General features: G+C 48.2%; 47 protein-coding genes and 1 tRNA gene. 8 read left to right on the top strand and 40 right to left on the bottom strand.

The genetic code is table 11. The features are described from left to right. The 11 genes from Pmgp_RS13580 to Pmgp_RS13535 form a co-directional block, all read right to left on the bottom strand. Window positions 1-262 (bottom strand): hypothetical protein (locus Pmgp_RS13580; protein ID WP_134214528.1); only part of this gene is annotated, 262 nt, incomplete at its 3' end. 4 nt (window positions 263-266) lie between these two features. Beyond that, entirely contained in the window at window positions 267-761 is a 495-nt protein-coding gene (locus tag Pmgp_RS13575) for a host-nuclease inhibitor Gam family protein (RefSeq protein WP_134214527.1), read from the bottom strand. A gap of 1 nt (window position 762) precedes the next feature. Next, window positions 763-1,074, bottom strand: coding sequence for a hypothetical protein (locus Pmgp_RS13570; protein ID WP_134214526.1), 312 nt, complete (start codon window positions 1,072-1,074; stop codon window positions 763-765). 630 nt (window positions 1,075-1,704) lie between these two features. Beyond that, window positions 1,705-1,854, bottom strand: coding sequence for a hypothetical protein (locus tag Pmgp_RS19785; RefSeq protein ID WP_192902929.1), 150 nt, complete (start codon window positions 1,852-1,854; stop codon window positions 1,705-1,707). Between the two features lie 28 nt (window positions 1,855-1,882). Then, on the bottom strand, window positions 1,883-2,926 hold the full coding sequence (locus Pmgp_RS13565) for an AAA family ATPase (protein WP_134214525.1): 1,044 nt from the start codon (window positions 2,924-2,926) through the stop codon (window positions 1,883-1,885). Window positions 2,927-2,974: 48 nt separating this feature from the next. Continuing rightward, a complete protein-coding gene (locus Pmgp_RS13560) occupies window positions 2,975-4,855 on the bottom strand; it encodes a transposase domain-containing protein (RefSeq protein ID WP_134214524.1) in 1,881 nt (626 codons plus the stop codon). Window positions 4,856-4,972: 117 nt separating this feature from the next. Next, window positions 4,973-5,455 carry a hypothetical protein gene (locus Pmgp_RS13555; protein ID WP_134214523.1) on the bottom strand — a complete coding sequence of 161 codons (483 nt, stop codon included), beginning with the start codon at window positions 5,453-5,455 and terminating at the stop codon, window positions 4,973-4,975. Between the two features lie 320 nt (window positions 5,456-5,775). Beyond that, window positions 5,776-5,994, bottom strand: coding sequence for a hypothetical protein (locus Pmgp_RS13550; protein WP_153189222.1), 219 nt, complete (start codon window positions 5,992-5,994; stop codon window positions 5,776-5,778). Between the two features lie 35 nt (window positions 5,995-6,029). Then, entirely contained in the window at window positions 6,030-6,767 is a 738-nt protein-coding gene (locus tag Pmgp_RS13545) for a BRO-N domain-containing protein (RefSeq protein WP_134214521.1), read from the bottom strand. 181 nt (window positions 6,768-6,948) lie between these two features. Further along, window positions 6,949-7,596, bottom strand: coding sequence for a BRO family protein (locus Pmgp_RS13540; RefSeq protein ID WP_134214520.1), 648 nt, complete (start codon window positions 7,594-7,596; stop codon window positions 6,949-6,951). Between the two features lie 152 nt (window positions 7,597-7,748). Further along, a complete protein-coding gene (locus Pmgp_RS13535; RefSeq protein WP_134214519.1) occupies window positions 7,749-8,018 on the bottom strand; it encodes a helix-turn-helix domain-containing protein in 270 nt (89 codons plus the stop codon). A gap of 180 nt (window positions 8,019-8,198) precedes the next feature. On the opposite strand from Pmgp_RS13535, the gene Pmgp_RS13530 reads away from it, so the two are divergent. The 3 genes from Pmgp_RS13530 (at window position 8,199) to Pmgp_RS13520 (ending at window position 10,262) form a co-directional block, all read left to right on the top strand. Next, the gene (locus tag Pmgp_RS13530) at window positions 8,199-8,714 is read left to right on the top strand and encodes a helix-turn-helix domain-containing protein (protein WP_134214518.1); all 516 of its coding nucleotides are present in this window, start codon (window positions 8,199-8,201) and stop codon (window positions 8,712-8,714) included. Between the two features lie 61 nt (window positions 8,715-8,775). Beyond that, window positions 8,776-9,681, top strand: a complete 906-nt coding sequence (locus tag Pmgp_RS13525) for a hypothetical protein (RefSeq protein ID WP_134214517.1) — start codon at window positions 8,776-8,778, stop codon at window positions 9,679-9,681. 23 nt (window positions 9,682-9,704) lie between these two features. Continuing rightward, entirely contained in the window at window positions 9,705-10,262 is a 558-nt protein-coding gene (locus tag Pmgp_RS13520; RefSeq protein ID WP_134214516.1) for a hypothetical protein, read from the top strand. A 116-nt stretch (window positions 10,263-10,378) separates the two neighbouring features. Here the strand turns inward: Pmgp_RS13520 and Pmgp_RS13515 are convergent, their stop codons facing one another. From Pmgp_RS13515 to Pmgp_RS13440, 16 genes are all read right to left on the bottom strand, one after another. After that, a complete protein-coding gene (locus Pmgp_RS13515) occupies window positions 10,379-10,597 on the bottom strand; it encodes a hypothetical protein (RefSeq protein ID WP_134214515.1) in 219 nt (72 codons plus the stop codon). Window positions 10,598-11,240: 643 nt separating this feature from the next. After that, window positions 11,241-13,142 (bottom strand): NADH-dependent [FeFe] hydrogenase, group A6, encoded by a 1,902-nt coding sequence (locus tag Pmgp_RS13510; RefSeq protein WP_134214514.1) that lies wholly within the window; start codon window positions 13,140-13,142, stop codon window positions 11,241-11,243. Next, window positions 13,084-15,033 carry an NADH-quinone oxidoreductase subunit NuoF gene (locus tag Pmgp_RS13505; RefSeq protein ID WP_134214530.1) on the bottom strand — a complete coding sequence of 650 codons (1,950 nt, stop codon included), beginning with the start codon at window positions 15,031-15,033 and terminating at the stop codon, window positions 13,084-13,086. Before Pmgp_RS13505 ends, Pmgp_RS13510 begins: the two co-directional genes overlap by 59 nt. Continuing rightward, window positions 15,014-15,595: an NADH-quinone oxidoreductase subunit NuoE family protein gene (locus Pmgp_RS13500; protein ID WP_243119849.1), complete on the bottom strand. Its 582-nt coding sequence runs from the start codon at window positions 15,593-15,595 to the stop codon at window positions 15,014-15,016. The genes Pmgp_RS13505 and Pmgp_RS13500 overlap by 20 nt, the downstream gene beginning before the upstream one ends. A 304-nt stretch (window positions 15,596-15,899) precedes the next feature. Beyond that, window positions 15,900-16,739 (bottom strand): metal ABC transporter permease, encoded by an 840-nt coding sequence (locus tag Pmgp_RS13495; RefSeq protein WP_192902928.1) that lies wholly within the window; start codon window positions 16,737-16,739, stop codon window positions 15,900-15,902. Next, window positions 16,739-17,554 carry a metal ABC transporter ATP-binding protein gene (locus Pmgp_RS13490; RefSeq protein WP_134214511.1) on the bottom strand — a complete coding sequence of 272 codons (816 nt, stop codon included), beginning with the start codon at window positions 17,552-17,554 and terminating at the stop codon, window positions 16,739-16,741. Before Pmgp_RS13490 ends, Pmgp_RS13495 begins: the two co-directional genes overlap by 1 nt. Before the next feature lie 121 nt (window positions 17,555-17,675). After that, a complete protein-coding gene (locus Pmgp_RS13485; RefSeq protein WP_134214510.1) occupies window positions 17,676-18,098 on the bottom strand; it encodes a Fur family transcriptional regulator in 423 nt (140 codons plus the stop codon). 120 nt (window positions 18,099-18,218) lie between these two features. Then, window positions 18,219-19,391 (bottom strand): glycosyltransferase family 4 protein, encoded by a 1,173-nt coding sequence (locus Pmgp_RS13480; RefSeq protein WP_134214509.1) that lies wholly within the window; start codon window positions 19,389-19,391, stop codon window positions 18,219-18,221. 99 nt (window positions 19,392-19,490) lie between these two features. Then, window positions 19,491-19,943 carry a hypothetical protein gene (locus tag Pmgp_RS13475; RefSeq protein WP_134214508.1) on the bottom strand — a complete coding sequence of 151 codons (453 nt, stop codon included), beginning with the start codon at window positions 19,941-19,943 and terminating at the stop codon, window positions 19,491-19,493. A 175-nt stretch (window positions 19,944-20,118) separates the two neighbouring features. Then, complete coding sequence (locus Pmgp_RS13470) at window positions 20,119-20,589, bottom strand: HAD family hydrolase (RefSeq protein ID WP_134214507.1); 471 nt, start codon at window positions 20,587-20,589, stop codon at window positions 20,119-20,121. Beyond that, window positions 20,576-21,181, bottom strand: coding sequence for an FmdE family protein (locus tag Pmgp_RS13465; RefSeq protein WP_134214506.1), 606 nt, complete (start codon window positions 21,179-21,181; stop codon window positions 20,576-20,578). The genes Pmgp_RS13470 and Pmgp_RS13465 overlap by 14 nt, the downstream gene beginning before the upstream one ends. A 25-nt stretch (window positions 21,182-21,206) precedes the next feature. Then, on the bottom strand, window positions 21,207-22,310 hold the full coding sequence (locus tag Pmgp_RS13460) for a 6-phosphofructokinase (RefSeq protein ID WP_134214505.1): 1,104 nt from the start codon (window positions 22,308-22,310) through the stop codon (window positions 21,207-21,209). Window positions 22,311-22,685: 375 nt separating this feature from the next. After that, window positions 22,686-25,430: a UPF0182 family membrane protein gene (locus Pmgp_RS13455; protein WP_134214504.1), complete on the bottom strand. Its 2,745-nt coding sequence runs from the start codon at window positions 25,428-25,430 to the stop codon at window positions 22,686-22,688. A gap of 32 nt (window positions 25,431-25,462) precedes the next feature. Then, window positions 25,463-25,648 (bottom strand): hypothetical protein, encoded by a 186-nt coding sequence (locus Pmgp_RS13450; protein ID WP_134214503.1) that lies wholly within the window; start codon window positions 25,646-25,648, stop codon window positions 25,463-25,465. Between the two features lie 183 nt (window positions 25,649-25,831). After that, window positions 25,832-26,524, bottom strand: coding sequence for a deoxyribose-phosphate aldolase (gene deoC / locus Pmgp_RS13445; RefSeq protein WP_134214502.1), 693 nt, complete (start codon window positions 26,522-26,524; stop codon window positions 25,832-25,834). 7 nt (window positions 26,525-26,531) lie between these two features. Further along, a complete protein-coding gene (locus Pmgp_RS13440) occupies window positions 26,532-27,473 on the bottom strand; it encodes a D-alanine--D-alanine ligase (protein WP_134214501.1) in 942 nt (313 codons plus the stop codon). A 146-nt stretch (window positions 27,474-27,619) separates the two neighbouring features. On the opposite strand from Pmgp_RS13440, the gene Pmgp_RS13435 reads away from it, so the two are divergent. Then, a tRNA-Trp gene (locus Pmgp_RS13435) sits at window positions 27,620-27,694 on the top strand. 43 nt (window positions 27,695-27,737) lie between these two features. Here the strand turns inward: Pmgp_RS13435 and Pmgp_RS13430 are convergent. From Pmgp_RS13430 to Pmgp_RS13420, 3 genes are all read right to left on the bottom strand, one after another. Next, window positions 27,738-28,067: a hypothetical protein gene (locus tag Pmgp_RS13430; RefSeq protein ID WP_134214500.1), complete on the bottom strand. Its 330-nt coding sequence runs from the start codon at window positions 28,065-28,067 to the stop codon at window positions 27,738-27,740. A gap of 420 nt (window positions 28,068-28,487) precedes the next feature. Continuing rightward, the gene (locus Pmgp_RS13425; RefSeq protein WP_134214499.1) at window positions 28,488-28,679 is read right to left on the bottom strand and encodes a hypothetical protein; all 192 of its coding nucleotides are present in this window, start codon (window positions 28,677-28,679) and stop codon (window positions 28,488-28,490) included. 167 nt (window positions 28,680-28,846) lie between these two features. After that, on the bottom strand, window positions 28,847-30,862 hold the full coding sequence (locus Pmgp_RS13420) for an elongation factor G (RefSeq protein ID WP_134214498.1): 2,016 nt from the start codon (window positions 30,860-30,862) through the stop codon (window positions 28,847-28,849). A 316-nt stretch (window positions 30,863-31,178) separates the two neighbouring features. Between Pmgp_RS13420 and spoVB the strand changes: the two genes are divergently transcribed. Further along, window positions 31,179-32,726 carry a stage V sporulation protein B gene (gene spoVB / locus Pmgp_RS13415; RefSeq protein ID WP_134214497.1) on the top strand — a complete coding sequence of 516 codons (1,548 nt, stop codon included), beginning with the start codon at window positions 31,179-31,181 and terminating at the stop codon, window positions 32,724-32,726. Between the two features lie 116 nt (window positions 32,727-32,842). Next, window positions 32,843-33,070, top strand: coding sequence for an alpha/beta-type small acid-soluble spore protein (locus Pmgp_RS13410; protein ID WP_134214496.1), 228 nt, complete (start codon window positions 32,843-32,845; stop codon window positions 33,068-33,070). 34 nt (window positions 33,071-33,104) lie between these two features. Here Pmgp_RS13410 and surE read toward each other — a convergent pair whose 3' ends face one another. The 8 genes from surE to Pmgp_RS13370 form a co-directional block, all read right to left on the bottom strand. Beyond that, a complete protein-coding gene (gene surE / locus Pmgp_RS13405) occupies window positions 33,105-33,863 on the bottom strand; it encodes a 5'/3'-nucleotidase SurE (RefSeq protein ID WP_134214495.1) in 759 nt (252 codons plus the stop codon). Window positions 33,864-33,875: 12 nt separating this feature from the next. Next, complete coding sequence (locus tag Pmgp_RS13400; protein WP_134214494.1) at window positions 33,876-34,040, bottom strand: YpmA family protein; 165 nt, start codon at window positions 34,038-34,040, stop codon at window positions 33,876-33,878. 15 nt (window positions 34,041-34,055) lie between these two features. After that, window positions 34,056-34,616, bottom strand: coding sequence for a GTP cyclohydrolase I FolE (folE, locus tag Pmgp_RS13395; RefSeq protein WP_207670218.1), 561 nt, complete (start codon window positions 34,614-34,616; stop codon window positions 34,056-34,058). A 111-nt stretch (window positions 34,617-34,727) separates the two neighbouring features. After that, complete coding sequence (locus Pmgp_RS13390) at window positions 34,728-35,465, bottom strand: 7-carboxy-7-deazaguanine synthase QueE (protein ID WP_134214493.1); 738 nt, start codon at window positions 35,463-35,465, stop codon at window positions 34,728-34,730. Further along, entirely contained in the window at window positions 35,466-36,029 is a 564-nt protein-coding gene (locus Pmgp_RS13385; RefSeq protein WP_134214492.1) for a DUF366 family protein, read from the bottom strand. It lies immediately after the preceding gene. Continuing rightward, window positions 36,010-36,711, bottom strand: a complete 702-nt coding sequence (gene queC, locus Pmgp_RS13380; protein WP_134214491.1) for a 7-cyano-7-deazaguanine synthase QueC — start codon at window positions 36,709-36,711, stop codon at window positions 36,010-36,012. Before queC ends, Pmgp_RS13385 begins: the two co-directional genes overlap by 20 nt. Before the next feature lie 7 nt (window positions 36,712-36,718). After that, window positions 36,719-37,105 carry a 6-carboxytetrahydropterin synthase QueD gene (gene queD, locus Pmgp_RS13375; RefSeq protein WP_134214490.1) on the bottom strand — a complete coding sequence of 129 codons (387 nt, stop codon included), beginning with the start codon at window positions 37,103-37,105 and terminating at the stop codon, window positions 36,719-36,721. Between the two features lie 10 nt (window positions 37,106-37,115). Then, complete coding sequence (locus Pmgp_RS13370) at window positions 37,116-37,325, bottom strand: heavy-metal-associated domain-containing protein (RefSeq protein WP_134214489.1); 210 nt, start codon at window positions 37,323-37,325, stop codon at window positions 37,116-37,118. A 114-nt stretch (window positions 37,326-37,439) separates the two neighbouring features. On the opposite strand from Pmgp_RS13370, the gene Pmgp_RS13365 reads away from it, so the two are divergent. Both Pmgp_RS13365 and Pmgp_RS13360 read left to right on the top strand, forming a co-directional pair. Next, window positions 37,440-37,619 (top strand): hypothetical protein, encoded by a 180-nt coding sequence (locus Pmgp_RS13365; RefSeq protein ID WP_134214488.1) that lies wholly within the window; start codon window positions 37,440-37,442, stop codon window positions 37,617-37,619. A gap of 98 nt (window positions 37,620-37,717) precedes the next feature. Continuing rightward, entirely contained in the window at window positions 37,718-38,110 is a 393-nt protein-coding gene (locus Pmgp_RS13360) for a TIGR04086 family membrane protein (RefSeq protein WP_134214487.1), read from the top strand. Between the two features lie 147 nt (window positions 38,111-38,257). Here Pmgp_RS13360 and fdhF read toward each other — a convergent pair whose 3' ends face one another. Both fdhF and Pmgp_RS13350 read right to left on the bottom strand, forming a co-directional pair. After that, window positions 38,258-40,951, bottom strand: a complete 2,694-nt coding sequence (fdhF, locus tag Pmgp_RS13355; RefSeq protein WP_134214486.1) for a formate dehydrogenase subunit alpha — start codon at window positions 40,949-40,951, stop codon at window positions 38,258-38,260. A gap of 15 nt (window positions 40,952-40,966) precedes the next feature. Next, on the bottom strand, window positions 40,967-41,322 hold a 356-nt coding region (locus Pmgp_RS13350; RefSeq protein WP_134214485.1), incomplete at its 5' end, for a ferredoxin family protein.

Genomic DNA, 41,322 nt, shown 5'->3' with positions numbered 1-41,322 from the left:
ATTTCGCCCACAGTCCTTCCACCCGCGCCAGGTGGTCGACCTTATCGCACCAGAATTCATCCGCAAAGGCCCAATCCATACATGCCTGCCACTGGGCCACGGTGGGGGCGTTCTCGCCGGCCAGCATGCCCCTGGCGGTGGAGAGCTGTTTAAGATGCCAGTCACGGGGGAGCTTTTTAACCCCCCGGACTGACAGCTTTTCTTTGAGGTATTCTACCAGGCTTTTTTCATCTTCCGTAAATACCGTCTTACGCTTTGCCACGCCTTTAAGCTCCCTTTAGACGCTCCCGGTCCACCTCGTACCAGAACACATCTTCGACCTTCTTGCCGGCGCCGACTGCTGCTATGACCTCATCCGGGTACTCTCCCAGCCGCTCTTTATTGACCGACTCCTTTACGATTATGCAGTCATCCATTTTCTGCGCCCGCAGCGCTTTAAGCACCGCCTGGACACTGCGGATAATGATCTTCGTGCTCTTCCGGAATCCGGTCTTCCCGAAGTTTAGGATCTTAGTTTTCCCTTTTATGTCACCCCGGTTTAACTCTACAAAGGCTTTTACTTCCGCCCCTAATTTCTCAATTCGTTCCTTTATTGGCTTGGCGTTAAACTCCGCTGCAAGCTTGACCTCCTGAATTATTTCATTCATATCCGCCTCGATGCGCTCAATAGCCAGTTCGCACTCACCGATCTCCTTCATATGGAGGTCAACCTCATCCCAGCTTTTTAAAGCCGGCTCGTTTTCAATCCGAACCCTCGCCATCTTATCCAACCCTCCTTGCGCCGAATAACCCTCTCAGATTCCTTTCGGCTCGAATACCTCTTTTTTGTTTTTTCTTGGCGCCGCCGGGCGACTTTTCACTCTCGATTGGTGTGGCCACCGTCGTTGTGGATACTACTTCCTCTGCTTTAGCCGGTACGTCCTCTACGGTCATGTTTTCCTGGGCTTTTGTCCAGGGACTTCTATAACTCGCGTCGCGATCCCATACCTCGAAGATTTTACAAAAACCCCTGCCCGTAGCGATATCAATTTTAACGATAGGGTTTTCAAACTGGTTGTCCATGAAATTTGGCACCGGTATCACCTCCGGTTTTCTGTGTGTTATAATATTTCAGTGATTTTTACTAGCCCCGGGCTATTAAGATGCTGACACATCATCGGTCCGGGTATCTTTTTGACTTCCACCATTTGGTGGTATCATTATTCACCCCCTCTCTTCAGCCTGCCGCCGGGCTATACCCGGCCCGCTTTCACGGTCATCAGGTGGGGTAGGCCATTCCCCCACGAACCCCGGCACACTCCGGGGATTTCGGCATTTATTTTTTAATCAGTTCAATAGAATCGTTATTCTTAATTAAGTGCCGCTTTAGGGATTTAAACGAAGTCCAGTACGGGCAATAGTAAGTGTACTTAGCATCTGGATCAGGCAGTCCGGCTTTCTGGCGTAATTTCTTAGAGATTTTCCTTAGCCCGGAGCACGTTTTCCGGGACAAAACCGACCTTTTAACCGGCTGAAAGAACCGGCGCCGCTCCTCGCAATCCTTAAGCAGCCATTCCCCTCTGACTTCCCCGTTTATATAGACTAATATGGCATTCTTAAACTGACTGATACGCCCAAGGCGAAGGGTGACCTCGTAACCATCACACCTTGCGGAGTAATATTTACTCACCTCTTAACAAGTTAACCTGTTATAAACATCCATATCTACGCTTCAAGCGGATTAACAATCTCATCAAGCTCACAAATAGGACCACTTAGAGCCTCAAATAATGGGCTGTCTACTGACAGTTCTTCGCAGACCTCATTGATCAATTGCAAAGCTTCCTCTAACTTTGCCCGGTGTTTTGCATCCACTCGTATCACCTGCCCTTTGTTTTAATTATTAGAACGCCAGCCCCAGTGTTTTTGGAGATACCAACATGCTGTCCGCCTCTTGGACTACTTCAAGCGTAATAGTCTCTCCCTGTTCAACCAGGTCCAGCGCGTTTTGCAAGAGCCTATGGTAACGCCGCAGCCCACCCTGTGCCTTGCTGGTGGCTGCCGTCACCAGGTAGTTTCTGGCCGCGTCCGTCATGTTATAGCCGGCCAGCGCCGGCAGTATCTCGCTGCGTTTTACCCCTTTCATTGCGTAGGCCCGGCGCACCCTGGAATAAAATTGTGACAAATTCTCACGCCCGCCCGGACCTTTTACCAGGAAGGTAGCCAGGCGGGGAAGGCCGGCCAGGATCAGCCCGCAATGCGCTTCGTCCCAAATAGTCCGCAGGATCTCCAGTTTCTTTACGGAGTCCCTGGATACCAGGAGATCCGCTTCGTCCACAATGACCAGAACCGGATCATCTCTCAGGTGCTTAATGATCTGCTTGATCTTGCTTCTCTGGGTGCCTTCCTGGATGTCCACACCCAGCTTGTCGCCCAGTTCTTTTACCAGTTCACGCCCTGACATCGTAACATCCGCCCGGATGTAGACCGTAAAAGGCTCCCTGCCCCGGAACTCTTCCAGCGCCGTTGTTTTGCCGGTGCCGGGCGCCCCCGTTATAACCCCGATCTCGCCGTCAGCACGGCATAAGCTGCACAGTCCCAGCACGCTCGCCAGGTCATCAGTTTCAATCAGGTCTTTGAAAGGTTTATCACTGTCCGAAATGCCATCTAAAGAGACCGGTAAATCCGCCCTTTGCAGAATATCGCCGCCTGACGCCTGGTCCGCCTTTTCTTTCAGTCTTCGAATCTTTTTCAACAGGTTTTTACTGCATTTATTCCCGGCTATGAACTGACTCAACATACTATGTGAATATCCGATCTCGCGGGCCAGGAAAGATATCATTACCCCCTGTTCCTTAACCTGGTTGGTCAACCACAAGCGCAGTTCCTGTTCATCCTTATTAGTATCATTTACCTGGAAATCAAGCACTTCCGCAGCTCCGGACATTTAGATTACCTCCCGAAATCTTATTAAAGAATAAATTCAGCTAAAATTTCACCTCGCCAGTACCTTTGCGCCGGCTTTCATCAGCATACGCTGCGCCCGGCTTACTTTAACCGGCGCATCACCCCCGGCGTCGGCGGCCTCGCTATCTATAACCTTCTGGGCCTCGCGGGTTTCCTTCTCATGACCGGTCAATCTCATTACCTTTGCTTCACTGGTATCAGCCACGGCCTGGCCCTCAAAGTTCCGCTTCGCGCGGCGAGACCGTTTAACCACGTTCTCAGGCAGCACATCCTCCAGACCCTCCGTATAACTCGCGATCTGCCGTTTCACGGCCTTCGCCACCTGGCGGTTGGCTCTCAGTTCAGCTGTCAGATCGGCCCTGGATTCACCGTGTTCAAGAGCTTTACGGTTAACTGCGGTACCGAGGCATTTGCCCTTGTACCAGATTAGCACCTCGCCCATGCGGTTGAAGTCGTACCATACCTGGACCCACTCACCGACCAGGCGCCCCAGTTCAATGTTATGCGACCAGTATTCCCGGCCCAGCAGAGTGATGTAGCCGGCGTTTACCTTTACCTGCTCCCGCTTCATCATCAATATATCCAGGTCCGCTTGATTCACCCGGCCCGGCCGGACATGCGGCGTGTTGGCGAAGGCGTTGGTCGGCGTGTCCTTGATTTCGCTGTGTACCTGGCTGTTGTATTGCTCCACGTAGGCCGCCCAGCGCTCTACAAACTCTTCCATTGGAAGGAGCTTACCTTGCTCTAAGAGTTTTTTCTCGTTAAAGCCGGGTGGCCTGTTCTCCGGTTTATTACCACAGTACCCAGGCAAGTAGAGTGTAAACTGGTCATGCACCGTCCGGAACAGCCGCTCGATCATCTTTGCCCTGGGCGTCTTGGGTATGCATTCCCGCGTCCTGATGTCCAGCCGCTGGCAGACGTCCTTGATATATTTTGAGAGATAGTCCTTGCCGTTGTCGGTGTAGATCCGGGCCGGCAACCCGTGAGTCAGGATCGCGTGACGCAAGGCCAAGCCTATGGTCTCACTGTTACACTGCACCGTTACGCACCAGCCAACGATCTTCCGTGACCTCATGTCCTCCCAGGCCGACAGCTGCGGCCGTACCGCCCGGCCCGCCCATTCCACAAACAGGTCGAAGGGGTGGCCATCTCCCACGATTTCCTCCATAGCAAGCAGGTGAGAGTAGTCCCGCTTCACCTTTGGCATGCAGGTGGCCTCGTATTCCTTGTCTCCCCGCTGGCCCATCACTTTTTCACTATGTAAAATCTCCTCGATTACCCGGTACACCGTTGCCCTGGATGGCATCGGCCAGTCCTTGATCTCCGCCGCCTTCTCCAGATCTTTGTAAATCTTGCTGCCCTTCGGCGGCGGGTATTGCAACGCCATGGACCTGATAAAGTTTCTTACCTCGGGCGTCACCGCCCGCCGCTCTTTCCCATCCAATCCCTCCCCGCAGGACCGGTACCGGTCATCTACCAGGCCCAAAATCCCGTCTTTCTTATAGCTGCCCGCTTTCCGGTACAGTGTTTTAGCGCTCACCTTGCGCTTCATGGCCAGCGCGTTTATCCGGGACATTTTGTCCTTTCCCCGGCCATCAATTATAGCTAAAGCTTCCTTGACTACTGGCTCCCATTTTTCCGCCTGTGCCAGGATCTGCTCCGCCTTTTCCCGACCGTGCTTCGCCACCAGTTCCGCCACCGTCCGGATTCTGGCCGGGGCGGGGGAGGGAGCCGGCGCCACAGCTTTGGTTTCCTCGGCCGGCCCGGTGATGGGCAGACTCGTGGCCAGCGTTCTTTCCAGGTAGCGCCGCTGCGCCTCTGGCGGCAGGGACTCCAGCGCGACCAGATATACCTGGCCGTTTAGACCACCACGACCATCATTAATCTTACAAACCATTTTGCCGGCCATGGCTTGTCGCCGAACAGTTCGTTCAGTCGTATCCAGCGCCGCCGCCGCTTCGGATGTCGATAGCCACGTTTTCAGTCCCCGCCACCTCCTTCCAGCCGGATAAGGTGAGAATATTTGTTACCTGGTCAACTGGCCTAAAAACTCTCTGATTGCTTTTTCCTTTTTAGAAAGCTCCCGCTTTGTCTGATCGATCTTGCCCAGTTCAGCCATGAGCGCTTCCTCGCTTTCCAGCAGGTAACACTGGATCATTTCCGCCATCATCCGCAGCGGCTGTTTGTACCCAGTCGCCGCGCAGAACGCCGGCAGGTATTCCGCCGGAAACCGGTGCGCCTCTTTGGACTCCGCCGTCCAGCTGTCCAGCTGGCATTTTGATATCTCCACGCCCACCAATTCGCTCATCTTCGCCGCCACTTCATACCGCGACATGTTATTTGCCTGCTTTAGCCCCCGCGAGAGATCCTCCCGCAGCCTGTTGGCTATATTCATGCTTCCCGCTTCCACTTGTTCAGGAGCCTTCATATGCTGCTCCTTAATGATGTCAAATATTGATACCTGGACTCCTGTATCCGTGGCCGGGCTGGGTTTTCTATTTTTCGCCATCTCCGGCCCCTCCAATTTTGTAGGATTTTCCTCCTCCCGCGTCGAATATTGCAAGAACCACCAAACAATTCCAAAGAGGGAGGAGGTGATATTAAATGCTGCGTCCTTCACTTAAATGTAATTGTGGCCATGTTTTACAGATTGCTGCCATAGAAGAACAGCCAGAAGAGATTAGAGCAACTTATCAGGCTATACTTCCCAAAATGCTGTTTGTTTGCCCAAGCTGTAGCCAGTTGCTGCCATTCACACCTGGAAACATTGCTGAACCAAAGGTAGGCATAACAGATGGTAGAGTAATACAAAACCGTGAAATAACCGACCTATTCCGGAAACTTGACAAGATCTAACTTAATCCCTTCAACAATCCGTATCGCGTTAAACAAAATCCTCCTGGCAGAAGCAACGCTCATCCCTTGCAGAACGGCCATGATCTCAATTACTTTTACCTCCAACTCTTCTCTTTTTAAATCCCAGGGGAATTCGCCATCCCAGCATCCGAATTGACTTTTTGGTGAACCTGGACAAATAATCGGAAACACCCCCTTTTCCCGCCCGGCCCAGCCGGGCATTATTTTTAACCTTTTCTTGCCTGCCGGAGAAAGCGGCTGACACTCATCGGCGTTACCTGCACACCTGTAGCCTCGCTTACCTCTCCAGCTATTTGCCGCAGTGTATATCCATTTTGGCGCATTGACATGACCATCTCTTCAGCTTTGAGCTTCGTAATTTTACACTGGGAGACGGTAGCGGGAGAATACATATCTCCTTTCAGTAAAGACATGCCCAAGTTGAGGCATCCTTGCAAAAGCTCGCCCGCCGCGCCCATTGCCTGGGCGTCGATGCCGCTTGACTTCATGGCCGCCTCGCACAGGCTCAGGTATTGCTGCGCCAGGCCCGTCATAGTCATAAAGACCTTGGTTTTATCCCCGCTATCCTCAGTAAACTGCCGCACCGGCACTAACTCTCCCCGCGTGATCTGTCCAATAGTCCGGATCGCCCAGCGCTGGAAATTAACCACCAGTTGCCTCTTTTCAAGATCCTTTATCCGATTAGTGGCTAGCTTCATCAACAAGCCCACCACCCCGTCACGGGTCAAGCAGGTGGTTTTCTGCGGCCCACCCTCCGAAGGTAATGTTGTTACAACAATACCTTCCTCAAATACTTTCTTATTCCGGTCAATCACTCGCCAAAGCACTTCTTTACCATAATCCAGCGCCCTGGCTATGTCCGGTAGCGGAACTAGCACTTCCTCGTCCTGTGTCACCAGACGCACAGGTCGCCCCTCAAAAGTCCTCTCCAGCACGTTTTCCATATCTCAAACCTCCTTACCAAAAGAACAACCCATAATATCCCAAGCTCATTATCTTTACCTGCCTTTCCGCCCTGATCGTACCAGGCAATATCCACTTTCACCGCCTTTATCATTTGTTTAATAACATTGCCATTATGTCAGGCACCGGCATTATCACCTCTTTACCCTGCCATAGTGTAATTTACCTCAATTTCCTGGCCATCCGGTAGAATGCTTTATCGCTTCCTACCCGCCAGCCGCATTCATTAGCGGTCTTCTTGACCACACGGATGGCGTCCGAAACCTTTCGGCCAGGGTTTTCCTCAAACAACCGCTTGAAGAATTCCACCGCTTCGTTATCCGTTGACCGTGGACGGCAGGACCTGGGCAGGTAGACGATCTTTGCCTCCTGGGCAACCACCAGACGGCGTACCTCTGTGGCCAATTCATCCAGCCGCTGCTGTACCCCTTGAAGGGCTTCCACCGGAATCATGCGCCGGCTCTCCACCGCCTCATACAGGTCGATCAGCGCCTCCTGCACCGCCACCGCCCTGGGCTGGTTGGACTTCATGCAGATTTTTAAAGCGCCGCGCTTGGTGAATAAACGGATATGGGGATCACCGCCTTGGGGGTTCGTGGTCAAATTGACCACCCCTCTCATATCTACAACAAAAGAATCCCTTTCTGTAAAACTATCCTTGTTGCGATTGAAAATCCGAAGCACAGAGCGGTCATCTGCATACCCCAATGCTCTGGCCAGCGCCCGCGCCGTCACTACAGGCTGACCGTCCACACTCACCACCGTAAGCTCGCCATCTTGTGCCAGTACGGGCAATAACTCATCACTCATTATTTTTACCTACCTTTCCGCCCTGGTTGTAACAAGCAATTTCCACCCTGGTATCCATGTTCGAACACCAAGTTTTCCATGCCGCAGTCAAAAAGTTTCAGTCCCCTGGTCATTGCCACCCCCTTGTAACTTTGATAGAATTGTCTAAATGATTATAGACATGCCCGTTGGCATGCCTCACCGCTCTCTTTATTTGTCTCGTCCGGCCAGACTTCTTCGACAGTCTTGCCAATGGCTTTCGCTATATATGGCCTGATCCGGTAGCCCTTGTTTCTACCGATTTTGTATATCACCTGATGTATTCGGCCAATGGACACACCGGCATCATTAGCTATATCCTTAAGTTTTACGCGGTTCAAATACATTGCCGCCCGGATTTCCTCTGGCTTCATGCCCTTGCCCGTGCTGTCGCTTTTACCCATGTCCAGTCCTCCTTTCAAGATTAGACTGGGTTATGTCTATAAGATTGTAGCTCTTGGACATAATAATAATATGACTGATTCATGTTGTCAATCAATAAATATGAATAATTCATGATATTTAAATAACAAAACACGACTCATTCATGTTGCTACTTATAAAAATCGAAAGGGTAGATTTTAATGACTGTTGGCGCAAGAATATTCGAAGTAAGAAAATCTCTTAATTTAACCCAGGAAAGATTTGCTATTATTCTTGGGCTAGATCCTACCCATATATCTAAAATAGAAAAAGGTAAAGGATCGCCCTCAGAAACATTACTCAATCATATTTGCTGTAGGTTTTTCATCTCAAAAGAATGGCTTAATTCAGGTCAAGGAGATATGATGGCTCCTCCTCAAGATGCAATAGTAAGACAAATAGCCCACTATGGACAGCAGGCTGTAATAGACGCTTTTTTAAATGTAATGAAAGAATGTAGTTTAGGATTACCAATTCTTCAACAATTACATAGGCCAGATACTAAGGATACTGAATTAAATCAACTTTTCAATATACTTTATGATCTATGGACAACTAGCGATGAAGCCATGAAAGGCTGGATCAAAATCCAATTCCACCGCGCCTTTCCTGATGACGTTATTGAGGAAGCCCAAAAAAAACAAAAAGAAACCCAAGGGCAAGCCTCCGCAGGTTAGCCTAACAGTTATTACCATCCGCAATCAGTCAAATAATTAATGAAAGAGGGACAAGCTATAAATGAAAACTGTTAGAAGAAACATTTATGCTTATCAAATTAGAGCCGAAGACGAACATGGAAGAAAGCTCAAATATAGCGATTTCGGCATGCTTTTTAAAGCAATCAGCGCCCTTGATTTAAGCCTCAAAGTCATGGACAAAGACGAACGTGGCTTTATATTTCTGGATGAATATATTATACTTACAGGTAACGAAGGATTTGGCTGGTTTAAATCGGCTCGCATCGGTGACCGTCTACCTGTAATCAGCCGCACCAGGTTGACTGAAAGAGACAATCCGCGTGACGAAGATGAAGGAGACTGCCTGAAAACACATTTTTATTTTCGCCCTGGTGACGGGCTGATGTTAATCGAATATGTCCACGAAGCCGTTGCCAGAATTGGTGCCATCCGCCGATACATTTTCCGAAGCATAAACAACTTTCCGGAACTGAATCACCTACGTAATTTTTATATTGAGACCCTAATTAGCCGGGGTTTTCTCGAACGAATTAACGAGTTTGGTAAAATATCAATTGCCAAGATTCAGGTTTCTACCATCGAAAGCCCGCCAAATGATTATGGAGACCTTCCAGCAGCATTGCATACTAGTCTCCAGGAAGCCAGAGCATCTTACTATACGCTCGAAGCCAGAGCCGGCAGAGAAAACCGGAAAGATGGGATGTCCCACAACAAGATCAAAGGTTTTATATCAAAATTCCTTGGTAAAGAAACAATAAATCCCACTTTTCTAAACGGAATACTAATTGGCTTTAAACCAGACGGACAAAAACATGAATTAAAATTAAAAGGTTGTGAAGAACGTCGTCAGGTAAATCTACAAGCAGACGACTTGGGTCAGATAGTAACGCTCTCCATCCGGGAAAAAATGATAGCTATGGCTAATGAGATACCGATAATTCGCTAGCATGAAAAATGGAGGTTTCAACCGTGGGCTTGCTTGGTATCGCTGTTCATGATTATATGGAACTTTCAACGCGCCGTGAAAAATTTGTACCAATAACGGTTGGACTTCTTGCTCTCATTATTGTTTCAATATGGCATTTCTTTTTTAGAGTTAACGCTGATTCCTTTTACGACTTTTCTAGAGATACCATAACAATAATCCTGACTGTTCTGGCCATACTTGCTGGGTTTAATATTACAAGCATTGCTATCTTGGCAACGGCAAATTCGCCTATAATTGAACATTTGCGTAAAATTCTTGTTAAGCATACAAACAAATCATGGTATAGACAGCTTATTGTCCGCTTTATATGGGCCGTACTCGTCCAAATATTTTTGATTATTATCTCTATTGCTTATCTCGTATTATCAAAGTCTGCGCCAGGCTACCTAATTAGCCTTTTTAATATAGTACTTTTGTTGTCTATTTCCGCCGCGACATATGCCCTCGCTCTAACAATCCAAAATTTGCTGCTCTTATACGGAGTTCTAGCTGTGGATAGTAAGCAGTTTATTGGAGATCATCCAGCTAAACCAGATTGACATATAATAGCAGAAGCACAAGACCCTTTCCAATTACTCGTGGAAAGGGCCGAAAGTATTATCTCACGTGAAAACATTAACTGGGAACAAATTAATAAATCTTTAAACAGACAAAATCACCGTAGTAGCACTGACTTACCACAATCATCCACAGGCTCATAAGTTTTCTCAAAAACGTCTGGCTTACATGGGTATTGTTCTCCGCGAATTCCGGTAATAATCCAGTCGCCCGGGGAGGCCTGGAGCGGTCCTTCCAGTGTCTCGACAATTAACTCTTTATCTGTTTGGTAGGCTTCAATCACGATGGGCTTTTTTCGAAACTTTCTTTTTATCATGAAAAAACACCTCTCAGTAAAATTATATCTTTTTTATAGGGAAGCAAACATTGTACCACAGACCAGCGCCGCTAGCGGTACTATTAAAATGCATAAATATACATTTTAATGCATAATTATACATGATTAGGGTATGATCAGGAATGTCCGCAATCAGTCTTATTTCTGAAAGACTTAAATTCCCGCAGCCCTTGATATCACTAATAAAACCAGTGATGTCCGCAATCATAATAGTGTCCGCAATAAATGTCCGCAATCGGCTAGCATTAATTACCATTTATACCAATACACAGCCGCCTTTATTTACTCTATACTTCCTACTTTCACTTTATTTACCAACAGCCTGGTAACAGAATCGTTAATCCAGGTAACACGCGCCTGGCTTGCTTTGTAACAATCGCCACCTTTTTAGTAACGGCTTTACAACTCATTTGTTTCGGTAAGTAACAGGCTGGTAACAACTATATTTTATCTTCCAGTAATAAAATACCATATATACCTATTTATAGCCGCCTCCCGCCGAAAACCTCTAAATTGTCAGATATCGTCTCACGCAAAATGTCCCAATTCAGATCCCCCTCATCCCTTGTCCCATCTCGTTTTTTCCCTCTTAACCCCGAGATTTCCCGCACTCTTTCATTTCTTAAGTTGTGTGAGATCTTACAATATTTTCCTTCACGTGGCCGGCATGACTTCCTTTAATCCCGCCAAAATTAAACCCGGGCAGTTTTCCCCGCGGTGTGTAATAGGTGTGCAGCAGTTTCCTTGATATATTGCTGAGGGGGCGCCCCAGGAATTCTTCATAGATTTTCTTGACAGCCGGGTTTTCATGGGCGCGCCTCAATTCTTTTGAATAATCTATGCGGTCCAGGGCGTCAGCCCGGTTGTGCCTGTAGTCCAGCGATATCTCTTTATGCTCCCTGGTCCCGAATATAGGCTGGCCGCCGCCGCCCACACAACCGCCGGGGCAGGCCATAATCTCCACATAATCGAATTGTTCACCGGCTTTCAGCCGGTCCATCAGCACCCTGGCGTTGCCTGTCCCGTGCGCTATGGCCACCTTGATCCGCCGGCCCTTCAGCTCTACCCACACTTCCTTCAAGCCGCTGAAGCCGCGCAGCTCTTCGTAGTCCACCAAGTCCATTTCTTGTCCTGAGGTTAAATAATAAGCCGTCCTCACCGCCGCCTCAATAACCCCTCCCGTTGAGCCAAAAATCGCCCCCGCGCCGCTGGCAATTCCCATCGGTGTGTCATAGTCCTCATGAGGCAGGTCATGAAAATTTATACCTGACTGCCTGATCATTCTGGCCAGTTCTCTGGTGGTGAGGACCCAGTCCACATCTTTAAACTCACCAGTGCCCATTTCCGGGCGGCTGGCCTCGAATTTTTTTGCCGTGCAGGGCATAATTGCCACTACCACTATCTTTTTGGGGTCAATCCCCTCTTTTTCAGCAAAATAGGTTTTGGTGAGGGCGCCGAACATTTCATGAGGCGACTTGCAGGTTGAGAGATTTTCAAGGAACTCCGGGTAAAAATGTTCGGCAAACTTGACCCAGCCAGGGCTGCATGAAGAAAGCAGAGGCAGCTTGCCTCGCCCTTCCAGCCTTTCCAGCAGTTCATTAGCTTCTTCCATAATGGTCAGGTCGGCGGTAAAATCCGTCGCGAAAACTTTGTCAAAGCCCAGGCGGCGCAATGCCGCCACCAGTTTTCCGGTTACTACCGTTCCCACAGGGTAACCGAAAACCTCGCCCAGGGTTACCTGGATGGAAGGGGCGGACTGCACCACCACGTATTTATCAGGGTCCTCCAGAGCCTCCCAAACCGACTCGATACATTCTTTCTCGGTCAGGGATGCTGTGGGACAGGCGATTACACACTGGCCGCAGGTGATACAGGCAACCTGTGACAGGTCCTGCATGAAGGCGGGAGCAATTACCGTGTCATAACCCCGGTTTAAAGCTGAATAAACATTTACCTCCTGCACCTTGCTGCAGATTGCCTCACAGCGGCGGCACTTGATGCATTTATTGTAGTCACGCACGATAAAAGAGTTTTCGTTTTGGACCTGCAGAGCCTTCATCTCACCTGTAAATTTAATGTTCCTTATGCCTAAATTGTCCGCGATATTTTGCAGTTCGCAGTTTAGGTTTCTGATACAGGTGGTGCACTCCCGGTGGTGGTCCGAGAGAAGCAGTTCCACCATTGTCCGCCTGACCCGGCGCACCCGCGGAGAGGAGGCGTGCACCACCAGCCCGTCGGTGGCTGGGTAAACGCAGGAAGCCTGGAGCACCCTGGCGCCATTTATCTCAACTTCAACCAAACAAACCCGGCAGGAGCCGATCTCGTTGATATGACGGAGATAACACAGGCTGGGGATTTCTATACCGGCCAGCCGGGCGGCTTCCAGCACACTCATGCCCTTGTCGGCTTCAATCTCCCTGCCGTCGATGGTAAGCTTGATTTTTTCTACCTTTTTTTCCGGGTTGTCATAAAGCTGCCCTGTTTTCTGGACTAACGGTCCCGGGGCGAATTCCCTGGTTTCCATTAATTATCTCCTCCTTACGGGGACCTCTGGTAATGGCCTTTTTGGGGCATTTTGCCGCGCAGGCCGCGCACCTGGAGCACTTGTCAGGGTCGATCCGGTATGCCTCTCCCGGCTTGCCGGTGATTGCCCCTGCCGCGCAGTCTTTAGCGCAGATGCCGCAGGCCGCGCATTTTTCTTCATCCACTACAAAATTAAGCAGTTCTTTACAAACTCCCGCTGGGCAGTTTTTATCTTTGATGTGAGCGAGGTATTCATCTTTAAAGTAACGCATAGTGGAAATGACAGGATTGGGGGCCGTCTGGCCAAGACCGCACAGGGAAGCGTCACGAATATCGAAGGACAGTTCTTCCAGCAGCTCAAGGTCTTCAATTTCACCATTTCCCTCGGTAATTCTCTTAAGTGTTTCCAGCAGCCTTTTAGTACCCACACGGCAGGGAGTACAGCGGCCGCATGATTCATCCTGGGTAAACTCCAGGTAAAACCTGGCTATATCAACCATGCAGTTGTCCTCATTCATGACAATCATGCCGCCGGAGCCCATCATTGAGCCAATTTCTTTTAGAGATTCATAGTCGATAGGCATGTCCAGGTACTTTTCGGGAATACAGCCCCCCGATGGGCCGCCTGTCTGTACCGCTTTAAATTTCTTTCCGCCGGGAATACCTCCGCCAATATCAAAGATAATGGTCCGCAGGGTGGTTCCCATCGGCACCTCGATCAGCCCGGTGTTGTTAATTTTTCCAGCCAGGGAAAACACCTTGGAACCCTTGCTGCCGGCGGTCCCCTGCCCCTGGTACCACTCCCAGCCGTTTCTCAGGATTGCAGGTATGTTGGCGTAAGTTTCAACATTATTAATTAACGTCGGCTTGCCCCAAAGCCCTTCCTGGGCCGGGTAAGGCGGCCGGGGACGCGGTTCGCCGCGCTGGCCCATTACTGAGTGGATCAGCGCTGTTTCCTCACCGCAGACAAAAGCCCCGGCGCCAAACCTGAGTCCCAGGTCAAAGTCGAATGAGGACCCGAAAAGATTCTTACCCAGCAGTCCTTTCTCCCGTGCCTGCTCAATGGCGATTTCCAACCTTTTCACAGCGATAGGATACTCAGCCCGCACATAAATGTAGCCCTGGCTGGCTCCGATACAATAGCCTGCCACGGCCATGGCCTCTATAACACTGTGCGGGTCGCCTTCAAGGATGCTGCGGTCCATAAAGGCGCCCGGGTCGCCTTCATCAGCGTTGCAAAGGACGTACTTGGGCCTGACATCCTGGGCTGCCGCCATTTCCCACTTTCTGCCGGTCGGAAAACCCGCGCCGCCCCTGCCCCTGAGGCCTGACCTTTTGATAGCTTCTATTACCTCCCGCGGGTTGTTTTTTTGAATCACTTCCGCCAGGGCCATATAGCCGTCCCTGGCAATGTACTCTCCTATTTCCTCCGGGTTAATGACACCGCAGTTGTGAAGCACGATCCGCGTTTGCGCCTGAAAAAAGTGTATATCCTCCATGCGTTGAGCCACCTGGTTATCAACATTCCTGTATAACAGCCTTTCAACAACCTGCCCGCCCATTAAATGTGTCTCCACAATTTCCTTCGCGTCCTCAGGCTTGACATTACAGTAAAAAACTTCACCGGGGTGGACCATTACAATAGGGCCGTTTTGACAAAAACCAAAACAACCGGTTTTGAACACTTTTACATTTTCTTTAAGGCCGTGTCTTTCAATTTCCAATTGCAGGCCATTTCTCAGATCCTGGCTTGCCGCCGAGGTACAGGCTGTGCCTGAGCACACCATCACCTGTGTTGAGCCAAGCCCGTTGCGGTGCCCCAGCCGCTGCTTGATTAAAGGCAGGTATTCCTCTTTTACCGCCTTGAGATCTTCAATGCTTTGTACCTTCAATTTTTTCACCTTTCCGGTATGCTTGAATTATTTTTGTGATCTCCCCGGCGCTGGCCTTTCCATGCACATCACCATCAACCACGAGTACCGGCGCCAGCCCGCAGGCTCCGATGCACCGCGTGCTTTTTAAAGTAAATAGTCGATCCTTTGTGGTTTCCCCCTCATCCACCTTAAGCAGATCTTTTAAGGAGTCCATCAGTTCCTGAGCTCCCTTTACATAACAGGCTGTACCCAAACAAAGGTCAAAAGTGTGTTTGCCTTTGGGCTCAGTATAAAAAAGTGAATAAAAGGTTACAACTCCGTTGATTTCACTGACAGGGTTCTCAGTTTTTTCAGCAATATAGGACTGGACTTCTTCAGAAAGGCAGCCGAATATATCCTGGGCTTTTTGCAGGATATTGATCAACTGCCCGGGCTCTTTGGAATAAAGCCTGATCACCTGGTCCAACTCTTTGTACTTATTAATTTTTTCGTTTTCTTCAACAGGTTTAACTTTCTCAGCAGCCGCCCGCGTGTGCGCCGTTTCTCTTAAACTCTCATTAACCTGGACTTCCTGCTCCATTTGCGACATCTCCCGGATTGATCTTGTATAATATTGTTTATCTTTGAGCGTCTTTTATGCCGGAAAACAAAAAAACCACCGCAAGGCAGTTATAAATGGCATTTTCATATAATCATGAAAATACTCTTCGGGGTTGCTGTGTTAATGTAGGTGCGAATTTATTCGCACAAATGTTTCACTTAACTCAAACAATTCGGCGCTTACGCGCCTTGTTCGATTGAAATCGAACCTACTTTTTCATCGTCAACTTGTGCCGCGTAAGCAGCATCAAAGGCTTGCCTGCTACCCGAAATATCTATTTTATTTACGAGAAACGCGGTTTTAAGACAAAAGTCAGCAGGTAAAAAAGGGCGGCAATCAGCACGATTGTGGCGCCGGTGGCCGTGGCCAGGTAGTAAGAGCAAAGCAGGCCGGTTATACCTGAGGCAAGAGTAATTAAAACAGCCACCAAATGGTACTGCCTGACGTTTCTGGTAATATTGCGCGCTGCCGCGGCCGGCAGGATCAAAAAAGAGTTGATGATCAGGATACCCACCCACTGGATGGAAAACGTAACGATAACAGCAGTAGCCACACAAAATATTATCTCTATTAGACGTACAGGAATCCCCCTGCTGCGCGCCAGAGACAGGTTGACGCTTACCAGCAGAAACTTGTTAAACATGATTGCCCACAGAATTAACACGCCTACAAAGGCAACGGTTAAGATCAAGAGCTCATTTGGCGTGATGCTCAGCAGATCACCGATAAGAAAGCGGGAGTACTTGGCAAAGCCGCCTCCCCTGGATAGAATGACAATGCCCAGCGCCACCATGGTGGCGGAGACAGACCCGATAATAGTGTCTGTGGAAGCGGTTGTAAAAAACTTGAGCGAGGATATGATCAATGCTAATATTGTGGAGAAAATGACCATAATCCATAACGGGTCGCCGAAACCCAGGAGCACCCCGATAGCGATGCCTGTCAGGGCGGAATGGCCGATTGTGTCTGAATAGAATGCCATGTTGTTATTTACTACCATGGTGCCGATAATGGCAAACATCGGGCCGACCAGCAGGACTGCCATCAAGGCGTTCTTCATAAACATGTGCTGTGCCCAGGTGAAGGGAAAAAGGCCATCAACCAGCGAATACCAGACTTCCATCAGGCGATAGCACCTCCACCTCTTTTTGCATATGAAAGTTTACCTTCAGCTCTTTCCATATATAAAGGCCCGTATACCAGGTTAATCCTCCCGTCGGAAAAAACATCTCCCGGTGTCCCGTCACAGATCACTGTCTTGTTTAACAGCACAACCCTTTCCGCATATTGTGAAACAAGGGCTAGGTCGTGGGAAACCAGAATTATCGAAAGGTCATAATTGCGCCGCAAGTCAGAAACAATTTCATAAAACATTTCTCTGCCCTGCACGTCTATGCCTGAAACCGGCTCATCCATCAACAGCAGGTCAGGTTTTGGCTCAAGGGCAAGCGCCAGAAGGACCCGCTGCAATTCCCCGCCTGAAAGGTCGCTAAGGCGCCGTTTTAGCAGGTGGTCTGCCCTTACGCGAAGCAGGCACGCCTCGGTGCGCTCCTGCATGCGGCGGGAATGTCCGAGGCAAACAGGCCGGGCAGACAGGGCGGCCGAGAAAAGGTCGAGGACGCTTACAGGGGCACCAGCGGCAAAATCGATTTTCTGCGGGACATAGCCGACAATAGGCTTCCTGGCCTGACAATTACTGGCGTCAAGAAACCTCAGCCAGCCTGTATGAGGGATCTCGCCCAGGATAGCTTTCAATAAAGTAGTTTTGCCCGCACCGTTGGGGCCTACCAGGGCTAACAATTCGCCGCAGTGGATGTGCAGGTTCACATCCCTTAAGATTTCTGTCCCGCCGATTTTAACCCCGAAGTCTTCCAGCAGGGTACAGCACAAACCACAGGCTTTTGTTTGTTGTTTTTCAATCGCATTGGAACAGGGCATTTGTTATATCTTCTTCCTGCTAATTAATTAGAGAATAAATATTGCTTAACAACCACCAATTATGATTAGAATTACAGTTCCTATTAACGTTAATAAGATTTGTATGAATAACTTTAAGCTCTTATCCTGCTGTACGGCAGGCGGGGCAATATCCGTATATTTCAAAGGCGTGCCCAACAATCTGGTACCCTTTCTCCCTCAGCACACCCATATGTCTGTCCAGGATACAGCTTTCCAAACAGACAGCCTCGCCACAACCAAGACAGATCAGGTGGTGGTGATGGTTTTTAATGATTTCAAACCTGCTGGTTTCGCTGTTTTTCAGGTTTATTTGGATCAGGCAGTCGATTTCCGCAAGTAGATTTAAATTCCTGTAAACCGTGTCCAGGCTGATCTCAGGGTGCTTTTTCCGCACTATTTCCAGCACTTCTTTGGCTGTTGGTGGTTTTTCAAAAAAGAATAGCGCTTCAATAATAGCCCTGCGTTGCGGTGTAATTTTAAACCCTTTGCCTTTTACCATATCAATAATTTCAAGCTGATTCATGTCTTCCTCCAAATAGGAATATTCCTATTTAATAATATTAATATTAAGCCTTGAGATAATATATGTCAAACAAAAAACCGGCTTTCACCGGTTTTTATGCGGAAATCAGATGTGTTTCGCTTAATTTCCCTTTGCAGCATTATTAGCGCTAATATCTTTTTTATCAAGTACTTCCTGGTAGCTTTCTACTAGCCTGGCAGTGCAATTGGTGGAAGAAAGTTTTTCGGCGTTTTGCCTGGCTCTTTTGCCCAATTCTTCTTTTAATTTATCGTTTTTCAGGAGAGTAAGAATTTTAGCCGCGAATTCTTCCGGAACAGGTTCTGTCAGATAACCGTCCACTCCGTCTTCTACCATTTCGGAAACACCATAGGCTTTTATGGCCACAACCGGCAGTCCGGCGGCTTTTGCCTCCGCAATTACTATCCCCTGGGTTTCTGTCACAGATGGAAAAACAAAAAGACTTGAGCCCGCGTAACAGTTTACAACAACCTCAGGGGGCAGAGTTCCGGTAAAAATAACTCTGTTTTCAATTCCCAATTCAACAGCTTTTTCCTTAAGTTCCTCTTCCTCGGGACCGCCACCGACCAGGACAAGGACTGTGTTTTCCATAATTTTGTTTAAAATCTTAAAGCTCTCCAATAAGAAGCAGATATTTTTTTCCTTGCCGAGTCTTCCCACGAAAAGGAGCACTTTATCTTTCGTTTTTATCTTATATTGGCTTTGCAGCCACTCGGGGTCGCCTTTCTGGTAATCAGAAATTTTGATACCGGTTGGCACCCGGTTAACTTCAGTAAGCACACCGATTTCATGCAGGTAATCGCCTATAATATCAGTCGGCACTATTACCAGGTCGCATAAGTTGCAAAAATCGCGGCTGATTTTCTGGGCCAATTCCTTGGTATAGGACTGGGCGAAAGGCAGATAGTGCACATACTTGTCATAGAGGGTATGGTAAGTAAATACCAGCGGCACACCTAGTTTTCTGGCGTATCTCGCCCCAACCCGCCCGAGCAGGAAAGGCGAGTGAACGTGTATCAAATCCAATTCCAGCCTTGTAATAGTAGGTTTGAGTTTAAGAGAAAATGGCACCGCCAGAGTAAAGTCGGGGTTGGTGGGTGAAGGAATAGAAGCAAAACGGAATACCCTGCTTTCATTATCGCAGTTTCTGTAGCTTGGCGCAAAAATATAAACCTCATGTCCAAGAGTAGTAAGTTCTTCAGTAAAAGTTTGAATGGAGCGTACAACGCCGCTGGTATAAGGTAAATAGCTGTCGGTGAAAATACCGATTCTCAACTTTTGTCCTCCCTATTGATTTCTGAGGCTTATTTTAACATAAATCATAATGTGTCAGCAAGTTTAGGAGGCGTCACCGTTACCGGGCTTATACCGGCATTAAACTGAAAGCACCTTTCTGGCTGTTATTTTCCATCCTGTGTCCGTTTTTAACAGCATATATTCCAATTGGGTGTAATAACTAATTCCTGTAATTTCATCAGTTTCAACAACCTCGACACTAACTGCCGCAGTATCATTTGAGACATAATCTATCTTAAACTTGCCGGCTTTAACTACATAGTCCCAGCTATTTGGTATCTTGACAAAATCCCAGGCCTTATCACTTATTTCCTGAAGAAGCTGGCCGGTATAGAATCTTTTCAGGATTAATTCCATTTCGGCGCGGGATGAAGCCCGCAGCCAGGCTGTATCTTCAACAGCCTCTCTCACTAAATGAACAATGGCCACCTCTGTTTCTTTAGAAAAATGAGCAGGCTTAAGTGCCGGCTCAACTGGTATGATCAGACAAAAAAAAGTTAAAATTACGGCTGACAGTACTGTTTTAAACATCTGTGGCACCCCTCTCATCTTATAAATACGGTGTGCCACAAAAAATACCTTCCAGTTATTTACTATTATTTAATTAAATTACTCTATTCTGTCTGAGTTCCTAGGGATGGAAGTCTTACTCCTATGTCCAACAATCTGGTGCCGATTACTGACTACCGACTACCGACAACTGAAACTACCCTCTCAGGGTCGCTACAAGCCTTTTAGGGCTGAGAAAAAGCTCCAGCCCATGGTTTATATCCTGAACTACAACATCGGCCGCTGACAATGCTTCAGCTGATGTGCCCTCAGGTCCGGTCACACAGACACCCAGGACGCACTCCTTAAGCATCAGGCAGTCGTTAGCGCCGTTTCCTACCGAAGCCGTAACCTGCTGCCCCAATTCTTTGATGAATTTAAGCTTTTCAACTGCAACCGGAAATCCTGGCAATATTACCACCTTACCGTTAATGCCGGCACAAGCGGTATTTGCCGTGCCGAAGGTGTCAGCAGTAAGGATATAGATGTTTAAATCAGCTGCCAAGGCATTCAGCCTCTCCTGCACACCAGGTAGAAGCACTCCATCTAAGGCTATGGTCCCGTTAAAATCCAGGACAATGTTTTTTATGGTAATCTTTTCTTTGCCTGGTATTTCAAGATTCAGCATTTTCCTCACCTCTTGCAAAGCATGGGAGGCAAACCACCTGCCCTGACATTAATCTGGCTCTTGGCTCCATTACCCCCTCACCACATTTGGCGCACTGCAAAGTCTCATAGATAGAGGCTGCGGGCGGCAGCTTTATGTTTACTTTCTTTACCTCAAACACCTCAGGCCCCGCATTTAATATATTTTGAATCCGCTTTTTCATTGCCTCGGCATACTTTGCCTTGTCTTCCATACTGGCCGCGCCTGATTTTACCCGCTCTTTAAGGTCGCTGTAGCCCTGGTCAAAAGTTGACCCGTATTTAACTGCTACCCTGACTGCGGACCCATCTTTGCGGCGCACAAATGTATACACTTGTTTTCCGAGATCTTTAAACAAAAGGTTCCCCTTGCCAAAACTGCAGCCCGCCAGCGTTTGCACGGCGTCAATACCGCAGGCGTTGTTTTCGACTATGGCCAGCAGTTCCTCATCCACAGCACGCTTGGCCCCCAGTGCTTCCATGGCAAGTTCCGCTGCCCGGAAACCTATGGCCAGTCCGGGGCAACTGTGACCATGAAAATCAACTGCTGTTTCCCAGGGTGTTTTTTTGTGCATATATTTATTCATCTCCTTATCTGCCCTAGTCACCGAAGCTGATGCCGATCTGTCTGGCTGTTCGCACCAGATCGCCGTCTACCGGGACCAGGCGCATCTCACCTACAGCTTCCGCCAGGGGCACTGACTCAATCTTAGGCGTACGCAGGCAGACCATTTCACCATACTTACCGGCCATGACCAGCTCAACGGCGCCTGCCCCGTAGCGAGTTGCCAGGATACGGTCGAATGCGGTCGGGGTACCGCCTCTCTGAAGGTGACCGAGTACAGTTACCCTTGACTCCATACCAGTCTCCTCCTCTATTTGTTTTGCGACCAGGTTGCCGATACCGCCCAGGCGGATAGGCTCAAAACTGTCTTCGACCGTCCGCTGTACTACCAGTTCCCCGCCGGCTGTCTTTGCGCCTTCAGCAACTACCACTATGCTGAACAGCTTTCCATGGTCCCTTCTTTCATATATTTTCTCATAGACTTTTTCTATCGAATAGGGTATCTCCGGAATCAAAATAACATCCGCTCCCCCTGCTATGCCGGCCTCAATGGCAATCCATCCCGCATAGCGTCCCATCACTTCCAGCACCATTACCCTGTGATGCGATTCAGCGGTCGTATGCAGCTTGTCAAGAGCTTCTGTAGCTGTATTGAGTGCTGTATCAAAGCCAAAAGTCTGGTCAGTAGCGGACAGGTCATTGTCAATGGTCTTGGGGACACCGACCACAGGCAGTCCCTTTGTTTCACAAAGCTCCCTGGCGATGCTGAGGCTTCCGTCACCGCCAATAACGATCAAAGCGTCGATCTCCTGGATATTAATGTTTTCTATAACCCGGTCCGACACGTCCCTGAACACTCTCTGTCCCTTGATCAGCATTGAGTAATGAAAAGGGTTGTCCCGGTTGGTAGTGCCCAGAATAGTGCCGCCCCTGGGCAGTATACCGGCCACTTCGTTTAATGTTAATTCTCTGGACCTGTTTTGAATTAAACCGCCAAAGCCGTTTTCAAAACCAACAACTGAAAGCCGGTAGTTCTTGACGGCCGTTTTTACCACCGCGCGGATGACTGCGTTCAAGCCCGGACAATCACCGCCTCCCGTTAAAACACCTATACGTCTGACCTTTTTACGCAGAGCCAAAATTATCTACCTCCTTTTGCCTGGGCAGTGTAAAGATAAAACAAATTGACAGGATTAACAGGATTATAAAATCAAATTTTTATTAAGAATTCCTATTTACAAAAGTTTTTCAAGACAACTTTAAAAGATTTCAATATTAAAGGAACAATCATTATAAGTCTTCATTTGTTTATAAAATCATGTAAATCCTTATAATCTTGTAAATCCTGTCAATTTGTTTGTTGACAGAAGACTTACAAGACTATCTTAAGTTGTTACTGAGTAAAAGGAATAATCATACAATAAAAAATAAAAGCTGCGGCGCCGGACCTGCAGCTTTTATCTAAATATCGGGTGGTATTAATTAGGTCTCCGGCAGTATGAGCGATTAAGTTTTTATTTCCCTGCTTTATCTACCAGCTCATTTAAAGTCTGCTTTAATTTGTTTAAGCTTTCTCCGTACCCGGCCCAGTCACCGGCTTTTAATTTATTCTGCGCTTCATCGTACAGCTGGTTGGCGGTTTTAGCCAGGTCGGCTACATTAAGCGTGCCTGGTTGGGCGCTTGTTTCCGGCTGCTTTACGGGAACCTTGGCGCCGCCTTCCGTGCCAAATATCCGGTCCAGAGCCTTCTCAAGTGTACTCTCCATTACCACCATTTCTCCGTGTGCAACTATAACCCGGCGCAGTTCAGGCATTTTGCTTTGTTCAGCCTGCAGGTAGATAGGCGCCACATACAGGAGCGCGTCCTTAACGGGTATTGCCAGCACGTTGCCTCTGATTACCGTTGAACCGCGCTGGTTCCAAAGTGTTAATTGCTGCGAGATGGTGGTATCCTGGTTGATCCGCGCTTCGATCAGAGCCGGCCCGTAAACAAGCTCCTGTTTGGGGAAATTATATGATATAACCCTTCCATAATCATCACCGTCAGAACTGGCGGCCATCCAGGCAATCATATTTCTTTTGTTTTGCGGCGTGAAAGGCATAATCAAAACAAATTCAGGCTTCTCAGTCCCCGGCAGTTTGATAATAGTGTAATACGGCTCAATTGGTCTCTCGTCCTTGCCCAGCATTTCCGTAGCGATGTTCCACTTATCCTCTTTGTTATAGAAAATCAACGGGTCTTCCATGTGATAAACAGCGTACATCTGAGCCTGAGCGGTGAAAAGGTCTTCCGGGTAACGGATATGTTTTCTTAAATCACCCGGCATATCATCCAGAGACTTGAACATGCCGGGGAAAATCTTACTGTATGTTACTACCAGCGGGTCATTTTCATCGCTGATATAGAAATCGACCTTGCCTGAGTAAGCGTCTATAATTACTTTCACCGAGTTGCGAATATAATTGCTGACTTTGTTATATGGCTCCGAGTAAGGAAAGCTGTCTGTCGTGGTGTAAGCATCCCACATCCAGTACAACTTGCCTTCGCTGGCAACAATATAGGGGTCTTGATCAAACTGTAAAAACGGGGCTATTTTTTGGATTCTTTGGTTAATATTGCGGTAGTACAAAATCCTGCTGTTGTTGTCCACCTCACTGGAAAGGAGCAGCTTGTAGTCTCCCAAAGCAAGCGCGAACATAATCCGGCGCATGAAATCCTGTATCTTGACTCCACCGTCGCTGTCGTAAGTGGAATATACGTTTTCATCACCCTTGGGGTAGTTGAATTCTTTAGATTTGGTGTTTACTATAACGTACTGGTCTGTCCTCTCCCCGTAATAGATTTCCGGACTGCTTACCTGCAGGTCGGTATTACCGGACGGGGGTATATCCTTGAGGAAAAATGAGGGCAGGCCTTCACCTGACAGTTCGTTGACCGGGCTCATGGCTATACCGTAGCCGTGCGTATAGGTGAGTCTCTGGTTGACCCAGGTCTTGGCCGTGGTCGGCAGGTGTTCCTGGTTAAGCTCCCTGGCCGCAAGCATGACCTGACGGTATTTACCGTCCACGGTGTAGCGGTCGATATCAATATCGGGGAATTCGTAATACAGCCTCATTTCCTGAAGCTGGCTGTATGTCTGCTTGAGCGGCTCCCAATCCCAAAGGCGGATGTTTCCTATGGTATCCTGGTTATTGCGGATATCGTCAGCTGACAATATGCGGCCGGCGGGGAAATTAGTTTTTTCAATTTTATCAAGGTTGTAGGCCATCCTGGTAAACTGGATGTTTCTTTCCAGGTAAGGCCTTTCGATAACCGCTTCGTTGGGCGTCACCACAAACTTCTGGATCAGGTAGGGATAAACGCCGCCCAGCAGCACCGAGGCTACCAGAAGCACCCCGATGCTGTATACAATAAGCCTGAACCGCCTCAAGAAAAGATTAATTAAGATGGCCAGGGCGCACACAAGAGCAATAACAGCCAGTACCTTATAGGCCAAAAGTGTAGCGTGGGTCCCGGTGTAGCCTGGCCCCCACACGGCGCCGTGGTGGGTAAAAAGCAGGGTATACTGCTCAAGCTGGTAGCCAACTGCTTTGATAATGAAGAAGACTGCAGCCAAAAAGGAAAAATGATAACGGGCGGATATGCTTTGCAGCAGCCTGCCGGGGTTGCCCTGTGCGATATTTACTAAAAAGTATGCTATAGCCACCCAGAAAGCGGTAATTAAAATGGCCAGGCTGGCTACTTTATATAAAAACAGGTAAAAAGGCAGCCTGAAAACATAAAACCCTATATCCAACTTAAAGACAGGGTCAATGATCCCAAATAAAGTTGGATGCAAGAATTTTTGCAGCACTACCCAGTCTTTTGATACGGTAAAGTTGAAAAGAAAAGCCATAAAAAGGCTTAATACCGTAAACAGGATCAGGAGCAAACGTGGTGTAATGTACTGGCTGATTAAGGGGTTTTGAATGGTAAGCACGTCATCTTCTTTTACAACCGAGGCTTTTTGCGCAGCTTTAAGCAAAGGGCCTCTGGTCAGAAGGAGGTTTATAAAAAGAAACAGAAAGAAAGTCAGCCCTACAGCCACCCGCAGCCCGATATCTGAAACCACTATGGTCATGAACACCCGCTGGTAATTGAGAGACTGGAACCAGAGCCAATCAGTGTATAATCTTGCGCCCGAGACAGCAAGGGCAATAATAATAATAGCGGCAATAACAGCAATAATGTTAAATGCCCTGCGAAATCTACTTTGCAATATCTTACCTCCTAAAGCGGCAATGATTTAATCTACATAGGCTTTGGAATCTTTTGCGCGCCGTCCGCTTCGTGTTTGAGTTTAGCCTGGCATCTCAAACAAACGGACATCGGCTTCTTTACCGGCATATCATCGTCTTCGTCTTCGTCAACAAAATCCTGTTTGACCATCACTTCTTCATCAATAGGCATTCCGCAAAGCATGCAGCGAACTTTCACAAACAGCACCCCCCGCTATAATTTTAGACATATAATAGCACTGTTTATTTCGCTGTCGTGCGGACTTATTCCTGCCCGGCCAAAAAAATAACGGGCAGCAATCTTGAATTATACTGCAAGATTAGTCTGCCCGTTTTTGTTAATATTTAGTAATAATAATCAGTTAAAATACAGCCACTGCGGTTATAGCCGGTATCCGGCCAGCTCTTTAATAATGGACAGGCCGGAACTGGTCCCTATGCGGTCGGCGCCAGCCTCGATCATTTGCAGTGCTTTGTTTAAATCGCGAATACCGCCCGCGGCCTTAATCCCGATTCCCGGCCCTGCTGTTTTTCTAAGCAAAGCCACATCACTGACAGTAGCCCCGCCTTTGGCAAAACCAGTTGAAGTTTTAACATAGTCAGCCCCAGCCGAAACTGCCAGCCTGCAGGCTTCTGCCTTTTCGGCTTCGTTTAAAAGGCAAGTTTCGAGTATTACTTTAACAACTATGCCGGACTCCTCCTGCCTGGCCGCCCGGATCACCCCCGTCAAGTCTGAATATGCCTCTGATAATTGGCCTCCTTTGAGAAATCCGATATTAATTACTACGTCTAGTTCAGTAGCCCCTGCCCGCACCGCTGTGATTGCCTCTGCCGCTTTTATGGACGGGTCGTTGGCTCCCAAAGGAAACCCTATTACAGTGCCTACCCCAACCTGCGAACCGGCCAGTTGAGCCGCAGCGGCGCTAACAAAACAAGGGTTCACGCAAACAGTCTTGAAGTTGTTTTCCCGGGCCTGCCGGCATAATTCAGCAATATCAAGGTGAGTGGACTCTGGTTTTAAAAGAGTATGGTCGATACGCCCGGCCAGTTCCGCTTTAGTAATAATGATGTTCATATTTTAATCAATCTTTCTCCATAGACAGATTAAGAAGCTTCTCTATCAGGTCCGGGAACTCAATGCCGGCAGCCTTTGCCGCGTCAGGGAAAAGACTGGTCGCGGTCATGCCTGGAATGGTATTCACTTCAAGAATATAGGGCGACCCGCCGCGGTCCATTATAAAATCAACTCTGGCCAGCCCCCGGCACCCGAGAGCCTTGTAAGTGCGGACAGCCAGGTCCTTAATAAAGTCCTGCCGCTCTTCCGGAATACGGGGCGGGATAATATGATCGCTCAGGCCGGCAGTGTATTTGGTTTCGTAATCGTAAACGCCTGTGGCGGTAACTATCTCAATCAGGGGCAGGGCCACGGGGTTATCGTTGCCTAAAACCGCAGCCGTAATTTCTATTCCCTCAATGAATTGTTCCACCAAAGCCTCCGGGTCGTATTTAAAAGCCAGTTCTAAAGCGCCTGCAAGGGCCTCCCTGCGTTGGACAAAGGATATGCCTATGGTGGAACCCTGGGTGGGAGCTTTAACCACCAGAGGCAATCCCATCTCCTGGTATATTCGATCCGCCATTAGCTCCAGCCCCGCCTCCCGGGCCTCCCTGCGTTTGATTGTTTTAAACAAAGGGGTGGGCAGGCCTTCAAAGAGGATAATTTTCTTGGTTGCAATTTTATTCATAGCGAGAGCGCTGGCCAGCACCCCTGACCCTGTATAGGGCAAACCAAGTACTTCCAGCAGGCCCTGGATGCAGCCATCTTCACCGTATTTGCCGTGCAGCGCCAGAAAAGCCAGATCTATTCCCGCTTCCTTTATTCTTTCAACCAGGTCAGGTCCAACATCTATTTTCACCGCGGTATAACCTTTAGTTACCAGCGCTTTGTAGACGGCGTCGCCTGTCCGAAGTGACACATCCCGTTCGGATGATGTACCGCCCATCAGGACTCCAATTTTAGGCGCCAAAGTTTTCACCTCCGCTGCAATCATTTTTCAGGACGATAATATTATATTCTTTTTGTCAGGTGTAAATCCTTCGGTGGCAGTGTTTTCCCTTGACGTAAAGCAGTTTATTTTTTATAATAAAAAACAGGCAAAAAGCCAACATATTTAGGGGAGTAGCTCAATGGTAGAGCACTGGTCTCCAAAACCAGGTGCTGCAGGTTCGAGTCCTGTCTCCCCTGCCAAAAAATTAGGAACTGCAGCTTGCAGTTCCCTTCTATTTTATATTTATTTAAGGAGGCAGATATTTTCCTTATCCTTGACAATCCTGCCTTCCCGGACCAGTTCATCCGCTAGAATACTGAAGGTGATAAACTGTTGGATACCTGCTAGTTCCATAACTTTATTAATATCTTTGGCACTGCCAAGTTCCTTGATGGCTGCGAATAGCGATTCTTTTTTAACTTCGATAAATTCTTTGAGCTCCTCTTCTAACTTTTCAGTCCGGTAAACAGTGTCATTGCACCTTATAAAATAACCAAGCTTGATGAATTCCTCCATATCAATGCCGCTGTCTTTCTCCAGAAAAACAAGATGTCTGAACAGTTCTTCATCCATTTGTTATACCCCCAACCAGTTAGCTTATAACTTGTTTTAAAAAATTATGCTAATGCAGCTAACTTTTGTTTCCGCCTTTTTGGATCAAAATCTTTATCTTTTACAGCAAGCCGTCTTCGGTATCATCATAACAAAAAAACTTGGCACCCGGTGTTAAACATTCTCCGTACCACTTATTTTTACTTTCCCAAACCCAAAACTTATAACTCATATTATTGATTACTACATTTTCGATCCTTTTGACCGACATGATAATCACCTTCAATGTTTATATTGTCACAACAATTCAACATTGAAAGAGATAATCCTTGAAAAATATTTCGACATATTACGCGAATAAACACGTTTTAAGTTAAGTATAAGTTTAAATCAATCAGCTTCTCAACATAAATAATAAGACATGGTTGCGTTTTGCCATAATTATATGATTTTTGAGCCTGACTCCATTTCTTCCAGCATAATATCAATAGCCCTGGCATAAATACCGTTCAACATACTATAGAGTTCTAAAATGGTCGTTTCTTCAGAAACACTGATCTGTAAGTCATTAATCGCCCTGCCAATATAGGTGGCGCCCTTGCTTTCATTCTCTAAAAAATAACTTATATCCATTGTTTTCCCCCCTTTTATTGAACTTACTACTCTAACTAGTTCAAACGAAGTTCTTTAATTATTTCCCTCAAAATTATATCACCACCCTTACTTCAAGTTTGACAATATTAAAGCTATACGGGGAATGCGGCGCATATGATAAAAAAGCGGGGCCTTCCCCGCTTTTTTTATTTTTCCGCTTCCGCTTCAGCCTTGGCTTTTTTAATTATCTCTTCGGACTGGCGGCCAGGCACTTCTTCATAGCTGTAAAACTCCATGGTAAAAGCCCCCCGCCCCTGAGTCATGGATTTGAGGTCGATAGCGTAGCGGTACATTTCCGAAAGGGGCACGTTCGCCTTGATTTTGGTAAGCCTGCCCGCCGACTCAGTGCCGAGCACGCGCCCGCGCTTGGTATTAAAGTCGCTGATGATATCCCCCATAAAGTTTTCCGGCACAACCACTTCCACATTCATGATAGGCTCTAAAAGAACCGGTTTAGCCTGCAGCGCGCCTTTTTTAAAGGCCAGAGAGGCCGCGATTTTAAAGGCCAGTTCCGAGGAGTCCACGTTGTGGTAAGAACCGTCGTAAAGGGTTGCCTTTATGCCTGTAGTCGGGTAACCCGCCAGAACACCGTCTGTCAGGGCTTCACGGAGTCCTTTCTCAACGGCCGGGAAATACTGTTTGGGAACCGAACCGCCGAATATATCTTCTTCAAAAACAAAGTCTTCCTCGGGGCAAGGCTCAAAACGGATCCAGACATGGCCGTACTGCCCCCTGCCGCCGGATTGTTTTTTGTGTTTGCCTTCCACTTCTACTTTCGCCCTGATCGTTTCCCTGTACGGCACCTTGGGATCGGTCATTACCACGTCCACACCATATTTACGCTTCAGCTTTTCGACCATGGTGTTAATGTGGAGTTCACCCATACCTGTAAGCAGTGTCTGCTTGGTTTCAGTATTCTTTTCAACATGCATGGTCGGGTCTTCTTCGAGCAGCTTGGAGATGGCGTCTCCCAGCTTATCTTCGTCGTTTTTGCTCTTGGGATTAATGGCAACCGTCAGGGTTGGCACGGGGAATTCGATCCCTTCCAGAGTCACCGGCTTATCCTTTTCACACAGGGTATCGCCCGTACCGGTATCCTGCAGCTTAACCACCACAGCAAGGTCTCCTGAGTGGACCGCCTCGGTGGTGACGGTGTTTTTGCCGCGCACAAAGAGCACGTTGCCGATTCTTTCAGTCTTGCCCTTTTTGCTGTTCAGGACTGTGGAATCACTCTTAAAAGTGCCGCTGTAAACTCTTAGGAAGTTCATCTTGCCCACATAAGGGTCGGCAATGGTCTTAAACACCAGGGCAGCCATCGGCCCATCTCCTTCTTTGGGAGCAGGCAGGTAGTCGGTCACAAAGTCATTCAGCTTTGCGACGCCTATGTTTTTAGTCGCCGATCCCGCCAGCACCGGTACTACCTTACGCAGTTCGATACTTTTGCGAAGACCGTCTTTGATCTCTTCCGGGGTAAGCTCTTCACCTTCAAGGTACTTCATGGTCAAATCATCGTCACCTTCGGCGGCAGCTTCCAGCAGCTGCTCACGATACTGGGCGATTTCGTCCTCAAGTTCGGCGGGAACAGCTGTTTCTTCTCCTTTTCCAACACCGGTATACGCCTTGTTGTTGATAATATCAACCACACCGCTAAAGGTGTTGAAAGAGCCGATCGGGATCTGGACCGGCACAAAATTAGCCTTGAACTTAGATTTAAGGTCATCCAGCACTCTTTCAAAGTTGGCATTTTCACGGTCCATTTTATTGATAAAAACGATCCTGGGCAGGTCATATTCATCCGCTATATCCCAAATAACCTCGTGCTGCACTTCAACCCCGTCCACCGCGGAAACCACAAACATGGAAGAGTCGGCAACCCTTAAGGCTCCCTTAACTTCTCCTATAAAGTCTGAAAACCCGGGTGTATCCAGCAGGTTGATTTTCACACCGTTCCACTCACACGGAACAAGGCTGGTATGAACTGTAATCTGTCTTGCTATTTCCTCAGGATGGTAATCCGAGGTTGTGGTACCGTCCTCCACTCTGCCCAGTCGTGAAAGTATTCCGGTATTAAAGAGCATTGCCTCAACCAGGGAGGTCTTACCGGACCCGCCGTGCGCTACCACCCCTAGGTTGCGTATTTGTGCTGTCTGATAGTTCTTCAAAATACTTGCCTCCTTTTGTAAATAATGGTTCCCTACAATAATTATTTCTATACTTATTAAAAACCATAAATGGACAATTATGGTTATAAACAAAAAATAAGAACCCCTGAGAGTTCAAAGGTTTATTTAAATAAACTGCTCAAGTCAACAAACCACAAACCTTTTCAAAACAGTATTTCTACAGAGCGTCTCTAAATTCCTTGTTATAAAAAAAATATGAGATATTTTTTCAAAAAAAATCGTTCTTAAAGCTGCTTCATACACATAGGTAAATTTAGGATATCTAAAATATTCCAGCAGGAAAGGCAGATGCGCTATTAAGCAGTCCTTTGTATACGGTGCCCTGGTCCTTTTACTATCCGGACTATTCAACAGGGTTCTGGGTTTCGTCTATCAGATTATTATGATCAGGCTGATCCACCCGGAGGGGATTGGCCTCTTCGCCATGGTCTACCCTGTATACGTCCTGGCCTTAGTCCTGGCAACAGCGGGCGTTCCTGTAGCCATATCCAAGCTGGTGGCGGAAGAAGCCGCTCTCAGCAACATGCGCGGCGCCTACCGTATTTTTAAGGCCTGCTTAGCAGGTTTGGTGATCAGCAGTTCCCTGGTAAGTGTCCTTTGTTTTTTGATTACCCCAGCTTTGCTAAAATATGTGTTCCCGAATCCCAAAGTATACTATATTTTTCTGAGCCTCATCCCAGGCGTGCTGATAGTGGCTCTTGGTTCTGCTTTAAAAGGATTTTTCCAGGGAATGCAGCAGATGACGCCGAGTGCCTTGACCCAATCTCTGGAGCAGCTGCTGAGAGTTGTTTCAGGGCTTTTTTTCGCGCGCCTGCTTCTGCCCAAAGGTGTTGAATTTGCTGCTGTGGGAGCTTCGCTGGGCGTTGTTATCGGCGAAATGTCAGGTCTTTTACTGATCGCTTTTATTTTTATCAGGCGCCGGCCGCGTGTTTCAAAAAAGACAAGCCTTTACAGGGCACAGCCGTTAAAACAAATATGCGGCAGGGTTTCAAGCCTGGCGGTGCCTGTAACATTGACCCGCTTTATTTCCACCCTTTTTTTATCGATTGACGCTGTGCTTATTCCACAGAGGCTGCAGGCCGGCGGTCTCAGCCTTGCTGACGCTACAGCCGCCTACGGTCAGTTTGTGGGCATAGCCCAAAGCATTCTGTTCGTCCCGGGCATAGTCACCATCTCGCTCGCCACTGCTTTGATCCCGGCGGTATCCGATGCCCTGGCCTTGAACAACATCCGTCTGGTCCGCTCGCGCTGCGAAACCTCGATCAGGGTAACATTACTGGCCGGGTTGCCCTGCGTGGTAATTTTCCTGCTGCTGGCAGACGAGCTCTGCGGTTTTATCTTTGGTTACGCGGAAGCAGGCGCCAGCCTGAAGGTGCTTGCTCTGGGCGGCATCTTTCTTTACCTGCAGCAAACAACCACAGGCATCCTCCAGGGTATGGGCGAAGCCTCACGCCCCTTTCGCAATCTTGTTATCGCGTCAGCCTGCAAAATAACCGGAATTTTTTATTTAACCGGCCTGCCTCACCTGGGCATTAAGGGCTGCGCGGCGGCTATTGCCTCAGGATACCTGATCATGGCCTGCCTGAACATATCCGATATATACCGCCTGACCGGCCTTAAAATCAAGCTGGCAAAAGTTGTATTGAAGCCATTGACAGCAGCGGCAGTCATGGCGGCGGCAGTGTACACATTCAAGAATTATTACGGCCTTACTGCTCAGGCCGGTTTTTTGCATATAGCCGGGTGTTTACTGGCAGGAATGATTACTTATCTCTTTCTTTTACTGCTGAACGGCAGTGTAGATAAAAATGACGTAAAGCTATTCAAAAATGGCAGCTATTAGAATTTGACGTCAGCATTTTGTGGCATTAAATAAACAATTAAACTGGTTTACTCTAATAAATTTGTCGGCATAATAAAAAAACGGCGAACAAAAATCTCTTTTTAGGAGGATCTAAAATGGCGCAGTTTTTTGAAAAACCGAAGCTTTTACCGGACCAGGTGCTAGATCAGTTCAAGTATGAGATAGCAGGCGAACTGGGGATAACGCCAAAAATACAAGATGGTGACTGGGGCGGACTGTCCTCCCGGGATTGCGGCCGCGTGGGCGGCAAAATCGGCGGCAAAATGGTCAAGGTGATGGTTAGACAAGTGGAGGAAAACCTCGCGAACAGCGGCAACAGCTGATCTCCGTCTTACTGCAGGCGCCTGAAATTAAGGGTTAAGCCCTTATTTTTTTTATATTTTCTCTCAAATTTTCCAAGAAGCTGTAGTCTGTTAAATCAAACTGCACAGGTGTTATTGAGATATAGCCTTCCTTAACGGCCCACACATCAGTTTCCGGATCATCTATATCCAGGTCAAAAGGTTCGCCTGCCATCCAGAAGTAGACCCTGCCCCTGGGATCAGTCCTTTTGTCAAAAATATTCACATAGCGCCTGTTGCCCAGGCGGGTCACCTTTGTACCCCGAGGCATGCCGGGCGGCGCGTTGATGTTCAGCAGCGTGCGCGCCGGTAGTTCTTTGCCCATGGCTGCGATAATTTGTTTGATGAAATCCCCTGCATATGAAAAGTCCCTGAATTCGTAGCTGGCCAGGGACACAGCAAGAGAAGGGATGCCGTTTATTGTACCCTCCACTGCCGCTGAAACTGTACCGGAGTACAGCACATCGGTACCCAGGTTCGGTCCGAAGTTAATGCCTGAAATAACCAGGTCGGGAGGCTCGGGAAGCAATGCTTCCAGGCCAAGTTTTACGCAGTCCGCTGGAGTGCCGTCCACCGCCCAGCCTGTTGCGGCCGAGCCGGGATAAGTCCATTCCTTTACCCTGAGGGGCCTGTGAACAGTTATTTTATGCCCGGTCGCGCTTCTCTCCCGGTCCGGCGCCACCACATAAATCTCATGCTTTTCCTGCAGAGCAGCTCTTAATTCATTGAGGCCGTCCGCCTCGATGCCGTCGTCATTACTGAGTAATATTCGCATAAAGTCTCTCCGTTATGTTTCATAGACAGATATAGTCATTGTATCGTTTTCGGCGGCCTTGGTCAGGCCGAAAATAACATTTTTGTCCTTTAGGGTCTTGTTTAGAAAATCTACTACTTTATACATTTCATCATATGATTTAAAACTCTTGACTGCGATAATTTCAAGCTTACTCATTTTCTCCCCATCCCGCTAATCTTTAATCAGGGCAAATGCTTCAGCCCTGGTTGCCTGATGCTTATGCAAAACTCCCCTTACTGCTGATGTTACGGTTTTTGAACCAGGTTTTTTTACACCTCTAAAGGTCATGCACATATGTTCGGCCTCAATTACGACCAGAACTCCGTGCGCTTTCAGCCTTTTCATAATACTGTCTGCAATCTGCGAAGTGAGCCGCTCCTGCAGCTGCGGCCGCCGCGCAAAACCGTCGACCACCCGGGCCAGCTTGGACAGGCCGGTAACGTTGCCTTTACGCGGGATGTAAGCTACATGCGCTTTGCCGTAAAACGGCAGCAGGTGGTGTTCACAAACTGAATACAAAGGTATGTCCTTTACGATAACCATCTCATCGTGGTCTTCAGAAAATGTTTTCGCCAGGTGAAGCTCAGGATCTTCGGCCAGGCCATAAAATATTTCCCTATACATACGGGCGACCCTTGCCGGTGTTTCCTGCAAACCTTCACGGTCCGGGTCTTCACCTATTGCCTCTAAAATCATTCTAACCGCATGCTCAATCTTGGCATCATCAAACACTCTTTCTATCTCCCCTTTAGCGCTGTGTCTAATTCTATGATCCACTTGGGGACATTCCTTCACTTGAATGTCTGCAAGCTGCACAGCTGTTGATATCCTCAAAGCTTTACCTTAGAGAAAACCCATGACCTTATGCATCTGGGGAATAATCCTGACATCACTCAAAATTTTCAGCGCCGACTGCTGCAATTCCAGGGCATAGCCGGCGTTTACAGGATTTATCCCGGCGCTGCCGCTTACCGGCTGAATGATCAGAGGTATGCCGGGGGCGGTGTTGTTAATTATCTCAGCCGCTGTTTCGATCTCATTAAAAGGTGTGTCGGCGCTTACCACTACCTTCACAAAAGTCCTTTTTGATTTGGCAACAGTCAAAAAACTTCTGTGAAGATCCCAGCACTGCCTCTCACCTGTGACACTTGGCAGTTTAAAGTCCATGGCAACTATATCAATCAGGTTGATTACCTGCGCCAGGTTATCCGGCAGTGTCCCGTTAGTTTCAAGGTATATGCCCCCCCTTGTTCCTTTCAGAAGCGGGGCCGACTCTTTAATCAAGTCAGGGTAAAGCAGCGGTTCACCACCGGTAAAACTTACCGAATCATGCCAGCCCAGCCCCAGGCCGGCAGCGGCAGAAGCAATATCTTCAGCCCGTAATGGGTTTGGCAGCAGTTTAAAACTGCCTGTCCCGGGTTCTGTTTCTATACGGCAGTGGGCCGGCGTCTCACCTGAATAAGTGTCACAGAAGGCACAGTTGAGATTACACCCGTGTACCCTGATAAAAATCTGGCGGCATCCCAGCAGCGGGCCTTCTCCCTGCGCCGAGGAAAAAATCTCACTTACCGGATAGCCCACTTATTTAACCCCCCGGACTTTACAGCGGGCCAGCCTTATATCACGGCATTCCCTGGTGTACAGGCTGCATATGTGTTCACCCAGGTGCGCCACCTGATTTTCAGCAATCCCCAGTTCCACCAGCCCAACAGCGGCAACAGGTACATCTTTGCTGGTGATATTCAGCCCGGTATGGATCATGCTTGAAACCGGTGAAAGCGTGGCGATTGATACCGATAATTTCTTTTCGCCATAATAAAGGTCATCACCGCTGCGCAGTAATTTTATATCAGCTGTATTTTCAATTACATCTTTAATAATAGCTATTAAAAGCCTCTGTCTAAAAATAGTTTTTTCCAGATCAAGTTCAAAATGTTCCGCGATGAAATGGAGCATGTCAGTGCTGTAAATAGGGGAGTCTTTTCTGACGTCTTCCAGGTCAACCATTTCGGTCAGGTTTACCCGGCAGGGCCCCCGAAAGGACACGATGCTGTCACCCTGCCAGCCAAAGTTGCGGAAAGCCCAGAGTGATGATAATTGAGTCCCGTCGTATGTAATTGTTTCATTAATAAAATGTTCTATCACCGTCATCCCTCGATTGCAATCTTTCCAATTCAAGGCCGGCGGCCTCAACAGCCCTCTTCAGGCGCATACAGCTCTCGCAGCGGCCGCACATTTTCTCTCCGCCTCTGTAGCAGCTCCAGACATACTGAAAAGGAAGGCCAAGGGCCAGCCCCAATTTAACAATCTCCGCCTTGTCAAGCTGCTGTGTATAGCTTACCAGCCTTACCCTGCGCAGTGTGGAAAAACTCATCGCCAGGTTAGCCGCGCTTACATATTCCCTGCTGTTGTCCGGGAAAGTAGCAGCCTCCTCACGGTTGAAGCCTGCTACAATAATATCGCACTGATAAGCTTCAGCAAAAGAAGCAGCGATATTAACAAACAGGCCGTTTCTGTTCGGCACCCAAACCATCACCGCCGAAGCGCCGGATTTTGCACGGTCATCCAGGTCGAAAAGTCCAGGTTCCGGTACGCTTTCCCCGGCAACAAGCGCGGATGTCGTAATCTCTTTTAAAAAATTTAATTCAAGTACCCTGTGGTTAGTTTTATAATAAGCCGCAAGAGCGGCCGCTGCCTTTTTTTCCTTAGCCGCGGACTTCTGGCCATAGTCAAAAGTCAGGCATAAGGCCACATCTGTTTCCCGCAGCGCCTGCGCCAGAGCAACTGAGGAATCCAGACCTCCTGATAAGAGCACAATACTCTTCATCCGTTATCTACTCCTCCAGATATGACGCGGACGCGTCAGGTGATTCCCAGACCCTTACAGCTGTTATTTTTACAAAAGGTTCATGCGCGCTAAACTCCAGTTTCAGGCGCCGGTAAATGTACCGGGCCAGGTTCTCAGCGGTAGGGTTATCCTCCCCGCCTTTTTGGAAAGGAGTCAAATCGTTAAGATTAACATGGTCAAGTTCATCTACAATATTTCTGACCTTTTCCTTTACCTCTTTAAAATCAAGCAGCATCCCCGAATGGTCCAGGTTCTGCCCTTTAAAGGTGACCTCAACCTGCCAGGTATGGCCGTGCAAACTGGCGCAGGGGCCTTTATAACCACTTAAAAAATGCGCTGCAGCAAAACGTGTTTTTACCGCAATCTCAAACATTTACCATTCCTCAATTCTGAACATCGTAGCCCGCGTCCTCAATTGCTTTTACCAGGCCTGCGCGGTCTACCCTGTCCCGGTCATAGTCAACTTGAACAGATTTTGCATCCAGATCTACCTCCGCGGCCAGGACCCCGCCTGTATCTTTCAAGGCTTTTTCAACCGCGGCCTTGCAATGGCCACAGCTCATACCTTCTACTTTAAGCGTAATCTTTTCCATACTGATCCCCCTTTCTGACATTAATTTTCCCACGGCAAAAAACCATATTCCAGTAGAAAACTTACATAAATCAACAGACGATTTTTATACTAATAACATAAGGAGGGAATTAAAGTGGCCAAGTTTGATCAAGGCGATAATTTTATTAGTGAGAAAACGGGTTCAGCTACTATGATTAATGTGGATAGAAAATGGGAACATGATTTTACTGATGATCAAGCCACTGCTGCCGTCAAAAATATGAAATCAACAAAAGCTGACAAAAAAAGACCTGACGTCATAATAAAACCTTAAATACAAAGCACCCTGCTCCAAGGTCAGTTTAAGCAAACAGTCATAGATAACAACCAGTTACATAAAAATAATTATAATTATTTTTTGGGGGTGTTGCAATGCCTTTACCAAATAAGGACAGCTTTACCGGAGGGATTCAAATAAGCGCTGTTTTAAAAGGAACCATAATAACTATTTTCATCTCATTCTTCTTAAGCATCGGGGCCGGCTTTGTTTTTCATTTCACCTCGCTGACTGAACAATCCATGCCCTGGTTCGCCGTGACCATACTGGCTGTAAGCTCTTTTTGCGGCTCCCTGGCAGCAGGCAGGGGAGCGGGCAGCAGAGGGCTCTACCACGGGGCAGCCGTAGGAGTTATCTTCTTTTTCTTTGCCTGGTTTCTAGCCGGTGTGGTTTTGCCGGGCCAAGAAGCTTTGGGCATAATCTACAAACTGCTGGTGACTTCCTGCGCGGGCGCGCTCGGCGGTGTTGTCGGTGTCGGCATGTCATAAAAAAATGTGCCTGGAGACTAGATTCAGTTTCCAGGCATCTATATATTTATCTTACATTATCTTATTTATTTCTACATATTATCGCTTTTTCACCAGAGACTCAATTTATTTTCAACGTTATTGCGTTATGTTTGTCATTATAAAGATTTAGCCCACCTTGTCAATCTTTACAGCGCAAACTTTCAAATCAGGTATTTTGGAGATAGGATCACGTGCGGGATTGGTTAGTCTGTTAATTGGTACGTCCGGGTACTGGAAGGATGTGAACACCAGTCCCGGCACTACCGTATCAGTAATTTTAACTGCAACCTCCACCTGACCGCGGCGCGAAGCTACCCTGACCCTATCTCCGTCACAAACACCCAGTTTTTCAGCGTCGGGACAACTTACTTCCAGGTATTCCGTCGGATAGAACACTTCCAGGGCGCCGGTGCGCTGGGTCATGGTCCCGGTATGGTAGTGGTATCTCCTGCGACCCGTACTCAGAATAAACGGATATTCATTATCCGGCAATTCATCCGGCGGAATGTGCTCAACCGCGTGAAATTTACCTAAACCACGCGCAAACTTGCCAGAGTGCAGGAACTTGGTGCCGGGGTGGTCAGCAGAAAGGCAGGGCCACTGAAGACTTCCCTTCTCCAGACGGGCGAAAGAAATACCGGCATAGGATGGTGTGAGGCTTGCGACCTCGTCCATAATCTCTGCAGCGGAGCCGTAGCTCATCGGGTAACCCATGGCAGTGGCAACCATGCAGATGATTTCCCAGTCAGGCTTGCTGTTTCCGATAGGCTCAATAGCCTTTCGCACTAACTGGACGTGGCGCTCGGTATTGGTAAAAGTACCGTCTTTCTCAGCGAAGCTTGCGCCCGGCAGTACCACATCAGCGAACTGAGCCGTCTCGGTCAGGAAGATATCCTGCACTACCAGGAAGTCGAGTTTTTTCAGCTCGTGCATTACCTGGTTGGCGTCGGGGTCGGATATTACCGGGTTTTCACCCATAATATACATACCCTTGATACTCTTACCGCATTCACCCAGTAATTCGCCAACTGTCAGGCCGATTTTTGCGGGCAGCTCTTGCACGTTCCAGGCAGCCGCGAATTTCTTCCTATTTTCCTCAACAGTTATACTCTGATAACCGGTGTAAACGACAGGCAGCGCGCCCATGTCGCATGAACCCTGCACGTTGTTCTGACCGCGCAGCGGGTTGACGCCGCTGGACTCTTTGCCTATTTGACCGCAGAGCATACACAGGTTGGCGATGGAAAAAACGTTGTGCGTGCCGCAGATGTGCTGAGTGATACCCATAGTGAAAAATATGCTTGCATTTTTGGCTTTGGCATAGCCAAGCGCCACTTCTCTGATTGTTTCTGCCCGTATGCCGGTTATACCTTCTACATATTCAGGGGTATATTTCGCAACGGTTGCTTTGAAAGCCTCAAAATCTTCGGTGCGGTTATTAACAAATTCCTTATCACAAAGCCCTTCGGCAATGATCACATTGGCCAGTCCGTTGAACAGAGCGATATCTGTGCCCGACTTGATCTGAAGATGATATTTTGCCAGTTTTGCTAATTCAGTTTTGCGGGGATCGACCACAACCAGAGTTGATCCGTTGCGGGCAGCCTGCTTAATCATCGCTCCAGCCACCGGGTGCGTGTCGGTAGTATTTGTACCGGATATAAGGATAAAATCTGCGCCTGGTATCTCTGCAAAGGAGTTGGTCATGGCGCCGCTCCCGTATGCTGTCGCCATGCCTGCTACAGTCGGAGCGTGGCAGAGACGGGCACAATGGTCGATGTTATTGGTACCGATTACCGCGCGGGCCAGTTTGTTCATTAAATAGTTTTCTTCGTTTGTAACACGGGCGGATGATAGGAGGCCCAAAGCATCCGGGCCGCACTTTTCTTTTATGGAACCAATTTTTTTCACAATTAAATCAACAGCCTCATCCCAGGTAGCCTCGACAAATTTTCCGTCCTTTTTAATCAGCGGTGTTGTCAGGCGGTCGGGGTGGTGAATAAAGCCATAGCCGAAACGTCCCTTCACGCACAGGGCACGTCCGTTTACCTCACCGTCGGTGGAGGTGACGCCGATCACCTTGCCGTTCTTGACATTTAGGTCAAACTGGCAGCCGACACCGCAATACGGACAGGTAGTCGTAACTTTTTTAACTTCCCAGCGGCGCCCCTTGCCTATCATGCCCTTTTCACTGAGAGCACCGACAGGACAAACCGAAACACAGCCGCCGCAGAAGACGCAGTTGGATATTTCCGTATCAGCGTAATGGGCGCCCATGGCCGGCGTGACAATAGAATTGAAGCCTCTGTAAGCAAAGTTTATAACGTCGTTGCCCTGGACTTCTTCACACATCCTGATACATTTGCCACATAAAATACACTTGTTCATATCCCTGACAATGAATGGATTATCATCCTCTATGGGATAATTGTGCTTTTCACCTTTAAAGGCGCCCTGCTTTACACCGTAGAAGTAGGCGTATTCCTGCAGGCGGCAGTCGCCGCTCTTCTCACAGGTCAGGCAGTCGGTGGGGTGATTGGCCAGCAAGAGCTCCAGGTTTGTTTTCCTGGCTTCAATTACAGCCGGTGATGCGGTGTTTACAACCATTCCCTCTGTAGCTTCCGTGACACATGATGCCGGCAGGTTGCGGGCTCCCGGAATCTCAACCACACAGATACGGCAGGCGCCCGGCTTGCTGAGCTGGGGGTCATGGCAGAAGGTAGGTATAAAGATACCTGCCTGCTCTGCCGCTTCCAGAACGGTGGCCCCTTTCGGCACTGTGATTTGAATGCCGTCTATGGTTAGAGTAACTTTAGACAATCCCTTTTCCCTCCTTTACGCCTTAATAATGGCGTCGAATTTACATTTTTGGATGCAGGCGCCGCACTTGATGCATTTTGCCGTGTCGATGACATGAGGATCTTTCTTCTCGCCGCTGATGGCTCCCGCCGGGCAGGTCCTGGCGCAGGCGCCGCAGCCGGTGCACTTGTTGGCCAGAATGGTGTATACCAGCAGGGCGCTGCAGACTCCCGCCGGACACCGGTGGTTCTTAATGTGCGCCACATACTCGTCTTTGAAGTAGCGCAGGGTGGTCGCAATCGGGTTGGGGCAGGTCTGTCCCAGACCGCACAGCGCGCTGCTCTTAATTACCCTGCACAAACGCTCTAACGTGTCGATGTCTTCCATCTCGC

It is taken from the genome of Pelotomaculum propionicicum, assembly GCF_004369225.1.
Classification (GTDB): domain Bacteria; phylum Bacillota; class Desulfotomaculia; order Desulfotomaculales; family Pelotomaculaceae; genus Pelotomaculum_B; species Pelotomaculum_B propionicicum.
This window is presented reverse-complemented; position numbering and strand designations above follow the sequence as displayed.

Excerpts from the sequence above, each read along its gene's own strand:
- Pmgp_RS13575 (WP_134214527.1), bottom strand. The coding sequence starts at position 761 with ATGGCGAGGGTTCGGATTGAAAACGAGCCGGCTTTAAAAAGCTGGGAT.
- Pmgp_RS13565 (WP_134214525.1), bottom strand. The coding sequence starts at position 2,926 with ATGTCCGGAGCTGCGGAAGTGCTTGATTTCCAGGTAAATGATACTAAT.
- Pmgp_RS13560 (WP_134214524.1), bottom strand. The coding sequence starts at position 4,855 with ATGGCCGGCAAAATGGTTTGTAAGATTAATGATGGTCGTGGTGGTCTA.
- Pmgp_RS13555 (WP_134214523.1), bottom strand. The coding sequence starts at position 5,455 with ATGGCGAAAAATAGAAAACCCAGCCCGGCCACGGATACAGGAGTCCAG.
- Pmgp_RS13545 (WP_134214521.1), bottom strand. The coding sequence starts at position 6,767 with ATGGAAAACGTGCTGGAGAGGACTTTTGAGGGGCGACCTGTGCGTCTG.
- Pmgp_RS13540 (WP_134214520.1), bottom strand. The coding sequence starts at position 7,596 with ATGAGTGATGAGTTATTGCCCGTACTGGCACAAGATGGCGAGCTTACG.
- Pmgp_RS13535 (WP_134214519.1), bottom strand. The coding sequence starts at position 8,018 with ATGGGTAAAAGCGACAGCACGGGCAAGGGCATGAAGCCAGAGGAAATC.
- Pmgp_RS13530 (WP_134214518.1), top strand. The coding sequence starts at position 8,199 with ATGACTGTTGGCGCAAGAATATTCGAAGTAAGAAAATCTCTTAATTTA.
- Pmgp_RS13525 (WP_134214517.1), top strand. The coding sequence starts at position 8,776 with ATGAAAACTGTTAGAAGAAACATTTATGCTTATCAAATTAGAGCCGAA.
- Pmgp_RS13515 (WP_134214515.1), bottom strand. The coding sequence starts at position 10,597 with ATGATAAAAAGAAAGTTTCGAAAAAAGCCCATCGTGATTGAAGCCTAC.
- Pmgp_RS13510 (WP_134214514.1), bottom strand. The coding sequence starts at position 13,142 with ATGGAAACCAGGGAATTCGCCCCGGGACCGTTAGTCCAGAAAACAGGG.
- Pmgp_RS13500 (WP_243119849.1), bottom strand. The coding sequence starts at position 15,595 with ATGGAGCAGGAAGTCCAGGTTAATGAGAGTTTAAGAGAAACGGCGCAC.
- Pmgp_RS13495 (WP_192902928.1), bottom strand. The coding sequence starts at position 16,739 with ATGGAAGTCTGGTATTCGCTGGTTGATGGCCTTTTTCCCTTCACCTGG.
- Pmgp_RS13490 (WP_134214511.1), bottom strand. The coding sequence starts at position 17,554 with ATGCCCTGTTCCAATGCGATTGAAAAACAACAAACAAAAGCCTGTGGT.
- Pmgp_RS13485 (WP_134214510.1), bottom strand. The coding sequence starts at position 18,098 with ATGAATCAGCTTGAAATTATTGATATGGTAAAAGGCAAAGGGTTTAAA.
- Pmgp_RS13475 (WP_134214508.1), bottom strand. The coding sequence starts at position 19,943 with ATGTTTAAAACAGTACTGTCAGCCGTAATTTTAACTTTTTTTTGTCTG.
- Pmgp_RS13470 (WP_134214507.1), bottom strand. The coding sequence starts at position 20,589 with ATGCTGAATCTTGAAATACCAGGCAAAGAAAAGATTACCATAAAAAAC.
- Pmgp_RS13465 (WP_134214506.1), bottom strand. The coding sequence starts at position 21,181 with ATGCACAAAAAAACACCCTGGGAAACAGCAGTTGATTTTCATGGTCAC.
- deoC (WP_134214502.1), bottom strand. The coding sequence starts at position 26,524 with ATGAACATCATTATTACTAAAGCGGAACTGGCCGGGCGTATCGACCAT.
- Pmgp_RS13430 (WP_134214500.1), bottom strand. The coding sequence starts at position 28,067 with ATGGATGAAGAACTGTTCAGACATCTTGTTTTTCTGGAGAAAGACAGC.
- Pmgp_RS13425 (WP_134214499.1), bottom strand. The coding sequence starts at position 28,679 with ATGGATATAAGTTATTTTTTAGAGAATGAAAGCAAGGGCGCCACCTAT.
- Pmgp_RS13410 (WP_134214496.1), top strand. The coding sequence starts at position 32,843 with ATGGCGCAGTTTTTTGAAAAACCGAAGCTTTTACCGGACCAGGTGCTA.
- surE (WP_134214495.1), bottom strand. The coding sequence starts at position 33,863 with ATGCGAATATTACTCAGTAATGACGACGGCATCGAGGCGGACGGCCTC.
- Pmgp_RS13400 (WP_134214494.1), bottom strand. The coding sequence starts at position 34,040 with ATGAGTAAGCTTGAAATTATCGCAGTCAAGAGTTTTAAATCATATGAT.
- queC (WP_134214491.1), bottom strand. The coding sequence starts at position 36,711 with ATGAAGAGTATTGTGCTCTTATCAGGAGGTCTGGATTCCTCAGTTGCT.
- queD (WP_134214490.1), bottom strand. The coding sequence starts at position 37,105 with ATGTTTGAGATTGCGGTAAAAACACGTTTTGCTGCAGCGCATTTTTTA.
- Pmgp_RS13370 (WP_134214489.1), bottom strand. The coding sequence starts at position 37,325 with ATGGAAAAGATTACGCTTAAAGTAGAAGGTATGAGCTGTGGCCATTGC.
- Pmgp_RS13360 (WP_134214487.1), top strand. The coding sequence starts at position 37,718 with ATGCCTTTACCAAATAAGGACAGCTTTACCGGAGGGATTCAAATAAGC.